Origin of the sequence: Staphylococcus sp. HMSC13A10 (assembly GCF_001808005.1) — a bacterium.
Classification (GTDB): Bacteria; Bacillota; Bacilli; order Staphylococcales; family Staphylococcaceae; genus Staphylococcus; species Staphylococcus pasteuri.
Genome location: NZ_KV791879.1, coordinates 1 through 41,256, shown reverse-complemented (window position 1 = coordinate 41,256; position 41,256 = coordinate 1). Strand labels below are relative to the sequence as shown.

General features: G+C 29.7%; 32 protein-coding genes and 1 pseudogene. 10 read left to right on the top strand and 23 right to left on the bottom strand.

The genetic code is table 11. The annotated features are described in order from the left end of the window. Positions 1-167 precede the first annotated feature (167 nt). Together HMPREF3125_RS09440 and HMPREF3125_RS09435 are read right to left on the bottom strand one after the other, a co-directional pair. Positions 168-2,156, bottom strand: a complete 1,989-nt coding sequence (locus tag HMPREF3125_RS09440) for a DHA2 family efflux MFS transporter permease subunit (RefSeq protein WP_017636506.1) — start codon at positions 2,154-2,156, stop codon at positions 168-170. A gap of 12 nt (positions 2,157-2,168) precedes the next feature. Beyond that, a complete protein-coding gene (locus tag HMPREF3125_RS09435) occupies positions 2,169-2,816 on the bottom strand; it encodes an HlyD family efflux transporter periplasmic adaptor subunit (protein WP_017636507.1) in 648 nt (215 codons plus the stop codon). Positions 2,817-2,934: 118 nt separating this feature from the next. Here HMPREF3125_RS09435 and HMPREF3125_RS09430 point away from each other — a divergent pair, with 118 nt between their 5' ends. Continuing rightward, complete coding sequence (locus HMPREF3125_RS09430) at positions 2,935-3,486, top strand: TetR/AcrR family transcriptional regulator (RefSeq protein WP_029055793.1); 552 nt, start codon at positions 2,935-2,937, stop codon at positions 3,484-3,486. Positions 3,487-3,544: 58 nt separating this feature from the next. Here the strand turns inward: HMPREF3125_RS09430 and HMPREF3125_RS09425 are convergent, their stop codons facing one another. The 3 genes from HMPREF3125_RS09425 to HMPREF3125_RS09415 all read right to left on the bottom strand — a co-directional run bounded on the left by HMPREF3125_RS09425 (position 3,545) and on the right by HMPREF3125_RS09415 (position 7,027). Continuing rightward, entirely contained in the window at positions 3,545-4,747 is a 1,203-nt protein-coding gene (locus tag HMPREF3125_RS09425; RefSeq protein WP_017636509.1) for a putative multidrug effflux MFS transporter TcaB, read from the bottom strand. A 156-nt stretch (positions 4,748-4,903) separates the two neighbouring features. After that, entirely contained in the window at positions 4,904-6,316 is a 1,413-nt protein-coding gene (locus HMPREF3125_RS09420; RefSeq protein WP_029055791.1) for a membrane-associated protein TcaA, read from the bottom strand. A gap of 252 nt (positions 6,317-6,568) precedes the next feature. Next, on the bottom strand, positions 6,569-7,027 hold the full coding sequence (locus tag HMPREF3125_RS09415) for a MarR family transcriptional regulator TcaR (protein WP_070453463.1): 459 nt from the start codon (positions 7,025-7,027) through the stop codon (positions 6,569-6,571). A 182-nt stretch (positions 7,028-7,209) separates the two neighbouring features. Here HMPREF3125_RS09415 and HMPREF3125_RS09410 point away from each other — a divergent pair, with 182 nt between their 5' ends. Further along, complete coding sequence (locus HMPREF3125_RS09410; RefSeq protein WP_070453460.1) at positions 7,210-8,172, top strand: YdcF family protein; 963 nt, start codon at positions 7,210-7,212, stop codon at positions 8,170-8,172. Positions 8,173-8,222: 50 nt separating this feature from the next. On the opposite strand, the gene HMPREF3125_RS09405 is transcribed toward HMPREF3125_RS09410, so the two are convergent. Next, positions 8,223-8,888 (bottom strand): ABC transporter ATP-binding protein, encoded by a 666-nt coding sequence (locus HMPREF3125_RS09405; RefSeq protein WP_070453458.1) that lies wholly within the window; start codon positions 8,886-8,888, stop codon positions 8,223-8,225. Beyond that, positions 8,888-9,946 carry an ABC transporter permease gene (locus HMPREF3125_RS09400; RefSeq protein ID WP_070453455.1) on the bottom strand — a complete coding sequence of 353 codons (1,059 nt, stop codon included), beginning with the start codon at positions 9,944-9,946 and terminating at the stop codon, positions 8,888-8,890. Before HMPREF3125_RS09400 ends, HMPREF3125_RS09405 begins: the two co-directional genes overlap by 1 nt. 136 nt (positions 9,947-10,082) lie before the next feature. Between HMPREF3125_RS09400 and HMPREF3125_RS09395 the strand changes: the two genes are divergently transcribed. Together HMPREF3125_RS09395 and HMPREF3125_RS09390 are read left to right on the top strand one after the other, a co-directional pair. Further along, positions 10,083-10,757 carry a response regulator transcription factor gene (locus HMPREF3125_RS09395; RefSeq protein WP_070453452.1) on the top strand — a complete coding sequence of 225 codons (675 nt, stop codon included), beginning with the start codon at positions 10,083-10,085 and terminating at the stop codon, positions 10,755-10,757. Beyond that, a complete protein-coding gene (locus HMPREF3125_RS09390; RefSeq protein ID WP_070453449.1) occupies positions 10,750-12,117 on the top strand; it encodes a sensor histidine kinase in 1,368 nt (455 codons plus the stop codon). The genes HMPREF3125_RS09395 and HMPREF3125_RS09390 overlap by 8 nt, the downstream gene beginning before the upstream one ends. Before the next feature lie 93 nt (positions 12,118-12,210). On the opposite strand, the gene mqo is transcribed toward HMPREF3125_RS09390, so the two are convergent. Then, a complete protein-coding gene (gene mqo, locus HMPREF3125_RS09385; RefSeq protein WP_070453446.1) occupies positions 12,211-13,689 on the bottom strand; it encodes a malate dehydrogenase (quinone) in 1,479 nt (492 codons plus the stop codon). Positions 13,690-14,142: 453 nt separating this feature from the next. Between mqo and HMPREF3125_RS09380 the strand changes: the two genes are divergently transcribed. Beyond that, the gene (locus tag HMPREF3125_RS09380) at positions 14,143-15,288 is read left to right on the top strand and encodes a glycosyltransferase family 4 protein (RefSeq protein WP_070453443.1); all 1,146 of its coding nucleotides are present in this window, start codon (positions 14,143-14,145) and stop codon (positions 15,286-15,288) included. Between the two features lie 145 nt (positions 15,289-15,433). Here the strand turns inward: HMPREF3125_RS09380 and HMPREF3125_RS09375 are convergent, their stop codons facing one another. Then, entirely contained in the window at positions 15,434-17,035 is a 1,602-nt protein-coding gene (locus HMPREF3125_RS09375; protein ID WP_017636520.1) for an L-lactate permease, read from the bottom strand. Positions 17,036-17,373: 338 nt separating this feature from the next. Between HMPREF3125_RS09375 and HMPREF3125_RS09370 the strand changes: the two genes are divergently transcribed. Next, on the top strand, positions 17,374-19,056 hold the full coding sequence (locus HMPREF3125_RS09370; protein WP_070453440.1) for a CDP-glycerol glycerophosphotransferase family protein: 1,683 nt from the start codon (positions 17,374-17,376) through the stop codon (positions 19,054-19,056). A 93-nt stretch (positions 19,057-19,149) separates the two neighbouring features. On the opposite strand, the gene HMPREF3125_RS09365 is transcribed toward HMPREF3125_RS09370, so the two are convergent. Further along, positions 19,150-19,818 carry a TpgX protein gene (locus HMPREF3125_RS09365; RefSeq protein WP_070453437.1) on the bottom strand — a complete coding sequence of 223 codons (669 nt, stop codon included), beginning with the start codon at positions 19,816-19,818 and terminating at the stop codon, positions 19,150-19,152. Between the two features lie 297 nt (positions 19,819-20,115). Between HMPREF3125_RS09365 and HMPREF3125_RS09360 the strand changes: the two genes are divergently transcribed. Further along, the gene (locus tag HMPREF3125_RS09360) at positions 20,116-21,111 is read left to right on the top strand and encodes an acrylyl-CoA reductase family protein (RefSeq protein ID WP_070453433.1); all 996 of its coding nucleotides are present in this window, start codon (positions 20,116-20,118) and stop codon (positions 21,109-21,111) included. Positions 21,112-21,227: 116 nt separating this feature from the next. Here HMPREF3125_RS09360 and HMPREF3125_RS09355 read toward each other — a convergent pair whose 3' ends face one another. From HMPREF3125_RS09355 to HMPREF3125_RS09315, 9 genes and pseudogenes are all read right to left on the bottom strand, one after another. Then, complete coding sequence (locus HMPREF3125_RS09355) at positions 21,228-21,629, bottom strand: GNAT family N-acetyltransferase (RefSeq protein WP_070453430.1); 402 nt, start codon at positions 21,627-21,629, stop codon at positions 21,228-21,230. 19 nt (positions 21,630-21,648) lie between these two features. Continuing rightward, a complete protein-coding gene (locus HMPREF3125_RS09350; RefSeq protein ID WP_070453427.1) occupies positions 21,649-22,683 on the bottom strand; it encodes an NAD(P)/FAD-dependent oxidoreductase in 1,035 nt (344 codons plus the stop codon). Between the two features lie 161 nt (positions 22,684-22,844). Beyond that, complete coding sequence (locus HMPREF3125_RS09345) at positions 22,845-23,258, bottom strand: DUF2871 domain-containing protein (protein ID WP_017636823.1); 414 nt, start codon at positions 23,256-23,258, stop codon at positions 22,845-22,847. 122 nt (positions 23,259-23,380) lie between these two features. After that, positions 23,381-23,950: a YcnI family protein gene (locus tag HMPREF3125_RS09340; protein ID WP_070453424.1), complete on the bottom strand. Its 570-nt coding sequence runs from the start codon at positions 23,948-23,950 to the stop codon at positions 23,381-23,383. 31 nt (positions 23,951-23,981) lie between these two features. Continuing rightward, positions 23,982-25,235: a copper resistance CopC/CopD family protein gene (locus HMPREF3125_RS09335; RefSeq protein ID WP_070453422.1), complete on the bottom strand. Its 1,254-nt coding sequence runs from the start codon at positions 25,233-25,235 to the stop codon at positions 23,982-23,984. A 104-nt stretch (positions 25,236-25,339) separates the two neighbouring features. Then, a pseudogene (locus tag HMPREF3125_RS09330) lies at positions 25,340-26,694 on the bottom strand (MATE family efflux transporter). A gap of 95 nt (positions 26,695-26,789) precedes the next feature. Then, entirely contained in the window at positions 26,790-27,209 is a 420-nt protein-coding gene (locus tag HMPREF3125_RS09325; RefSeq protein WP_070453419.1) for a MarR family winged helix-turn-helix transcriptional regulator, read from the bottom strand. Between the two features lie 365 nt (positions 27,210-27,574). Then, positions 27,575-28,354: an SDR family NAD(P)-dependent oxidoreductase gene (locus tag HMPREF3125_RS09320; protein WP_017636832.1), complete on the bottom strand. Its 780-nt coding sequence runs from the start codon at positions 28,352-28,354 to the stop codon at positions 27,575-27,577. A gap of 274 nt (positions 28,355-28,628) precedes the next feature. Beyond that, positions 28,629-29,555 (bottom strand): LysR family transcriptional regulator, encoded by a 927-nt coding sequence (locus HMPREF3125_RS09315; protein ID WP_070453416.1) that lies wholly within the window; start codon positions 29,553-29,555, stop codon positions 28,629-28,631. Between the two features lie 149 nt (positions 29,556-29,704). Here HMPREF3125_RS09315 and HMPREF3125_RS09310 point away from each other — a divergent pair, with 149 nt between their 5' ends. From HMPREF3125_RS09310 to HMPREF3125_RS09300, 3 genes are all read left to right on the top strand, one after another. Beyond that, positions 29,705-31,024: a GntP family permease gene (locus HMPREF3125_RS09310; RefSeq protein WP_070453413.1), complete on the top strand. Its 1,320-nt coding sequence runs from the start codon at positions 29,705-29,707 to the stop codon at positions 31,022-31,024. A gap of 119 nt (positions 31,025-31,143) precedes the next feature. Further along, positions 31,144-31,800, top strand: coding sequence for an SDR family oxidoreductase (locus tag HMPREF3125_RS09305; RefSeq protein ID WP_256278098.1), 657 nt, complete (start codon positions 31,144-31,146; stop codon positions 31,798-31,800). 37 nt (positions 31,801-31,837) lie between these two features. Further along, positions 31,838-32,263 carry a lipocalin-like domain-containing protein gene (locus tag HMPREF3125_RS09300; RefSeq protein WP_070453410.1) on the top strand — a complete coding sequence of 142 codons (426 nt, stop codon included), beginning with the start codon at positions 31,838-31,840 and terminating at the stop codon, positions 32,261-32,263. A 236-nt stretch (positions 32,264-32,499) separates the two neighbouring features. On the opposite strand, the gene HMPREF3125_RS09295 is transcribed toward HMPREF3125_RS09300, so the two are convergent. From HMPREF3125_RS09295 to HMPREF3125_RS09280, 4 genes are all read right to left on the bottom strand, one after another. Beyond that, entirely contained in the window at positions 32,500-37,173 is a 4,674-nt protein-coding gene (locus HMPREF3125_RS09295; RefSeq protein ID WP_070453407.1) for a CDP-glycerol glycerophosphotransferase family protein, read from the bottom strand. Between the two features lie 178 nt (positions 37,174-37,351). Continuing rightward, complete coding sequence (tarL, locus tag HMPREF3125_RS09290) at positions 37,352-39,040, bottom strand: teichoic acid ribitol-phosphate polymerase TarL (RefSeq protein ID WP_070453404.1); 1,689 nt, start codon at positions 39,038-39,040, stop codon at positions 37,352-37,354. Positions 39,041-39,058: 18 nt separating this feature from the next. Further along, positions 39,059-40,084: a ribitol-5-phosphate dehydrogenase gene (locus HMPREF3125_RS09285; RefSeq protein WP_070453402.1), complete on the bottom strand. Its 1,026-nt coding sequence runs from the start codon at positions 40,082-40,084 to the stop codon at positions 39,059-39,061. Further along, positions 40,077-40,793, bottom strand: a complete 717-nt coding sequence (locus tag HMPREF3125_RS09280; protein ID WP_070453399.1) for a D-ribitol-5-phosphate cytidylyltransferase — start codon at positions 40,791-40,793, stop codon at positions 40,077-40,079. Before HMPREF3125_RS09280 ends, HMPREF3125_RS09285 begins: the two co-directional genes overlap by 8 nt. Positions 40,794-41,256: the final 463 nt, after the last annotated feature.

The following is a 41,256-nucleotide window of genomic DNA, read 5'->3' as shown; positions in this document are numbered from 1 at the left end:
TTCGGTTCGCCTTAGCTTCGCTAATGCATAAGTGGCTCTAACTCATTTCATTCGTAAGAGCCACTAAAAAAAAGGGATCGATATCAAAATTGATACCGATCCCTTAAAAATCATGCCCCCACAACACAATTTTTTTTAATTAAACTTTATTTAATGTCTATCAACAATTAATCTTCTGCTCTTGATTTTGCAGCTGATGCATCAGCTTTCTTCTTACTTTGTAAGAAGAAACTTAAAATAAGTGCTAATAAACTTATCATAGTTGCAATAACGAATGCATCGTTTATACCTTCAACAGAAGCCAATTTATTTATAAATTGTAATAATACTTTCATTGCACCTTGTTCTCCACCATATTGTTGAGCCAATTCACGCATATGATCTTGAACAACTGGATTTGTTTTATCTAATTCTGTGCCAAATGCGGCAACATGATTAGTTGTTTGTGTTGTCATTACTGTAACAAGAATCGCAGTACCAATAGAACCTGCTAATTGTCTCATAGTATTTACAAATGCATTACCATGAGAAATTAATCGACCTGGTAAAGCGTTCAAGCCTGCAGTCATGATAGGCATCATAATAAATGCCATACCAAATGAACGCAACACATAAATACCCATGATTGAGAAATATGGTGTGTCCATATTTAACTTAGTTAATTCCCAAGTTGCATAAGTCATTATAGCAATACCAAAAATAGCTAATGGTTTAATACCAATAGTATCTAATAACTTACCTGCAACAGGACCAAGTACACCCATTACTAATGCACCCGGAAGCATTAATAGGCCTGAATCTAACGCAGAGAATCCACGTAAATTCTGTAAGTAAATAGGTAATAAAATCATACCACCATATAAACTCATCATAACAATCATATTAATAACTGTTGTTAAAGTATATGTTGGGTATTTCAATACTGTTAAGTTTAACATTGGTGCTTTCATTCTTAATTCTCTAATAACGAATAAGATAATGAATATAACACCAATCACAAACATCGTAACGATTTCAGTTGAACCCCAACCTTTATTACCAGCTTCAGAGAAACCGTATAATAAAGCACCGAAACCAATAGTACTGTAAATAATTCCTGGTACATCGGCTTTAGGGTTTGTGGTTCTTTGATAAAGTCTAAACCAGAAATAACCTACTATGATAGCTACTAATCCTATAAAGAACATACCATAGAACATTATATTCCAATGATAATTTTGAACAATATAACCTGATAACGTTGGGCCAATAGCTGGAGCTAATATCATAGCCACACCCATAATACCCATTGCCGTACCACGTTTTTCTGGTGGGAAGATTGTAACAATAACATTAGAACCTAAAGGCATTAAAATACCAGCACCAATAGCTTGTAATACACGTCCTACCATCATAATAGGGAAATTCATTGAAATAGCACAAATCAATGATCCTATAGTAAATAGTACAAGACCTATAAGAAATAACTTTCTATAAGAATATTTATTGAATAGAAAAGCACTTATCGGTATTAAAATACCATTTACTAACATAAATCCTGTCATTAACCATTGTCCAGTTGATGCAGAGATATTAAATTCAGTATTAATTTTAGGTAGCGCAACGTTTAATAGAGTTTGGTTTAAAATAGCAATAAACATCCCAAATAACATTGCTGCTAAAATTTTACCTCTAGTGATACCATTACCAAATATAAAATCACTATGTTGTCTCTTGATTTTTTCATTAACTCTGCCCTCTTCTGAGTCAGGGTTAATTGGATTATGCACTTCTTCGTCTACATCTTCTGTTTCTTCTCTATCAATATTGTTACGAGAAGAATCGTCTGAACGACGTAATTTCTCTTGGTCATGTGCATTGTTGTTGTCATTTTCAGATTCATTCATTGATTCGAAATGATGTTTTCTTTTATCGTCTTCTATATGATTTGAAGTTGAACCAAAATCATTAGGAGATGTTGTACGTGACTCAGATTGTTTGTCTAAATCACTTGCTTTAAATTTAGATTGATATGATTGACTCTCAGAACCTTTTGTTGAGCGTTGTTCCACTTTTTGGTTTTTAGACTTTTTCTTACTTTTAGAAATAAAGAAATTAATCAAACCAAGAAGTATGAGCGCGATTATAATATAAACAATAATGAAGGTCGCTGTCATTTAATGACCCCCTTAATTTTTATGAATTTTGACTTCAGCGTTCATACCTGGAACAACATTTTTAGATGGTTCAGAATCTAGAGAAATTTTAACTGGTACAACTTGTGATACTTTAGTGTAATTACCATCACTATTTGATGAAGGCATTAATGAGAAGCTATTTGCTGTAGCATCACCAATTTGTTCTACTTTACCACTTACAGTTGCTTTTTGACCGTCGATATCAATATCTACGTCATTTCCTTTTTCAATATCAGCAACATCTTTTTCATCAACGTTGGCAGTAACATATAAATCATCTAAATTATACGCATAAGCGATTGGGTTCCCAGCTTGAGCCATTGAACCTTCCATACCATCTGTTTTTACGATTGTGCCATCTTTAGGCATTTTGATGCTCATTTTTTTAGATTGACCATCTTGACCTTGTCCAACTACTTCAGCTACTTTGTCACCTTTTTTAAGTTTGTCACCTTGTTTTGCATCAAATGATTTGATTTCACCTGCAGTTGGGCTTGCTATTTTCATTTGATCGCCGTCTATTTTGGCGTTATCAGTACTAACATAGCTTGTTGCATTGTTCCAGAAGTAAAAGCCTAATACTCCAATAACAATTAATACTATGATAGTAATGATATTAATTAATACCATTTTCTTCATATATACTTCCTCCTATTTGCTTTTAAAATTCACTTTATCTATTATAGTTACATAGACATTAAAAAAACACCGACACTTTAAAAAAATGTGTCGGTTATATGAACAAAGGTGAATACTAATGAAAAGAAAAGCAAAATATAAAATTATACAAAGTATGATTGATCTATTAGATGAGTACCCTTTTGAAGATATTACTATTAAAATGATATGTGCTTACAGTGGTGTTAATAGATCTACTTTTTATGATAATTATAAAGATAAATATGATTTACTAGAAAAAATCCAAAACTATCATCTCTCTAAATATACTAAATTACTTACAGCTTTATATAATAATTTTGAAAGTGTAAGAGTAGATACAAGCAAATTATATAAATTTTTCTTAATTGTAGCTAAATATATAAAACGAAAAGAATCGTTTTATCGTGCTATTTTCATTACTTATCCAAATAAAGGATTAGCGTTTGATTATTTTCAAGCTACAAAAAAAACATATGAACATGTTATTAATGATTATCCAAATTCAATTCGTAATAAGTCTTTATTTATCACTTACTCAATTGGTGGTGAAGTGGGTGTTATATTTTATTGGCTACGTAATGGCTGCCAAGAATCACCAGAAGAAATTGCTGAAAATTTACTAGCAAACACAGTTAAACTACAGCGATAATTATATTTGGTAAATGATGAAAAACAACCAAAGTGATTGTATTAATCACTTTGGTTGTTTAATTGTTACGATGTATTTTTGAATTAAGTAATTGTAATATAATTAAAATAATAGCCGTTGAACTAATAATCGTTACATAGGGCATTACATTATGCTCGCCCATAACATTAACCAATGAAGACATTACGCCACCTAATAGGAATTGTACTAATCCTAATAAACTAGATGCACTACCTCTACCTCGTGTACTTTCATCCATAGCAATTGAAAAACCTAAACTTGCCACTGCTGTTACAGGAGAAACTAATATAATAAATCCAATCACTAAAATCCAAAAACTCATATGATTTAACAAAGTAAAGATAACTAAAACTACACCAAATATTTGAATAAAGGTCACTATTTTTAATAAGCGTTGTCTATCCACATAGTCTACAAGAAAGCCTACTAACTGACTTGAAATAATTAATGTAATACCTATACCGGCAAACATAATACTGAATTGTAAAGCTGACATGTGATAGATTTTTTGAACTATAAATGGAGAAGCTGAAATATAGGTAAATAACATAATAAAAGAAAAACCTTGAATTGCCATCGGTAGTACAAACTTAGGTGTAAATAATAAATGCTTAAAGTTTTTAAACATTTCTCTAATACCATTACTATCTTTTTCATCTTCTTGTAAAGACTCTGGCACCTTCGTTAATGTACCAATAACCATTAATACACCAAATACAGTTAAAATAATAAATACCATTCTCCATACCGCAAAGCTTAGTATAACGCCACCAATAGCAGGCGCTATAACTGGTGCAACACCATTAACTAACATTAGTAAAGATAAAAATTTAGTTAATTCTTTACCTTTATACATATCACTAGCAATCGCTCTCGAAATAACAGATGCCGCCCCACCAGTAATTCCTTGTATAAAACGCAAAGCTATCATCACTTGTATATTCGTAACGAAGACAATACCTAAACTTGCAATAGTATAAATAAGCATTGATATCCATAACGGTTTCCTTCTACCAATAGAATCTGATATTGGTCCAGCAAATAAATTACCTAATGCTAAACCAATCATAAATAGAGATAATGTTAATTGAGCATTTGAAGTTGTTGTATGAAAGTCATTTTGTATATCTGGCAACCCAGGTAAAAACATATCTATAGATAATGCGCCTATTGCAGTAAGTGCTCCTAAGATGATTACAAATATAAGAGATTGTGATTTTGCTCGTTCTTTACTATTCATTTTTTGAAACCACCTTGTTTTTATTTTTAATAATAAAAGTTCTAATATTATATGATATAGAAATATTTAACATATGAGATTTTGATAATTAAAAAAATGAGACGTAGGACAATGTCCATAAATGTAAATGAACTTCATTGTACTACGTCTATTTCTCTAATCTGTTTCTTTAATTAAGTTAAAGTCATTCCCACTAGAAGCTTGTTCTAACTCATACTCTTTATTAACATACTGACCATTTTCATCGATATGTTGTACAGTTGTTAATATTTTATCTCCACTTTTGCTAGCACTCAATACTTGTGGTGATTGTAATGATACAAGTTGTTGATTACTAATACTATTTTTCATTTTGTCATACATTGAAGAATTCTTTTTAAAATAACTTGATATTAAATCAAAGTTACTTTGATTTTTGGCTGAAGTTAAAGCCATAGAATAACCACTAAAGAATTGTGTGAGTTTGTTCTTCAAACTATTTTCTTCTTTTTCTTTTTTAGTCACATATTTACTTATTTCATCACTATCAAAATCTAAAGTAACTGACGTATTATCTTTTAAGTTAGACGCTTTAATTGTCTTAGTTTCAGATTCAAATGTTTTACCTTTCGCCTTACCTTGAGCTGAAATTGTTATATCTTTATTTTTAGGATAAGGACCGAATTCTTTAGAATTTGAATATGACATTGTACGATCATTAATGATTACTTTTTTCGATTTACTTGTCAGTTTCGTTGCACCTTTTAATTTGATATTTAAATGCGCTTCTTCAAAGTTTTCGTTAACATCTACAGTTTCACTATTACTATTCTTGAAATTAAAATCAAGTGTACCTGTGAATACGCCATTTTTTGTTTCTTTAGTTGCGTCTATGTGATAATTACCAGGAATAAAATAACCTAATGGTGTTGTTTTATTTGCATCTGCAATGACTGTTTTACGTTTACCACCTGATTTAAATTCATATTTAGTATCCACTTTAGGTTTAACGATAGGTTGTTTTGTAGGTGCATTAAAACTCATATTATCAAAAATAAAATATCGTCTTCCGTTTTTACTTACACGTAAAATATCTTGCCCATCTTTAGTTTGGATATACGATGCAACACTTGAATCGCTTTTGTTTAATTTATCAACCGTATTTCTAACATCTCTAACGAAATGCTTCATGCCCACTTCTTTTTTAATATATTTGATGTACGCAGCCGCTTCATCAGGATCGACCTTTTTGTCTTTCGTACCAAGTAAGGTTGCTACCTTTTGATTATCGTCGTTATCAATTGCATTCACTAAAATTTTAGCTTGAGCATTGGGTGAATTATAATTTCTTAGAAGGAAAAATAAAATAACTAATAGTATGATAATAAAAAATATAATTGCCACTGGCACAACTTTTCTGATTTTAATATTCGATGATTGATTAGTTGATTTGTTAGTTCTATCTTTTCGTTTAATATTGTTATTTTTACTACTTTTCTGATTTATTTCTTTTTTTAATGACTGGCCGCAATTATGACAAGTGTGCTCATCATTTTCAACAGAGACGCCACACTGAGGGCACTGTTTCATCGTATCACCTCTATTCACTTTCCAAACTTACTACCATTTATAAATAGTTATATCACTATATTTATATCAAGGGGGGTTATTACTTATGCATCATTTTTTAATATTTAAAATTTATAAATCTTTATTTTTTCAGATATTTTCATTATATGACTAAATGAATAACAGTAACATACGTATTTAGTCTTATGTCCAATGTATATACAAATTATATTCCTAACTCTTCTATTGTGTATAGTCTTTATTTAATAATTTTTAAGATAGTTTAGAACTATAATTCGTCATTCTATGATTAATAATATCTAAAACATGTCTTACTTGTTCTAAATCTTCCGCAGAAAAATCATTTGTAAAGTCATGAGCAATACTATTAATCAAAGCTTTACGCTCTTTTATATATGATTTTCCGTTATCAGATAACGTAATAAATTTGAGTCGTTGATCTATATTAGCGTTAGGTTTTTCTAAAATAACTAAACCTGCATCTAGCAATTTACTAATTCTTCTACTCACTGTCGCTTTATTAACGCCTTGCTTCTCCGTAATTTGACTAATAGTCATAGATTCGTTACTAAGCATCGTTAATACATTAAATTGTTCTAAAGAAATGCCATATTCATTTTGCAAATCTTTCAATAATTTAGCCGTTAAAGTATTTACATTATTGATAAATGTTTCTAAAAATGCAATATGATCTTCTAATTGTCTAGTCATATGTATCTCCTCAAACACGCGTAGATTTATATAAAATATTTATTTTTCATCTTATAAATGATATCAAGAAAAATTATAAAATGAAACCTTAAAAACAGTTTTAACTCAATATCTTTTAAGTTGCTTATTTAACTCTTATCAACTACATTTATATATACATATATGATAGAGGTGGCCCTTTCATGATTCCATTGCTTTTCACTTTATTAATTTTAATAATATTGTTTTCTTTATTTTTCAACCAATTTATAACTTTAAGTATAACTGGATTTATTTCTACTATTATATTAGGTTTTATAACTCTAATTTACCATCTGATTAGTTATTCAATACCTTATGAACTAATAGCAATAATAATAATGATATTTATGTATATCATATTAAAGCATGCCTCTATCTTTCGTAATAAACAAGGGCGTCGTTTTATTAAGCAAATGACTTTAAGTGGAGTTCGGTTAATCCTATTTATAATTGCTTGTTTCTACATTAGTACTTGTCCTATTCCAATATTGAATGGCATTATACTATGGCTTAGTTTCATTGGTTTGTCTACTTTATTCGCTTTCTTTTGTTATGTCTTTTGGTATTCTGCATATGGTTCAACTCATTTTCAAAAACCAATCGATTTAATCATTATTTTAGGGGCAGGTATTTTTACTGAAGAAGTTACACCTATGCTTAAAGAGCGTTTAGATCGATCATATGATATTTACCGACAGTTCCATAATTCTCCTATGATTTTAGTTTCTGGTGGTCAAGGTCCAGATGAACCTATTACTGAAGCTTTAGCTATGCAACGCTATTTAATTCATCGCGGTGTCCCAAAAGAACATATATTATTGGAACAACAATCAACAAATACTAATACTAACTTTATATATTCGAAAGAAATAATTAGAAAACATTTCAATATTAAACCCAAAATACTGTGTGTAACTAGTCAATTTCATATTTTAAGAGCACTTAAATTAGCTAAAAATCATGATATTCAAGCCTATGGTATTGGCAGTCATACACCATACCATTTTTTCCATATTGCGTTAATCAGAGACTTTTTAGGTGTAATGTACCAGTATCGTCTTTTACTAACCATATACTTTGCACTAACCTTTTGGTTAAGTATTATCATTTTATGGATTAAATAAAAGAGACAGTGTACATTCTATACGAATGTATTACTGCCTCTATTTTTATATTAATTTTTAATTAGACCATCTTCTAAGCAAATAACTTTATCTGCATATTCAAACAATCGTTGATCATGTGTCACCATAATTCCACACATTTGATTGTTTGAAATTTCTTTTTTAATCATTTTTACAACAGATAACGCTCTTTTAGCATCTAAACTTGCTGTTGGTTCATCAGCTAATAACACTTTAGGATTATTCATTAGCGCTCTCATAATAGCTACTCTTTGTTTTTCACCACCTGATAACATATGGGGGTAAGCATTCATTCTTTCATACAATCCTATATCACTTAATAATTTTTCTGCACGACGATATGCTATTTTTTTAGACATTCCTGCTTCACGTCCTACAATTATCAATTGATCAATGACGCTTAAATAAGGTACTAAGTGAGAAGATTGGAAGATAAAGCCTATCTCTGATAATCGACGTTCACTATTTTGTTTAGACGATGAAAATAAAGGTTGTTGTTCATAGTTTATATCCCCATCAGTAGGAGAAAGTAGACCTCCTAATATAGATAACAATGTTGATTTACCCGAACCTGATGCACCTGAAAGAATTACAAATTCACCAGGCTCTATTGTTAAATCGATAACCTTTAATACTTCTGTCTTAGTACTACCTTCTCCAAACGTTTTAATTAATTGTTTAACTTGCAATGTCACTATTCTCCACCCCCAATAGCATCTAATGGATCGATTTTAACGACTTTAATAAATGATAGTAATGAGCCTATGCATGCTACGAGTATGAAAATGACAATAACTAAAAAGTAATTAGCGTAGGCTAAATGAAATGGCATTGTAACTGGTATTATGAATGAAACACTTATAATCATAGCGACTGATATTAAAACTGATAATAATGTAATCATTAAAATTTGTGCGGTTAAGGATTTAAGCAAGTGTCTTGTCTTTATACCAATCGCTTTTAAAATACCTATTTCTGATACTTTTTGGATTGTCATGACATAAAAGAAGGCACTAAGAACAATAGCAGAAATAACGAGTAAACTCACTATCATCATGTTTAGTGGTGCTTGTTCAGCTTTATAACTAGCAATATTATCTTTTAATTCATTTTCATCTGTAACTTGGATACCTGTAATATCCTTTAGCTGTTGTTGTTCATGCTTCGATAGTTTATTGAATGGATAAAATGTAGCATACTGTCCTTTAATATCACTGAATCCTTGTTGATTCATCATTACGATTGAACTATGTGAATACATCGCATCTTTAAGAAATCCTGTTACTTTATACGCTTTCTCTTGATTTTTAAATTGGACTTTATCTCCAATATTTATACCCTTTCCTGTTAATTTTTCATTCACAACAATTTGATTATCGTTTTTCGGATAATGGCCCTTTGACAACTTAAACTTATGTTGTAATGAAGAATCGATTGCTAATACATCTTCATTATTTTCTCCTTTAACATTTAAAGTTTGTTGTTTCATTTTCAAGGGTTTAGTGTTAATGATATTTTCAACCTTAGATTGTTGTTTTTTCGTTAATTGAGATTTTTCAATTTGAGGTGCTTTCATATCTTGGATAATATAATGTTTTGATTTAAGCTGACTAAATAATGAAACATTTTCTCTGCCAAGCCCTTGTGCTAAACCACTAATAAATAACACCATCATACTTAATAAGACAATAATTAGCATAATCAATATATATCTTAGCTTATAAAATTTTATTTCATTCCATGCTAATTTCATTCATATTCACTCCTATTCGATATTTTCACTAGTTGTATATTAATTACTTTTTATGAACTGAATATGAACAATTTCATACATTGTTTTATAAATTTTGCTCATAGTATAATTAAGTAAAAAAGATAGGAGTGTGTATATGAATCGCTGTCTTATCGTCGATGATGATTTGAAAATATTAAATTATGTCTCGACACATATAGAAAAAGAACACTTTCAAACATATACTCATATGAATGCTAAGGATGCACTTGAATGTTTAAATCGTAATCAAATAGATATTGCTATTGTCGATATTATGATGGAAGGTATGGACGGGTTTGAATTATGTCAAATTATCAAAGAAGATTTTGAGTTACCTGTCATTATGTTGACTGCAAGAGATGCACTAAGTGATAAAGAACGAGCATTTCTAAGTGGTACGGATGACTACTTAACGAAGCCATTTGAAGTCAAAGAACTCATATTTCGTATGAAAGCTGTTTTACGTAGATATGATATACATGCAGAAGAACAATTAGTAATAGGTGATTTAACACTCCAACAAGCGTATATGGAAGTTATAGTAAACGATAAAACGATGATGTTACCGAATAAGGAATTTCAACTTCTTTTTCTATTAGCCACTAATAAGAAGCAAATACTTACAAGAGAGCATCTTATTGAAAAAATATGGGGGTTTGATTATGAAGGTGATGAAAGAACAGTTGATGTCCATATTAAGCGTTTACGACAACGTTTAGCTCAATTACATTCTAATGTCACAATTAAAACAGTTCGTGGACAAGGATATAAGGTGGAAGTAAATGTTTAAATCTTTATATATTCGAATTGCTGTTTATACAATCGTCGTCATTTTATTTAGTGCGTTTATCAGTTTTATTTTCACGAACATTTATTATCATTTTAATCTAAAACCCTCTAATGATGCGAAAATTATGAAGACATTAAAAGAAGCTAAGGAATTTGAAGATAAACAATCATTTGAACATATTAATACATATTTTAAACACTTGGGAGATATGAATTATCAAATTATGACTGTTGATCAACATGGTAACAAACACTTTTATGGCGCTCCTTTTAGAAAAGATAGCTTACCCAAACATGATATCCAAAAGGTTTTACACGGCGATACTTATCATGGGATAAAAGAGAAGCCTTTTAAACTTTTTATAACAGGTTTCTTTGATAATGAAACTGATAATACTGTAGGTCTTCAATTTAAAAATGATCATCAAGCTATTGCAGTATTTATGCGTCCTGATATAGGGGAAACATTTAGCGAATTCAGAATATTTTTAGCAGTGCTATTAGCATTATTGTTGATAATTTCAATCTCGTTAGTTATAGCTTCTACCTATTCTATAGTAAGACCTGTAAAACAATTGAAACGTGGTACAGAAAGATTAATGAATGGAGATTTTAACACGCCGATTAAACAAACACGAAAAGACGAAATCGGCACATTACAATATCGTTTTGACACAATGAGACAATCTTTAAAGCAAGTTGATGAAATGCGACAACACTTTGTACAGAATGTTTCTCATGAGATCAAAACGCCCCTAACTCATATTAAACAATTATTAGTGGATTTAGAACAAACCGATAATGAAAATAAACGACAAAATAAAATAGAAGAAATCAATCAAATTACAACTCAACTTAGTGATTTAACAAGAGAATTGTTATTATTATCGGAACTTGATAATGCACAACATCTTACATTTTCAGACAATATACAACTTAATATATTGATCAAAGACATTATTCGACATGAACATTTCGCACTAGATAATAAGTCATTAATGATAATGTCTAACTTGGAATCTATTTATTTCCTTGGAAATGAAAGACTATTACATCAAGCCATAAATAATCTTATTATCAACGCCATTAAGTATGCTTATCACGATTCAGTTATTAACATTGCATTAACGCAAACATCACAACATATTTTAATTCAAGTTACTAATCATGGTGATGTTATAACCGAAACACAACAATCACGAATGTTTGAACGCTTTTATAAACTTAGCCATGATAACAATAGTAATGGCTTAGGTTTGGCAATTACAGAATCAATTATTAAACTTCATCACGGTAAAATTTACGTCTCAAGCACTCAACATGAAGGAACTACATTTACGATTCAATTACCTCAAAACTAAATATAACCAACAACTTAAAAACTCGCATTCTAAATAAATAAAAGCATCTCACTATCGTAGCCATTAGACTTTATAGTGAGACGCTTTAACTATTTATTTAACTTTCAAATATTTAACTATTTCTTTATTAACAGCATGATAAACATCTTCATGTTCAGTTAATTTTAATCCGAATGAAGGAACCATTTCTTTAATAGCAGATTCCCAACTGTCAAAGTCATCTTTATAACATTTTTGAAGTACATCGAACATAATATCTACAGCAGTAGATGCACCTGGTGATGCACCAAGTAAAGCAGCTAACGTACCGTCTTCTGATGTAATTACTTCAGTACCAAATTGTAAATTACCTTTTGAATCTTTAGTATCTTTAATCACTTGAACACGTTGTCCTGCAGTAATAACTTCCCAATCTTCATCTTTAGCATTTGGTAAGAATACACGTAAGTCATCTATTCTTTCCTCATTAGAAAGCATTAATTGTGATACTAAATATTTTGTTAAGTCAAATTCTTTAACACCTGCAGTTAACATCGTAACGATATTATTAGGTTTCACTGATTTAATTAAATCTAAATATGATCCAGTTTTTAAGAATTTTGGTGAGAAACCTGCAAATGGTCCAAATAGTAATGAACGTTCACCATTTACAAATCGTGTATCTAAATGCGGTACTGACATAGGTGGCGCACCCACCTCAGCTTTACCATAAACTTTTGCATGATAACGTTTAATAACATCCGGATTTTTACATCTTAAGAATAAGCCACTAACTGGGAAGCCACCGATATGTTTAGATTCTTTAATTCCAGTTTTTTGTAGTAATGGTAGGCTTGCACCTCCAGCACCAATAAATACGAAATCAGTTTCATAAGTTGTAACTTGATTATTAGCTAAGTTTTTAACCTCAACTAACCAAGTTCCATCATTTTGTTTAGTTACATCTAAAACTTCATGTTTATAATTAATATCTACATTTTTTTGTTGTAAATTACTAAATAACTTTTTAGTTAGAGCTCCAAAGTTAACATCTGTACCAGTTTCATCATAAGTGATAGCAATTGGTTCTTCGTCTGTTCTACCTTCCATCATGAGAGGTACCCATTCAGCAATTTTATTTTTATCTTCAGAAATTTCCATTTTACTAAATAAAACATTCTTTTGAAGACTTTCAACACGTCTTTTTAAGAAATCAACATTATTCGCACCTTTAACGAAGCTCATATGAGGTACTGTTTTAATAAAGTTTTCTGGATTTTCTAATTGTCCTGTTCTAACTAAATAAGCCCAAAACTGTTTAGAAATTTGAAACTGCTCGTTGATTTTAATCGCTTTAGTAATATCTACAGATCCATCTTTACCTTCTTTAGTATAATTCAACTCACATAATGCTGAATGCCCTGTACCAGCATTATTCCAAACATTTGAACTTTCTTCACCGGGTTGATTCAACTTTTCAAATATTTTAATTTCTTTATCAGGTGATAATTCTTTCAATAATGTTCCTAACGTTGCACTCATGATACCGCCACCGATTAAGATGACATCTGTTTTGCTATGTTGTGTACTCATAACAAATACAGTCCCCCTTTTTTAGTTGATTAATAAAACTATCAAATGACCTAGATTTATATTAAAGCGCTTTCTAAATAGGTAAAAAAATAAAATCAACGATTCCCATTAATTCTAAACAACTTTTATTTTAGATTTATAATTAATGTAATCTAGTCACAATTACTCAATACATTACCTAAAATATGACACTTAAAACATTTAATATTGTACCATACAATCAATACTTAAATGAAATAATCACCTATTTCACAATAACAATTTTGAAATCATCTCATTCATAAATGTTTGAGACAATGTCTTACAATTGAAATTTTTTGTACTACAATACTTAGATCAAAATGACATATTCATTTATTATTAATACTTATATTTTAACATATTCATTTAACTCATTTGTGAACTATGTCATGATATAATCAATATAAATTTATAAAACTAAGAGGTGTTCAAATGAAGTCGTTCACATTTTTCATGCATAACATCTATTCGATGGGCGGAACGGTTAAATCTATTTCACAACTTGCTAATGTACTAGCTGAAAAAGGCCATTCAGTAACGATTATTTCTATATTCAGAAAGACAAATGAGCCATATTTCTATCTACACAAAAATATTAAAATTAAAATCTTAATTGATTATCGTGCCAAACCAAGTAACCTTGTTGCTATGGCTGCCAATCGTATAAATAAATATACTCCTCTACTAAGTCCAAAGCACTTATCTCAATATGAAAGTGGTATTGATCAGTTTTCTAGTTATGTTGAAAAGAAAATGATTAAAGCTATCAAACAAGTATCGTCTGATGTGTTAGTAGGTACTCGTGCGAGTTTTAATATTCTTATTTCAAAGTACCACAATAAAAAAGTTACTACTGTAGCTATGGAGCATATGGATTTCAATGCTTATAGTCCTAAATACCAGCAACAAATAATTAGAGCATATCGTGATGTTAATAAAGTTATAACATTAACGCCCGCTGACCAAGGAAATTATCAATCCAAATTAAAAACACCTGTCTATGTTATACCTAACATCATTGATAACAAGAGAATTGCTTCTCAAAAGAAAAATATTATTATTGCTGCAGGAAGATTAGAATATGAAAAAGGATTCGATCTTTTATTAGAAAGTATTAGATTAATTCAAGACGATTTGAGACATTTAAACTATGTATTACATTTATATGGCGATGGACAAGAAAAAGATTCATTAATTCAATTTATAAATCAATATCATTTACAAGATATTGTCGAACTTTATCCATCAACACCTAAACTTGATCAAAAGCTTGCTCAAAGTAAGATTACTGTCGTGCCATCTAGAAATGAAGGCTTTGGCATGGTCTTACTTGAAGCGATGGCTCAAGATAATATTGTTATTAGCTTTGCTGGTAATACTGGCCCTGATTCTATTATTAAAAAGGGTGAAAATGGCTATTTAGTAGAACATGATGATACATCTCAGTTAGCTAAACGAATTGATTTAACTATGCATAATGATAGTGAACTCCAATATATCATCAATGAGGGTCGACATACGCTAGAAAATTATACTGCCGAAGCTGTTTATAAAGATTTCATGAAAATGTTCAGCTAAAGTACATTATCAATTAATATTAGCTTTAAATTTTTCAACAATATATACATCAAGACACCTTAATAAAACATATTAATAATATAAAAAACTGATTTCTCGTATATACGAGAAATCAGTTTTTTTAGTTTAACTACTAAATTTAATTTTATAACAATACTGATAAGATAAATGTCCAAATACAGATGAATATAAGCAAGCCAATACTATATCTTAAAGTCATTTTTAGTAATTCAGATTCTTTACCTACTTCTTTAACAGCTGCAGTTGCAATAGCAATAGATTGTGGTGAAATTAATTTAGCTGCAACCCCACCAACTGTATTAGAAGCAACAAGTAATGAACCACTCGTACCAATTTGTTGTGCTACAGATGCTTGGATAGGCGCAAATAATGAATTGTTATTAACTACTGATCCAGTCATGAACACGCCAATCCAACCTAATATTGGAGAAAGTAATGGGAATACGTTTCCAGCTTTCGCAATACCTTGACCCATTGCACTACTTAATCCACCATAAGTAGTTATTTTAGAAATAGCTAATATGAAACAAATTGTTAAAATAGGTAACCATAATTCTTTGAAAGTTACACCGAATAAACGTCCCGCATCACCAAAGCCAACTTTTTTAGACATTAATACTGTAATAATAATAGTGATTAAAATCGCAGTACCTGTTTGACCTATAAGATTTAATGATAATGTAATTGGTTTATGTGCAACTTCACTAAATGTACCCGGTAAATTAAAGTTAAATACTAATCCAGAAAGTTTACCATTAGGTAAGAATAAATTCTTAAATGATGGTGCGCTCCAAATCATAACGATAATTGTTAAGATAACAAATGGGCTCCATGCATAGAAAATTGATTTTGCGCTATGATGTTTAACTGGTTCAGGTTCAACATCTTTTTGTATTCTAAATGTATGTTTCGGTTGGAATTTTCTTGAGAATAAAGCTAAAGCTAACATTGATGCTAATGGAGGAATAATATCTGCTAATTCTGGTCCATTAAATACAGTTAGTAACGCTTGTAATACAGTATACGTAATAGAAACAACTAATATTGAAGGTAATGTTTCTTTAATTCCTTTAAAACCATCAATTATAAAGATTAATAAAAATGGTATGAAGAAGTTAATAATAACTAAAGTAAATACTGATGTTTGAGATACTCCCATTGCTGTTACACCACCAGGTAAATGAAGTGTATCAACAATACCCACCGGAATACCAATGGCACCAAATGCACCTGAAGCTGCATTAGCTACTAAACATAACATGGCAGCTTGTAAAGGTTTAAAGCCTAATTGCGCTAATAATAAAGCACAAATTGCAATCGGAACACCAAATCCTGCAGCTCCTTCTAAAAAGGCATTAAACGAAAAACCTATCAATAATAATTGGATACGTTGGTCTTGAGAAATACTTGTAATACTATCTTGAATCGTAGAAAATTGTCCAGATTCTAATGTGATTTTATATAGTAATACAGCCATCATTACAATATAACCAATTGGAATGATACCTTGGAAGAAACCTTCCACTACTGCACCTGAGGCAATTCCTACAGGTAATTTAAAGAATGGAATTGCAATCAATAAAGTAACGACTAACGTTGTTATTGCAGCATAAATCCCTTTCATTTTGAAAACAGTTAAACATAATAAAAATAAGATAATTGGTACTGCAGCAATAATACTTGATAACACTAAATTATCAAATGGATTGAATGAATTTACTAACATAGTATGACTCTTCCTTTACTTTAAATTTGTTTGTCTCTAGCTAGAGTTATATCAAAATAAAAATATTTATTATCTTTGATTGTGAGTCTTCTTCAAATTGAATTCATTTATAACTTGTGAACTTTTTCACAATTAAAATATATCATCTTATCGTTAAAATTACAACATTGATTTTATAGTTTTGCTCAATTATTTCTCTTTATTTTTTATTCTTTATTTTTGTGTCCAAATCTTATAATGGTAGCGCTTACACAAATGAATAAACGTCCTCATTATGAATTAATGTGTTACACATGATAAAATAAGAAGAATAAATTTAGCCTAAAGAAGTCAGCGATATGATAAAGCAAATTAATATAACTAGTTTAGAAAACTTAGATATTCAACTCATGAAAGCTTTAGATGAAGGATACACACATTTTGTTCCATACTCTAATGATATAATGCTTCATCAAAAAATGCTTGATGCTGTTGAATTAAAGAGCACTTCAATTATTGTTGATTATACAATAGATAAAACCTATTTAAATGATTGTAGATATTTTGGGTTAGAAACGGTTGATTTTATAGATTGGGTTAAAAATATTAATCACTACCCTAATGTGATTTATGAAATTAAATCTGCCCTAGTTCATCTTGAAAAATTTAATATTGAGACTATTTTTGATTTAGCTTTAGTAACCATTTTAAAAGGCCAACTTGCAGTAGATGGACACGTTGTCTTTGATTTTAAAACACCAATTTATACAAGTAGCCAACTTTGGTCTTCTATAGATAAAAATAATATTAGTAAAATAAATCAATTTTATTTAAACAAAATCGCATATGAACATCGTCAAAAAATTCCATTCCCTAGATTTACTTACAATGATCATAGCGAACTAAGATACTCAGATTCTGTATTGTTAAGTACAAAATTCAGATTACCTAAATGGATGTTCAAACCATTTAAAAATCACTCTTTAAAAAAACATAGAGAATTAAGCTATATCTATGATAAAGATAAGTCATTACTTAAAGAACATGTTGTCTTTATGGGATTTGATTATAGCTATCGTGGCAATTCTAAATACTTATTTAGTTATTTTGTTAAGAGAAATCCAACCATCAATACTTATTTTGTGACAAATGATAGACAGGGGCCACATTTTATATCACCTGAGGATCCAGAAACAAAATCAATGATAGAAACTGCTAAAGTAGTTGTCACAGAAAGTTATATTCCAGATGACATCAAACCAAATGGTACTATTATTCAACTTTGGCATGGTACCCCAATTAAAAAATTATTTTTAGATAGTCATGAACCAAACCAAAACTTAAATATATATAATTATAGAGCTCGTAAATATAACAAGTTGGCTAAACAAGATTACTTAGTATGTGATTCAAAATTTGCTATGGACATGTTCCATACAACTTTCCCTACGCATGATACTGAAGTGTCACCTATAGGTTATCCACGCGTGCAATATTTGCTTAACAAAATAAGTGAATCATCATATTACGAACAACTCAAACACGATTTAAAGTGTGATCTAAGTAAACCAATATTACTTTATGCTCCAACTTGGTTGTCAAATAATGAGTTAGACACAACATTACCAATCACCGACCAATTATTGGAGAAATATAATGTTATATTTAAAGGTCATGTCGAAAGTAGTCAAACCGTAAACTTACCTGAAGAAGTCATTATTCCTCAAAAAGGAATAGAAACTCAAGATTTACTACTTATTTCTGATATCGTACTTACTGATTATTCTTCAATAATATTTGATGCATTAACAATTGATAAACGTGTATGCTTATATACACCTCATCATGACCAATACAAAGAAGAGCGTGGTATTTATAATCGTGTGATGAAAAGCTTAGCTAACGTTTGGTATACGGATCCTGATTTATTACTAAATGATTTAACGACAGATATGATTCCCCAAAACGATAATCCGTATATCAATAAAAATAATCAATCGTTACAATATCTTACTAAACTAATTCAAAAAGAGTTAAAATAACTAGAAGCTAACATTCTTTTAAAGGCGTATCACAAAGTATTTACATTTGATGATACGCCTTTTTATATCTATATATTTTGAAATAAAATATTTTTATTTTCCGTAAGCTGGGTCAACAACAACTGGTTCACCTTGGCTATTTACAGTAACTATAGAATAAACACCATTTTGTTGTGGGTCTTTAAAACTAAATACATATCTATAATTGGCATTCTCACCTTCAATTGCATAGTCATTATACGTTTTATTACTACTACCATATAAATTTGCTTCTTGTCTTGCTAAATCTAAAGCAGTTTGGAAGTTAGGTAATTGTTTTAATGCAGTTGATTGTGAAGATTGATTTGATGTTTTTTGGTTGTTTGTATTACTAGCAGTTTGGTTTGAATTATTATTAGATGTATTCGCGTCATTCATATTATTAGATTGCTGAGTTGAATTGTCTGTACTTTTAGCCTGTTGATTTAAATCATTTCCACTATTATCATCTTGATTTTGACCTGTTGAATCATTATCACTTGTATTTTTTTGGTCATCGTTTTGATTATTGTCTTGATCATCTTTACTTTTCTCAGAATTCTTTTGATCATCTTTATTTGATGTTTTATTTTTTGAATGATCATTAGACTTCTTGTTCTTTTGTTCAGTTTTAGATGACTCATCTTTAGAGCTGTCTTTATCTTTGTTGCTATCATCATTCGAACATGCTGCGGCGCCTAATAAAAGTGATAATACCAATAAACTCGTATATAATTTTTTCATTATTACACCCCTACATAAATTTTTATTATTAAAAACAACTAGTAGCAATTGATAATCATTATCAAAATAATTATATGTTTCTCCTTTAATTATGTCAATAACAATTCTTTTCAAAATTTATGAAACTCTTTTTTTAACAATTTTATTTCTAAAACTTTATGACAATTTGTCACAATTTATATTAAAATAGTCGTGGCTTATTTTTGTCATTTTAAATTAAGGAAAGTTTTTATCATTTTAATAAGTAAAAGAAAACTTTATAATGAAGGTCATAAATATTGAAGGAGTGAACTTATAGTGTCAGAAAAATTTAAAGCTTATCTCGTAGATAGAGACGATGAAGGGAACGTCTCTTCTGATTTCAAGCAACTTACAGTAGATGATTTACCTGAAGGTGATGTACTGATTAAAGTACATTATTCAAGTATTAACTATAAAGATGCATTAGCTACTCAAAATAACAATGCAATTGTAAAACAATATCCAATGGTACCGGGTATCGATCTATCTGGTGAAATTGTTGAATCAAATGCACCAGGCCATTATGTAGGTGATAAAGTCATAGTAACTAGTTATGATTTAGGTGTAAGTCATTTTGGTGGATATAGTGAGTATGCTCGTGTTAAAAGCGAGTGGATTATTGATTTACCAGAGGATTTAACTTTAGAAGAAGCAATGATCTATGGAACAGCAGGTTATACTGCAGGATTAGCAATCGAACGTCTAGAAAATGACGGAATGACTATCGAAAAAGATAGTGTACTTGTCAGAGGTGCATCTGGTGGTGTAGGTATGTTATCTGTTTTAATGTTAAATAAATTAGGTTATGACGTAGTTGCTAGTACTGGACGTAAAGATGTAGACGATAAATTAAAAGCGATTGGTGCTAAAGAAGTTATCGACCGCTTACCTGAATATGATTATAAACCTTTAGCATCTAGAACATGGCAGGCAGCCATCGATCCTGTAGGTGGTGACAGTTTATCTAATATTGTAAATAGACTCGATAATAATGGTAGTGTAGCAGTAATTGGCATGACTGGCGGTACTAAATTTGAAAGTTCTGTCTTTCCGCTTATTTTAAGAGGCATAAGTGTACTAGGTATTGATTCGGTATTCACTCCTATTAAATTGCGTAAATTAGTTTGGCGTCGTCTAGCCAAAGATTTAAAACCAAAACAACTGCATGATATTAAAGACGTCATTTCATTTGAAGATTTACCAAAAGGTATCGAACGTGTAATGAATCATCAACACATGGGTCGTATCATCATTGACTTTGGTGTTAAATAAGTTTTAAAAACAAAATAAAGACGTGCTCGTTCAATATAATATAAACTCGAAATGTTAGAATAAAAATTCTAATTTTTGAAATTCATTACATTGATTGAGTACGTCTTTTTATTATCCTAAAATAAGATATACATACCTGTTGAATGGGGTTCAGTAGACTGGAACCCAAATTTTTCATATAGTTTATCAGCTGGGTAATCGGCCATTAAGCTTACATATGTACCTGTTACAGCATTTTCTTCTACATATTTCATAATATGTTCCATAATTGTACGACCATAACCTTGTCCTTGATATTCAGGATGTAGTGCTACATCGACAACTTGAAGTGTAGTACCACCATCACCGGTAACTCTTCCCATCCCTACCAAAGTTTTACCATCATACAATGTGACATTGAAACATCCATTCGGCAATCCTTTTTGTGCCGCTTCTACCGACTTAGCACTCATTCCTGCATCTACTCTTAATTTCAAATAATCATCTACAGATGGTGCTTCATATTTAATGTTTATCATTTTGTTCCCTCGTTTTATATTAATATAGATATTGATTCATAATTTCTTTGTTTGATTCTTTAAATATTTCATTATGACTTGAAACATATCCTTCTGCAGCAGCATCAGGTTGGATATATGTTTTAGCAAGGTTAGCAGCATTACCCGCATCACTAAACGCACTTGCAATCAAATGAACCTTAGCTTCATGATGAACAATATCGCCACAAGCATAGATACCAGGAATATTAGTCGTTGTATTTCCAAAACCTTTTACTCGATATTCATCATACAACTCAAATTGAGATGTACAATCTTTTAATAGTGGATTTTCATGATCGAATCCATGACTTATAATAACATCATCAAATGAATGAGTCGAAGTTAAACCAGTTTGTAAGTTAGTTAATTTAACTTGATGAATATAATTGTCTTCATCATTACCAATCAGTTCACTAATTTGTGTATAAGGTATCAACTGAACGCCTAAATCTTCAAGCACCTTAGTCATCGCTTCATAACCAGTTATCTCTGGTTTTCTATAGACTACGGTCACACTTTCAGCTATTTTAGCAATATCTCTCGCCCAATCTAATGCTGTGTTACCCCCTCCAGAAATAAGTACATGTTTGTCTTTAAATCTAGAGAATGATTGTACAACATAATGTAAGTTTGTAAGTTGATAACGCTCAGCGCCTTTAATTTTTAGTGGTTTGGGATTAATAATACCTCCACCAATAGCAAAAATCACAGCTTTTGAATGATATACTTGTCCTTGCTCAGTTTCTATTTCAAAATGTCTTTCATCTATTTTTCTTATATCAATGACACGTTCATTTAAATTCACTTTAGGATTAAAATGTAAACCTTGCTGAATCATATCTTTAATTACTTCATGACACGGCTTAGGCGCTACGCCACCAATATCCCAAATTATTTTCTCTGGATACACTTGCATCTTACCACCAAGTTTATCTTGAACATCAATAATTCTCACAGACATACCTCTAAGCCCGGAATAAAAGCTTGCAAATAAACCTGCTGGACCGCCACCTATAATTGTAACGTCTTCCATTTAGTTTCCCCCTATTTAAACACTGTATATAACATTTATACCATTTCTAAATGAAAATAATTATCATTCAATACTTTTACATTATACTATAAGGTGTTTTACATATGAAGCAAATCATTTTATAAAAAAACCCGTGAGTCGCTACCACTCACGAGCTGAAATTAATCTTTAGGTTCTTTAATGATTGCTTGTCTTAATAAGAAAAATAGTATTAATAATGCTGCTAACATAGCAGTATGCCCCATTCCTGCAAACCCAGGGAATGAAGCTGGCACTGTTTTTCCTAATACTTGATAAGTACCTTTAACTGTCATCATACCAACTGTTACTAGTACACCGATATGATATATAACAAAGAACCAATTAAATAAATAATAACTACTTAATTTAAATGACTTTTCTAATGATAATAGTAATAAAAACATAAACATACCTAAAATCAATGTATGTGTATGTACTAATGATAATTGTGTATCACCCGTAAAATGATGTGCTTTAGTTAGTTCTCTATAATAAAACCCACTAAATAATCCAATAATCATGTAAAAAAGAAATGAGTATAATAATCTTCGCATGATTCTTCCTCCCTCACGATTATATTATAAAACATATTCGTTATTATGAAAGTGACAAAACAACAAATATTTAAATTATAAAAGAGGACACGACCTATCAAAATCGCATCCTCTATGTTTAATTATTTTTTTGATTTTTTGAAAATGGCTACTAGAGAAAGTAAAATTGCTACAATTGATACAACCCATAATGCGATAGAACTACCACTTGTTGATGATGATTCATCACTTTGTGAACCACTTGGGTTAGCCCCTTTTTTTACTGTTGTAATTGGTGCTGGGTGTTCACTGTCTTCTTTATCGTCCCATTTAACAACATCGCCATTGTCATATGTTTGAACGGCTTTCCATTTAAAGCTTCCTTCTTTATCTGGATTAGCTGCAACAATTGGGAATTCTATAAATTCATTAGGTCCGATACCTTTACCAGTTGCTTTCCAAGTTACTTTAGTAATATTACCTTTTTTATCTTTTTCAAATGAATGTTTAAAACCTTCAACAGGTGCTACATTCTCAAGATTAACACCTTTTGGTACAGTTAATTCAACTTTTACTGTATTATCATTTTGTTCAACTGGCACTCTCACATCATATTTATCATAAGATTCTGGTTCGCTTTCATTTGGATTTAAAGTTACATGTGCATCTGCAACCTTAAAAATTCCTAACGTGAAAAATAAAATAAAACTCATTGAAATTAATTTTTTAACATGATTCGGCTCCTTAACCTGGTATATTTATTTGACTCATCATCACACCTACGAATATAAGTATGATTCCTATAATTAATTCTATTATTAACGTCACTTTATTAACTTGTTGACGTTTACCTAAAGCTTTCGTGGTTTGATATAAACCTAAAGCCATCATTATTAATGTACCAATAACTTTTACAAGTATTAGTATTGTCAATGTTTGCATTTTGGACCAAATTGCTAAAATATTCGTTTCATCAATAGCCATTAAGACACCTGAAATAATAATCATTGCAACAGCAATAGTATTCACTTTAAATAGCATTGAACGTATATTTTTTATCTGCTCTGATGAATTGTTATTCACTATATACCAAACAAGATATGCAAGTGCACCTAACCACAATGTCATACCTACAATATGTATCGTTCTAATTGCGATAGACCAAACTGGAATTGATTGAGACCATGCATGACCAGACATACTTATTGTTAGTATCATTACTATTGAAACTAACCAATACCAAATTCGATCCATATTTCTAATTATAATCAATGCATATAATACTATCATTGCAATTGAGCTTAAAATAAATGGAAATTGCATTAAAACATCAATTTTAAGTGATAATATAGCATCTACAACATCTGAGGTTAATGTCATCATATATAATAATAATGCCATTATATACGCCATTATCATCATAAATGAAATACTCATTTGTTTAGGGAATAATTCAAATGAATGTAATTGGCGACGTTTAACAATACCGTTTAACCAAAATAGACCTACTAAAATAATGGTTGTTCCTTCAGCAATATATCGCATTACTCCAAACCAAAAACTAGGTTCTGCATAAAAGGCGTTTGACGTATCTATATCTTTGGCAGTTACTTTACCTACCGAAAATTCAAATTGATCTCCTACTTCATGCCCGTCTGCTGAGATGGCTTGCCATTTAATAGTATGCGTACCTTTACCAACTTTATCTGATGAAAAAGTTAAAGTTTTTGCCCAGCCAGATGTTGATGGCTTAACTTTACCTAATTCCTTACCTTTATCATTATATAAAGTGATATTAGAATACTTCGAATTTACTGGTTCATTGAATTCTAATTCAATTTCTTCAGGCATTTGTTTCACAACACCATCTTGCCTAGGATTCGTCTTTTCTAATGTTGCATGAGCTGAAGCTTGATTCATCATGGAAGGCAACAATGACAGGAAAAACATCACCATTATGGCAATAATAATCTTAGGGTACTTATTAGTATGTACCATCGAACCCCCCTTATCTAAAATATCTCGTAAATTGTTCATTATTTAGTCACAAAACAAAAAGGACAACCATCGTTTTATAATAATGATCGTCCCTCAATTTAAAATTATTCTTCTAATAAAGCTTCTTTATCAACTGTTAATTTATTTCTTAATAAATAAACGATTAACATCGCTGCTAAAGCACATAATGTTTCTGCAATTAATAGTGACCATACTACCCCTGTTAAACCAAATAAACTATTCATGACAAATAATACTGGAATGATAACTGTACCTTGTAAAATAGCCATAATTGTTGCACCACGACCTTGTCCAGTCGCTTGTAACATACCAGTGAATAAGAAACCAATACCATTTAATAATAATGATGTCATTGTCACTTGTAGCATGAATGTAGCAAGATCAACGATGTGTGGATCTGTACTAAATAATTGAATGATTTGGTGACCAAATACAAATACTATAATCATACTTACTGCAAAAATTGCAATGATAGAAATGATAACTGCTTTAATCGTATCTTTCATTCTTGATTTATTAGCAACAAAATTATAAGCAATCAAAGGTACAACACCTTCACTTAATCCCATTATGATTAATTCTGGAAATTGTACTAATCTAAATTGAATACCATAACTGGCAATAGCATAGTTACCATAATTAGCTAAAAACAAATTCAATACTAATCCAGTTACACCCATAAGTACAACCATTAAGAAAGCTGGAATACCAATTTTGAAAATTTCTGCCATCATTTCTTTATTTGGTTTAGCAAATTTAATATTTACAGAAAGTGAATCTATTTTTTTCATAAAGTAAAGAATAAAGAATATTGCAGCTACTAAGTTTGAAATTGCAGTACCTAAAGCTGCACCAACTACATTTAAATCAAAACCGAAAATTAAAATCGGATCTAAAATCATATTTAATACAACACTTGCTAACATTCCAACCATAGATACAATCGGTGCTCCTACTGCACGTGCAAATTGTTCTAAAATAAAGAATAAAATAACAAATGGAGAACTCAAGAACATAATTCTTAAATAATCGCTTGTAAATTTGATTGTTTCACCATGTGCTCCTAAAACTTGTGCAATTTGATCGGTAAACGGTAATGTCACTAATGCAATAATGACTCCAAGTAATAAGCCTCCATACATTGAAAAGCTACTAACATATTTACTTTTACTGTAATCTTTTGCTCCTAATAGTTGTGAAATATAAGTCCCACCACCGACACCAAATAAATTACCGAATCCCATTAATGCAGCAAATATTGGTAATGTTAGTGATATTGCTGAAATCATATGGCTATCATCTAAAAATCCTATGAAATATACATTTAAAATCCCATAAATTACACTTAATAAACTTCCTATCATCATTGGCAATGAGAAATGCATCATTGCTTTAAATATTGGTGCTTTTTCAAAAAATACAATTGTTCGTCTTTCATTATTCTTACTCCCTTTTAATTAGATGGCTAATAATTAGATTTCTAACTATATGTTGAAAAATATAGTGGCTATTACTCTAAATAATAACCACGCATTATTTCAAGTTTTCCATCATTTGTTCTATAGTTTCTTTAAATTTCAGTTGATCTTCATCTGAGATATTTAATAGTAATCTTTCTTCAATTTCATCAAATACTTTAGTAAAAGATTCTACTAATTCTAGACCTTCGTCCGTTAATTTCAAAATTTTACTACGTGTATCTTCTGGATTAACTTTCCTAAAAACTAAATGATTTGCTTCTAGATTTTTTATTATACTGCTGACCGTTGAACCTTTTCTTCCAAAGAATTCCATTAATTCTTTTTGCGATATACCTTTTTCTTGATAACGATATATATATCCTAATGTATGACTTTGTTCTTGTGTAATTCCAAAATCATCTAATCGTCGATCTGCATAATTCTTCATCTCATGCGCTAAGCTTCTTAATAGAAATTGATATGTCACTTCCATCGCTTCACCTCATTTAGTTAGATATCTAATGAATATAATAACACGCTTTCTAAAAATCACAACCGATATATTAAAGTTTTAATTTTCTGATTATTTAATCGGATTTAGTTATTATTTCTTATTGTATAGAATACAAAACAGCCTGGGACATAAATCAATGTCTCAGGCTAAAATTTTATATTGGCAGTAGTTGACTGATAAAGTAATTCTTTTTCTTTAGAAATTAGAATTACTTATGCATGAGTGTTAACTCATGTAATCCTTAGTGGAACACATTAGCTAAAGCAAAGGTGTAAGCACTACTAATCTAATAAAATTAGAAGTAGTACTTTATATTTCTGTCTCACTCCCAATAATATAGATAATTAAAGTGCTGTATAACCACCATCAACAGTAATAACTGAACCAGTAACGAATGATGATGCATCTGAAGCTAAGTATAGCGCTGCACCTTGTAATTCTTCTGGTACACCTGGACGATTCATAGGAGTCATATTCATCCATGTATCAATCATATCTCCGCCTTTAGCGAAATAATCTTTAGTTAATTCTGTTTTCATATATCCTGGTGCAATTGTATTTACACGAATATTATGTTTAGCCCATTCATTTGCTAAACTTTTAGTAAGCATAATTACAGCTGCTTTAGAAGTATTATATGCTGCTTGTGGTTGTGGTGTGTTTACAATAACACCTGACATTGAAGATGTATTAACAATGACACCACTCTTTTGTTCACGGAAGACTTCACCAACAGCATTTGTAACTAATACCATACTGTTTAAGTTAACGTCCATTGTTTTTTTCCAACGTTCATATGGCATATCTTCAAAATCAACGTGTTCATTAATACCTGCATTGTTAAATAAGATATCAATATGTCCAAATGTATCCATTGTTTCTTTTACCATGTCATTAACTTGATCAACATTAGTTACATCTACTTTGCATGCAATGGCTTTATTTCCTGTTTCTTCTTCGAATTCTTTAGCAGTTTGTTGACCAACTTCTAAATTCATATCTGCAATAACAAGATTAGCACCTGCTTCAGCTAAAGCTTTTCCCATAGATTTACCTAAACCAGAAGCTCCTCCTGTTACGATAGCTACTTTATTTTCTAATTTGAATTTATCTAATACTGACATTTAATCCATCTCCTTATGTTTATGTATATATTCATTTTAAAATAAGATATATCAAATTCATAGTGCAAACGCTTACTTTTACAAATTTTTCTTTTCATATTACAATTTTTAAATAATAAGTTCACCTTAGGAACATAAATGAATGCTCATTTGTATTCAACTGCTACTTTAAAGGCTATTTGATTAGAGTCTTCATATAATTACTACTCTTGAAATTCATCTAAAATAAAAAGAGTAACATCGGAATATTCTCCAGATGTTACTCTCTTTTTATTCATTCATCATCACTTTTATTATATGTAGCTTTAGCCAATACAATAAACATATGCGCAGCTTTAGACAAGTGATTAAATTTATCCCTTTTATATGCCACTACAACTTGATTAAAATAGCTTGGTTTTTCTAATTTAATACTTAATCCTTCAAAATGTTTACTACTGTTTTTGACACTTTCTGGTACATAAGTAATCCCTAAGCCTTCATTCACCAATCTTAAAGCATTATCAATACTAATCGTTTCCATAGCAATATTGGGTTCAAGCTCATTGTCTTCTAATATTTGATTCGTGATTTTACGCAAGGCCATGTTCGGTTTTAGCAATATAAAGTTATCATTTGCTAATTCTTGATGAATTTCAAAAATTGATTTGTTTTTGTAATTGTCATTTGTAATTAATGAATGATTAGATGGAATCATCAAATATATGGGTTCTTTAGATAGAGTTTCATATTGGAATACACCTTGATAAAAAGGCAAAATCGTAATTGCTATATCAATCTTATTATCAATAAGTAATTGTTCAATTCGATGAGCTGATTCTTCTATTAACTTTAATTCTATACCTGGATATTCTTTTATAAATTCCGGCAATATCTTATATAATGCATGTGCTGCTAGTATAGGATTGATACCTATGACTAAACGACCTTTTTTTAATCCAGAAATCATTTGTAGTTCCGATTTCATTTCATCATACGTATATTTAATTTGATTCATATATTCTATATAACGCTCCCCAGCGTATGTTAAAGTAATTGGATTTTTCTCTCTATTTAATAACTCTGTGCCTAAGTCAGTTTCTAGTTCCTTTATAAACTTACTTAAATACGGCTGTGAAATGTATAAGTATTTTGCAGCTTGGGAAATGCTACCGAATCTGTTAATTTCCTCTAAATATTTACTTGATCTTGTGTTTATCATTTAGACACTCTTTCCTCTATATAACCTTTTAGTTATAGTTTTTATACCTAAAACAATCTTTTACAAAACCTAATTTTGAGTTGATAATAGTAATTGTCATCAAATAGACAAAAAATAAACTTGAAATTCTACTTTAAGGGAGGGCCAATATGGAAATCATCGGTACAATTGGTATTATTATCGGGATATTATTCATTATCTATTTCTCAATGAATGGATATTCTATTTTAATAGTAGGTCCAATTGCTTCATTTATTGTTATTTTAACAAACGGTTTACCTTTCTTTAATTCCTTAATTGGAACTAAAGAATCATATATTACTGGATTGGCTCAATTTATTATTAGTTTCTTTGGCGTATTCCTACTTGGTTCATTACTTGCAAAATACATGGATCAAAGTGGTGCAGCACATTCTATCGCCTCTAAAATAATTAGTAAAATTGGTACTAGCAATCCATATTCAATATTAGTTTCTATATTTTTAATCACTGCAATTTTAACATACGGAGGCATTAGCTTATTCGTAGTTGTCTTCGTTATCGTGCCTTTAGCAAAACCTTTATTCAAACAATTGAATATTGCATGGAATTTGATTTGTATTCCTATCATGTTAGGCTTAGGAACATTTACTATGACAATGTTACCAGGTACACCTTCAGTACAAAATGTTGTACCGACTAAATATTTGGGTACAACATTAACAGCAGCGCCTTTATTAGGAATCATTGGAACAATCGTTGCCATAGTATTTGGTTTATGGTACATGAAACATGCATTAAATAAAAGTCTTGCAAAAGGTGAAACTTTTGATGATTTTAATGCGAGTAATTTAGATTTAGAAAATGAAGAAAAATCTACCCCTAATTTTTATCTAAGTATTTTACCTATCGTTGTGTTAATTATTATCAATATTATTGGTAGTATATTAAAAATTGATAACGTTATTCTTATTAGTTTAGCTATTTCAATTATTTTATCTGCCATTTTATTCCATAAACACATCAATATTCATAGAGAAGTGATTAACGAAGGTGCTGGTAGTTCAGTAATACCAATATTCTTAACTGCTTCTGCAATTGCATTTGGTACAGTAGTTACTTTAGCACCAGGATTTTCAAGTATTAAATCTTTAATATTAAATATACCAGGAAATCCATTAATAAGTTTATCTGTAGCATCTGCGTTATTCGGCATTATAACTGGTTCTGCTTCAAGTTCTCTAGGTATTGTCATGCAGGCATTTGGTAAACAGTACGTTGATATGGGTATTGACCCATATACAATTCACAGAGTTGCAGTAATGTCTTCATCTGTATTTACTGTTATGCCACATACTGGTGTTGTATTAACATTATTCGCATTGACAGGATTAAACCACAAAAACGGCTTTAAATATTTATTTATTACTAATACGGGTGCCAATTTATTAGCACTTATTGTTGTAATTATCGCATCCGCATTTATATAAAATCTATAGGAGGAATTTAATATGACTAGAAACGTAATTGTAACAGGTTCAGGGCAAGGATTGGCTACGCAATCGCACAAGGATTTGATAAACAAGGTGATCGAGTATTTATCTTTGATATGAGTAAAGACGCAGCTGAAAAAGCAGCAGATTCATTAGAAAATGGTGTAGCTTATCAAGTTGACGTAACAGATGAAGAAGTTAACAAATCTGCTATCGCTGACATTAGAAGTAAATATGGAGAAATTAATGTATTAGTTAACAATGCAGGTATTCAATTTATTTCTAAAGTTGAAGACTTCCCATTAGAAAAATGGAATCAAGTATTAGGTGTTATTCAAACAGGTACATTCTTAATGACAAAACATACAATCCCAAGTATGAAAGAAAAACAAAAAGGACGTATCATCACTATTTCATCAGCACATGGTGAAATGGCAGACCCATTCAAATCTGCATATGTAGCTTCAAAATTTGCTCAAATCGGATTTGCTAAAACTGTAGCATTAGAAACTGTTAAAGACGGCATCACTTCAAATGCAGTATTACCTGGACCAGTTCGTACTAAATTAATTGAAAATCAACTTGCTAACTTAGCAGAACAAGATAATTCAACAGAACAAGAAGCTATGGAAAAATATATCACTGGTAAAATGCCAATGAATCGTTTATTAGAACCACATGAAATTGCTGATACTGTTCTATTCTTAGCTTCTGATGGTGCTTCAGCCATTACTGGTGAAACTATTAGTGTATCTGGTGGCTCAAACGCATAATTCATTATTTCAAAATCTGTAGAAAGAAGGAATAAATATGAGTAATTTAAAAGAACAATTAATTGGAACATGGGCATTAGTTAACTATCAAGATGAGGATGAAAATGGTAATATTTTCTATCCTTTAGGTAAAGACGCAACTGGTTTTATTATGTATAATCCAGATGGTTATATGTCAGCTCAATTAATGCAACAAGGTAGATCTGCTTATGCTTCTGGTGACTTACACACTGGTACAAAAGATGAAATGGCAGAAGCTGCACACGGTTATGTTGCTTACTCAGGTAAATATGAATTAGATGAAGAAAATTCAACAGTTTATCATACAATGGAAGTAAGTATGAACCCAACTTGGTTAGGCGATACACAACCACGCTTATTCGAACTTGAAGGTGACACTTTAAGCATTGTTAATGGTAATGTGCCAAACCAAAAATTAGTTTGGAAACGTGTAACTAAATAATCATATATTTAACTCATTTGAGATTTCAAAGATTTAATTATGTAAGTAAATAATTTTTAACGGAGTGGCACAGATATATAAGTGTCACTCCTTATATTATATGTATTACTCTATATTGGTCGTGTTTTATAATAAAATAAATAGTAATAACAAAGCCAGCCAATGAATATGTTGACATTCATTGACTGGCTTTTATTTTATGATAGAAGATGTCTCACTTTGATTAAATCAGAGATTTATTTTTTATTATCATCCATTACTTTACTTAAGTTTACCCAATATGGATTATTATCTTCATAATTATAAATATAATCAAAAGATAAATCTCCAAATAATCTTCTTCTTTCGCGTCTATAAGCTTTTTCATATAAATAGTTAGTGCTATCATTTCTTACTATATGTTTTTTCTCAACATCATGTATAGCAACTATTTCTTCTAATGTTTTTGGCATCGGACCAGCTTGAGGTAACAAGTTAATTTCATTACCGAACGATAATATTTTACTTGCTTTAGCTTCTTGTTTAGCTATTGCTTTTTTCAATGAAAGTGAAGTAATAAAGCCTTTTTTAACTGTAGTATCAATTTCATTAGTTAGCGTATCTAAATTATCTAAATCAGAAATAGGCCCAATTAAAAATAGTGCTTTGCCATTATATTTTTTATTTGAAACTGCTTCGACGCTATCTGTGTTATCTTCAAAGAACCATTTAGAAACATTTTCACCAGAATGACCTATATCATAAGGGCAAAACATATCTTTAGCTTTTAAATATTTACTATCAGGTTTAGGATTTTCTATACTATATTTTACACTTGCAACCAATTCTTCAGTTGTTTCTGCAACATGACCAGGTAAATCTTCAGTAGGAATATTTAATCCTCTCATATTTACATAATCATCAAAATCATATAAATAATGAACAATTGGTCTTTCAGTTGGTATAAAATCAAAGAATACACTTGAATAATCTGAGATAAGTACATCAACTATACTCATCAAGTAATTCGTTGAAATATCATCAGGTGGCAAAATAATATTATTAGGGAAGCTGACATTTTTAAGTAAAGACTTAGTTATACTATGTCCTCTAAATAAAATAGTAGCATCCAGTTTAGCTAGTGCATTTAAATCATAAAGTAATTTATCGATATCAAAGCCATTACTTTCTTTTGACTCGCCACGCCAAGTTGGAGCATATAATACCACACTTTTATCTTTCGGTAAGTTCATTCTTTGTCTAATTTCATCTTTTTGCTTGTCTGTTGCATTGAGTGTGATATCAATTCTAGGATAACCAACTTTTGCAACACTACCATCTTTTATTCCTTTAATAGAATATGCTGACTGTTGTTTTTCTACCATAAATTGGTTAGGTGCAATAATGTGTGTTGCTTGTAATAAATTACGAGTACTACCAGCTACACCCATCTTAGTTCCATTACTATCACGGCCTACTGTTTTATAAAAGATTCCGTGTGTAGTTTGTAAGTATCTTTGTTCAGGTTTTCTCACTACATAATCAGAAAATGTTGAATCACAAATTAAATATTTAGCTTTAGAAATATATTTCAGATAAGCATCCGAGTTTTTCTTAACATAAATAATATTACTTTTATCTCTAAGATAAAGCGGAATATTATCGAATGAATTAATAACCCAAACATGTGTATAAGATTTATAAGCTGCTTGATTATAAATATAATCAAAAACGCCCCATGGATTACCTGAGATTCCTGCACCGCTCATACTTTCATAAAAAATCATCTGATCATCGATATTATAATAATCATAACTTTGTGCATATCTTACTGAAATTGAACCAATATGTTTACTATAAGCTGCTTTTGACATATAACTTGGTTTTCTGAATAATTCAGCTTCACTATATGCCTCTAATGCCGCTTCATTGTCATTAGTCTTTTCCAATAAATAACCCAATCTTCTATAATTATCAGGTCTATGCGTTTGTTGTCTTAAAATGGCATTTTTATATGCATCGATAACTTTCGGATAATCATTTAATTCTTCATAACATAAAGCTAATTGATAATACCAAGGAGATCTTGCTTTATTTAATTCTAATGCCTTTTCAAAATGATAAATTGCCTTTTTAATATTACGTGTTTTTTTAATAAGTGTAGCTATATGAAAATGTAATTCGGCATTGTCAGGTTCTTCTTCCAAGAGTTTTTCATATTCATTGATAGCTTGTGAATCATGTTTAGATTGTTCATATAGATGTCCAATCCCTCTTTTCTTTAATAGAGAGTCATTAGAATATTGAATAACTTTGTTGAAACTAGTTCTTGCTTTATCCACGTCATTCAAGTCAAACTCAAGTTGACCTTTTTTATAATAATACTCACTTAATGATTTATTATCTAACTTAAGTTCTTTATTATTTAACAATAGAGAATAATAATGTACTGCTTTTGGTTTATCATTTTTCAGTTCAAGATATTGAATTAATTTTAATAAAACTTCTTTATCATTTGGATTTAATTGTAAAAATTGTTCTAGATATTCTACAGCTAAATCTAATTCAGATTGTTGATAGTACATATTTGTTATTTCTAAAAGTACTTTTCTATCTTTGTTATCAATGTGTAGCAATTTTTGTAAAACTTTAATACTTTCAGCATTTTCACCTAGTTTTTTTAATAAAATTGCTTTGATGAAATATAATCTTGTATCGTTTCTATCATCTAATTCAATAGCTTTATTAATATAATGGTGTGCTTCATTCCATTTTTTTAATTTAATAGCTAGTTCACCTAATTTATAGTAAAATTTAGAATTTCTTTTAAGAATTGGGTGAAGTTTCTTCAAATCATGATATTTCTTAGCTACATTCTTGTTTTGTTCATTAATACTATATGTTAATAGTACTTTAGGAACACTATAAACATGTTTCAATTTATTCACATTACTTTTTATGGACTTTTTGGAGTTAAATATTTTTCTCACTTTTTTCGCTTGATATTTTAAGTATTTACTTTTTGTGGATTTATAAGATAAGGCTTTTAAATCAAAACTTAGATTTTCATAATCTTTTGTGTAATAAGGTTTAGTAAATTTAAATTCTAAATTATTTAAATTTACATTTTCTCTATTATTGCCAACACGTATCTTATGATATTGTGTATTATCTTGAATTTCTAGATTTAAATCATAAATCTCATTGATATTAAATAAGTTAGGGTCAAATTCTCCACTAACATGATAACTATCTTGACCAATCTTTGATGCTTTTACATTTTCAGCAATATATTCCATTGCTTCTTTATTTTGTAAAGTTGAACGTTTGTAAAATAAGAATCTGAATTGTGCTTGATGCGGCTCTTTGGTATTTAATTTAACCTCTGTTTCTATTGAATACACACCATTATGCAAACTAACTTGAGTTAACTTAACTGAAGGTTGATAAAGTTCTTGTGATTCTTTAACTTCATTAAACAATTCATTCCAATGTTTAACAAACTTATCAATAGAAAATTTTTCAGCCTTTTCTAATGCATGTTTAGAAAAATTATTTTTTTCTTGCTCATCTTTAGTTAGGTATGAATATAATTTTTGTGCTAATTGATCCACATTACCATTTTTAACTAAATATCCATTTTTGCCATCATCAATCATATCACTAGGCCCATATTTGATATCATATGCAATCACTGGTGTACCATTTGCAATACTTTCTTGGATGACTAATGCAAATCCCTCATATTTAGAAGTAAGTAATGTACATTCTGCACTTTGTAAAGATTTATTAATATTATGACTATAGCCTTCAAGTTTAACGTTATCAGTTATACCTAAACTATCAATTAATGATTGTAAATTCTCTCGTTCTTTTCCTTCACCATATATATGAAATACAGCATCGGGTATTTGTTGAACCACTTGTTTAAATGCTTGAATTGCCTGATCAATTCTTTTTTCTTCATGTAATCTTGACACCATTACCACTTTATTAGGTGTCACTCTATTTTGAATGTCTTTTGTTTCAATCGCATGAGGAATTACAAAATAGTTATTTCTATATCCAAAACGTTTAATAATATCTTGTTTTTGTGATTCGGTAAGTAGTACTAAAGCGTCAATTTCATTTAAATTATTCAATACTGCACGATTTCCTCTTCGGATGATATCAGTACCAGGTCGAATGTGTATACTATGAGTCATGAATATTTTTCTTACTCGCTCATCTTTTATATTTAAAACCGATTTATCTATATTTCTATTTTCAACGACTAAATACGTGATAGGATCCTTAATAAAAAGTGAAATAAAATATGTTTTAAACTCATCAAAAGAAGAAAATTCTAGTTTTTCTTCATCAAAAAGGATAATTTTCTGTATTTCATTTTCTTTTTTTATTTTTTTAAAAAATCTACTTGCGAATACCGATTGGTCTTTTCTATATAGGTCTTGTTGTTTTAAATTTTTATTTTCATAGTAATCTACTGAAAATAAAAAGCCATCTACATCAATTTTTATTTTTTCGCTAATGTTTCCATTAGAATATTTTTTAATTTCTCTAATAATATGATTAGAATATTTTACTTCATAAACTTTTTTATCATGATTAAAATATTCAATCGTATTATCATCTTTTTCTCGTCTTATAAGATCAGAACTAGGTTCAAATGTGTACTTTACTTCTTTTTCAATATTCGCTTTATCTTTAAAATATTTATTAATATTTAAAAATATAGCTTTACTTTTTAATCCATATCTTTGAATAGTTTCTTCTACGATTGATTCATATTTCATATCTAAATGAAACGTTAATATTAATGGTTTAATATTCAATTTTTCATTCAACATACTTGCTTTATTTAACATAGAAGACGTTAAACCACCATGCCTTCTATCTAAACGGCTCGTTGTAAATATATATTGATTCAAGAAAATACCCCTCTTCTATTTATAAAGGCTCTTTATAGCGAACATTTCTATCATTAACAAAATAGTTCTCCATAAATAGAGACAAAACACCAATTATAAGTTTTAGTTACAAATAATTGGTGTTTTAGCTATAATGTCATTTCTTATTTTAAATCGTTTAATTTTAATAGCAATAACTTTATGAACCAAACAAATTACGAACTAATCTCTCACTAGATCTACCATCTTGGTATTTAAAATGTTTATTTAAGAAAGGTTCAACTTTATATTGTTCAAAATCTTTGTTATTTAATGAATCTAATAATTCATCAAATGATTGTACTATTTTACCTGGTACAAATGATTCGTAGTTTTCATAAAAATCACGTGTAGTAATATAATCTTCCAAATCAAATGCATAAAATAGCATTGGTCTTTTAAACACAGCAAATTCATAAATTAATGAAGAATAATCACTAATTAAAATATCAGTAATAAATAATACATCATTAACTTCTCTTAAATCTGAAATATCTATGAAGTATTTTTTATGTTCTTCAGAAATTTTAAGTCTATTTCTAACAAATGGATGCATTTTAAATAGCACAACTGTATTGTTTTCTTCACAATATTTTGCCAATCTTTCAAAATCTATTTTGAAGAAAGGATAATGTGCTGTATTGTGTCCACTACCTCTAAATGTTGGTGCGAAGAGAATAATGTTTTTACCAATTATCTGTGGTATTAATTCTCTCATTTTTGCTACTGTTTCATTTTTGTATGTTTCATCAAAAAAGATATCAGTTCTTGGTACACCAGTAGGAACAACATTTTTTTCCTTAATACCAAATGCTTCAGCATAAAATGGTATATCTGTTTCAGAAGACACATACGCTTTAGTATAATTTCTATGATTTAATGAATCGAAGAAAGGTCCACCTTTCTTACCAGCTCTACTAAACCCAACTGTTTTGAATGCACCAACAGCATGCCATACTTGAATTATTTCTTGTGATCTTCTGAATTTCACTTTATATAACATAGGGTGAAAATCATCTACAAAAATATAGTCTGCTTTTCCAAGTAAAAATGGAAATTTAAATTTATCAATTAAATTTCTTCTTTCTGAAATATTAGGTTTAAATATAGCATGAATTTTATACTCTTTATCCAGATTAGCTTTTAACATTTCATCATAAACAAATTTAAAGTTACCTGACATTTCTGATCTAGAATCCGAAGTAAATAGAACTGTTTTTCCTTTTCTCATATGGAAAAATTTAGTGACGTAAAATATAGTTTTGAAAGTAGTATTTCGTACATTATATGCATATTTTCTATATTTCGTTCTAATTTCTTTATATTTTTGTATTAGTTTATTTTGTTTTGGTTTAGGTGCTTTAAAGTTAACTTGTAATACAAATTCATTTACTTCACTAGAAATTTTTGGAGTAAGTGTGTAAACTGTTTTCTTTGAGTTTCCACCTCTATTAAATTGCTTCATAAAGTTCTTGAGCAAGAAATTAGTTTTTTCATTGGATGTCTCTAATTCATCAAATTTATCTACTTCTAATTCATCTAAATCATTATAAAAGTCTTTAATAACTTCTGGATTAATTGTTGCAATATAATCTAAGTCCTGTTTATTTATTAGAAGGTATTCGTCTGAAGGCAGGTAATATCCCTCATCTAGTATTGCTACATTAAATCTACACGTAAATTTATTTTCTTTTATATCAACATCATTTGCTTCTAATTCTTTAGATTCTATTAAGTTTCTCAAAACAAACTTACTATTTTCGATATCTAAATCTTCACTATGCCCTTCTATAAATAATTGGACTCTTTCCCAATAAATATCATCTATATATATCTTACTTTTAGCCAAAATTAGCATCCTTTCATTTTACATAATCCATTTTAAGACAGTTTTACCCCAAGAAGTTGATAAATCAGATTCAAATGCTTTTGTTAAATCTTGAATATTACGAACTTCAAATTCTTGTCCTTTTAATAAGGAAAGTTTATCTACAACGTCAGGATATTTTGTATATAAATCCACAACATTTTGAAAGTCATAAGAACCACTTCTACTACTTCCAATCAAAGTGATGCCTTTTTCTAAAACTAATCTTGTGTTAATTTCTACAGGCATTTCGCTCACACCCAATAATGCAATACTGCCTTCTGGGTAAATATAATCTATAATTTGATTAATCGCTGATTGACTACCTTTACCACCCACACATTCAAATGCATGGTCAAAAGTTAAATCTTCAGGAATATCATCAATATGAAATGTCTTATCTACGAAAGAAAAATGACTTAGCTTATAGTCAGTTTTCCCAAAAACATAAATTTTACATTCTGGGTACATTTTTCTTAATAATAATGATGTAATATAGCCAAGGTTTCCATCACCCCATACACCAAATGATGCTCTATGAGATATAGATTTTCTATCAAAACGATAAATCGCATGCAAACTAACAGATACTAACTCTGTATATGATAGGATGCTTAAATCCACATCATCTGGCAACGGAATAACTCTATCATGATTTAAAAAGTTAAAGTCTTGCATAAAGCCATCGTAACCACTTGATTTAAAATAACTACTTGGCAAATAGTTTTCTGCAATGACATCATCAGTTTCTGTTGGAGTATTTGGAACCATAACAACTTTTGTACCTTTTTTGAAAATGCCTTTGCTATCGTATACTACCTCGCCAACACCTTCATGTATTAAAGACATTGGCAATTTTTTCTTCAACGTTTTTTCGTCTCTATTACCTGTATAGTATCTTTGATCAGCAGCACAAATTGACAAATATAGGGGACGAACTATAACATGATTACTATTAATATCCACATTATTGTAAGTTATCTCAAATTGTCTAGGTGATGTAAGTTGATATACTTGATTAATCATTATCAATACCACCTTTTATAATAGCGTTAGCTACTTTTAAATCATAAGGAGTAGTCACTTTTATGTTGTATACTTCCCCTTCAACTAATTTAACTTCTTTCTTTGATTCTACGATTATTTTGCAAGCATCAGTTAAAATTTCTTTTTGATTATCTGTTAAATTTTCATAACAATCTTTTAATAAGTTAATATTAAATGATTGTGGTGTTTGACCTTGATACATAATTTTTCTTTGTGGAATTTTTGAAACCGTGTCATCGTCTTCTGATGTTACGATAGTATCAACTGCTTTAATAACTGTATCTACAGCACCAAATTCAACTGCTTTATCAATATTTTCTTTGATGATTCTATAAGTTAAAAATGGTCGCACGGCATCATGAGTAATAATAACATCATCGTCATTTACACCATTAACCGATTCAACATATTTTACAATATTCATAATCGTTTCGTTTCTATCGGAACCACCCTCGATGACTTCAATTCTATCATCAAATATATTATATTTTTTTAATATATCTTTAGTGTGTGTAACCCACTGTTTTGGTGTAGCTATAATTAATTTTTCAAATTCATCTACTAATATGAATTTTTCTATCGTGTGAATAAGTATGGGTTTATTATCCAAATTTAAAAATTGTTTTGGTAAAGGAACGTTACCCATTCTGGAACCTATTCCACCTGCTAAGATCCCTGCGTATTTCATATGCTTTCTCTCCTTTTATCAATGATGAACTCATAGTCTATTTCTTTATTCTTATTTACATCTTATTTTAATTAAGTTTGTATATAAGCATAATTTTTTCGTCTACAATAAAATTTATCGTGCATCTTAATATATTAACTTGATGCATATAAACGCTTAACCTATTGTAACAATCATATGCTTGGTTTACTAGTAATTTAAACTCTATCTAATGATTAAAATAAATTTATTATAGATACGAAGTGGAACATAATTTAAATCACAATTTGAAAATTAAATTATGTTTTTTGTTTTTCATAATTATAATACCAAACACTTGATTTTGACTAATAAAATTAATTATATCATTAGTATCTTAAACGTAAATATATTTCATTAAATAGTATATTCTTCTTCAAATTTAATAGGTAACAAAAAAGCGACTTCTATCGTGTAATGAACCCCAAAAGTTGTACTCTGGTTT

What these genes read in the sequence shown, in the direction of transcription:
- HMPREF3125_RS09350 (WP_070453427.1), bottom strand. Translation starts at nt 22,683, where the DNA reads ATGGAAGACGTTACAATTATAGGTGGCGGTCCAGCAGGTTTATTTGCA.
- HMPREF3125_RS09420 (WP_029055791.1), bottom strand. Translation starts at nt 6,316, where the DNA reads ATGAAACAGTGCCCTCAGTGTGGCGTCTCTGTTGAAAATGATGAGCAC.
- HMPREF3125_RS09430 (WP_029055793.1), top strand. Translation starts at nt 2,935, where the DNA reads ATGAAAAGAAAAGCAAAATATAAAATTATACAAAGTATGATTGATCTA.
- HMPREF3125_RS09410 (WP_070453460.1), top strand. Translation starts at nt 7,210, where the DNA reads ATGATTCCATTGCTTTTCACTTTATTAATTTTAATAATATTGTTTTCT.
- HMPREF3125_RS09320 (WP_017636832.1), bottom strand. Translation starts at nt 28,354, where the DNA reads ATGTCAGTATTAGATAAATTCAAATTAGAAAATAAAGTAGCTATCGTA.
- HMPREF3125_RS09425 (WP_017636509.1), bottom strand. Translation starts at nt 4,747, where the DNA reads ATGAATAGTAAAGAACGAGCAAAATCACAATCTCTTATATTTGTAATC.
- HMPREF3125_RS09380 (WP_070453443.1), top strand. Translation starts at nt 14,143, where the DNA reads ATGAAGTCGTTCACATTTTTCATGCATAACATCTATTCGATGGGCGGA.
- HMPREF3125_RS09370 (WP_070453440.1), top strand. Translation starts at nt 17,374, where the DNA reads ATGATAAAGCAAATTAATATAACTAGTTTAGAAAACTTAGATATTCAA.
- HMPREF3125_RS09415 (WP_070453463.1), bottom strand. Translation starts at nt 7,027, where the DNA reads ATGACTAGACAATTAGAAGATCATATTGCATTTTTAGAAACATTTATC.
- HMPREF3125_RS09375 (WP_017636520.1), bottom strand. Translation starts at nt 17,035, where the DNA reads ATGTTAGTAAATTCATTCAATCCATTTGATAATTTAGTGTTATCAAGT.
- HMPREF3125_RS09345 (WP_017636823.1), bottom strand. Translation starts at nt 23,258, where the DNA reads ATGCGAAGATTATTATACTCATTTCTTTTTTACATGATTATTGGATTA.
- HMPREF3125_RS09440 (WP_017636506.1), bottom strand. Translation starts at nt 2,156, where the DNA reads ATGACAGCGACCTTCATTATTGTTTATATTATAATCGCGCTCATACTT.
- HMPREF3125_RS09365 (WP_070453437.1), bottom strand. Translation starts at nt 19,818, where the DNA reads ATGAAAAAATTATATACGAGTTTATTGGTATTATCACTTTTATTAGGC.
- HMPREF3125_RS09400 (WP_070453455.1), bottom strand. Translation starts at nt 9,946, where the DNA reads ATGAAATTAGCATGGAATGAAATAAAATTTTATAAGCTAAGATATATA.
- HMPREF3125_RS09315 (WP_070453416.1), bottom strand. Translation starts at nt 29,555, where the DNA reads ATGATAAACACAAGATCAAGTAAATATTTAGAGGAAATTAACAGATTC.
- HMPREF3125_RS09280 (WP_070453399.1), bottom strand. Translation starts at nt 40,793, where the DNA reads ATGAAATACGCAGGGATCTTAGCAGGTGGAATAGGTTCCAGAATGGGT.
- mqo (WP_070453446.1), bottom strand. Translation starts at nt 13,689, where the DNA reads ATGAGTACACAACATAGCAAAACAGATGTCATCTTAATCGGTGGCGGT.
- HMPREF3125_RS09395 (WP_070453452.1), top strand. Translation starts at nt 10,083, where the DNA reads ATGAATCGCTGTCTTATCGTCGATGATGATTTGAAAATATTAAATTAT.
- HMPREF3125_RS09285 (WP_070453402.1), bottom strand. Translation starts at nt 40,084, where the DNA reads ATGATTAATCAAGTATATCAACTTACATCACCTAGACAATTTGAGATA.
- HMPREF3125_RS09390 (WP_070453449.1), top strand. Translation starts at nt 10,750, where the DNA reads ATGTTTAAATCTTTATATATTCGAATTGCTGTTTATACAATCGTCGTC.
- HMPREF3125_RS09355 (WP_070453430.1), bottom strand. Translation starts at nt 21,629, where the DNA reads ATGATAAACATTAAATATGAAGCACCATCTGTAGATGATTATTTGAAA.
- HMPREF3125_RS09310 (WP_070453413.1), top strand. Translation starts at nt 29,705, where the DNA reads ATGGAAATCATCGGTACAATTGGTATTATTATCGGGATATTATTCATT.
- HMPREF3125_RS09305 (WP_256278098.1), top strand. Translation starts at nt 31,144, where the DNA reads ATGAGTAAAGACGCAGCTGAAAAAGCAGCAGATTCATTAGAAAATGGT.
- HMPREF3125_RS09335 (WP_070453422.1), bottom strand. Translation starts at nt 25,235, where the DNA reads ATGGTACATACTAATAAGTACCCTAAGATTATTATTGCCATAATGGTG.
- HMPREF3125_RS09435 (WP_017636507.1), bottom strand. Translation starts at nt 2,816, where the DNA reads ATGAAGAAAATGGTATTAATTAATATCATTACTATCATAGTATTAATT.
- HMPREF3125_RS09300 (WP_070453410.1), top strand. Translation starts at nt 31,838, where the DNA reads ATGAGTAATTTAAAAGAACAATTAATTGGAACATGGGCATTAGTTAAC.
- HMPREF3125_RS09340 (WP_070453424.1), bottom strand. Translation starts at nt 23,950, where the DNA reads ATGAGTTTTATTTTATTTTTCACGTTAGGAATTTTTAAGGTTGCAGAT.
- HMPREF3125_RS09325 (WP_070453419.1), bottom strand. Translation starts at nt 27,209, where the DNA reads ATGGAAGTGACATATCAATTTCTATTAAGAAGCTTAGCGCATGAGATG.